The organism is Kitasatospora sp. NPDC056184 (assembly GCF_042268405.1).
Lineage (GTDB): Bacteria > Actinomycetota > Actinomycetes > Streptomycetales > Streptomycetaceae > Kitasatospora.
Map to the genome: position 1 here is coordinate 968,933 of NZ_JBHJUI010000001.1, position 55,925 is coordinate 1,024,857.

The 55,925-nt window shown below is 75.3% G+C and carries 48 protein-coding genes and 1 pseudogene (2 of these 49 running past the window's edge); 31 read left to right on the top strand and 18 right to left on the bottom strand.

All coding sequences use genetic code 11. The annotated features are described in order from the left end of the window. Positions 1 to 230 carry the 5' end (the start) of an NAD(P)-binding domain-containing protein gene (locus ACFC0B_RS03665; RefSeq protein WP_376081594.1) on the bottom strand. Its footprint begins 541 nt before the window's first position, so 230 of the gene's 771 nt are visible here — the first part of the coding sequence; the start codon lies at positions 228 to 230; its stop codon lies off the left edge, out of view. A 189-nt stretch (positions 231 to 419) separates the two neighbouring features. On the opposite strand from ACFC0B_RS03665, the gene ACFC0B_RS03670 reads away from it, so the two are divergent. Together ACFC0B_RS03670 and ACFC0B_RS03675 are read left to right on the top strand one after the other, a co-directional pair. After that, the gene (locus ACFC0B_RS03670) at positions 420 to 857 is read left to right on the top strand and encodes a VOC family protein (protein ID WP_376081596.1); all 438 of its coding nucleotides are present in this window, start codon (positions 420 to 422) and stop codon (positions 855 to 857) included. Between the two features lie 92 nt (positions 858 to 949). Continuing rightward, complete coding sequence (locus tag ACFC0B_RS03675; RefSeq protein ID WP_376081598.1) at positions 950 to 1,426, top strand: DUF6924 domain-containing protein; 477 nt, start codon at positions 950 to 952, stop codon at positions 1,424 to 1,426. A gap of 213 nt (positions 1,427 to 1,639) precedes the next feature. Here the strand turns inward: ACFC0B_RS03675 and ACFC0B_RS03680 are convergent, their stop codons facing one another. After that, the gene (locus ACFC0B_RS03680) at positions 1,640 to 2,236 is read right to left on the bottom strand and encodes a TetR/AcrR family transcriptional regulator (protein ID WP_376081601.1); all 597 of its coding nucleotides are present in this window, start codon (positions 2,234 to 2,236) and stop codon (positions 1,640 to 1,642) included. 108 nt (positions 2,237 to 2,344) lie between these two features. On the opposite strand from ACFC0B_RS03680, the gene ACFC0B_RS03685 reads away from it, so the two are divergent. Continuing rightward, positions 2,345 to 3,283, top strand: a complete 939-nt coding sequence (locus ACFC0B_RS03685; protein ID WP_376081604.1) for a TIGR03620 family F420-dependent LLM class oxidoreductase — start codon at positions 2,345 to 2,347, stop codon at positions 3,281 to 3,283. Positions 3,284 to 3,553: 270 nt separating this feature from the next. Here ACFC0B_RS03685 and ACFC0B_RS03690 read toward each other — a convergent pair whose 3' ends face one another. Next, a complete protein-coding gene (locus ACFC0B_RS03690) occupies positions 3,554 to 4,273 on the bottom strand; it encodes a TetR/AcrR family transcriptional regulator (protein WP_376081607.1) in 720 nt (239 codons plus the stop codon). 128 nt (positions 4,274 to 4,401) lie between these two features. Between ACFC0B_RS03690 and ACFC0B_RS03695 the strand changes: the two genes are divergently transcribed. The 4 genes from ACFC0B_RS03695 (at position 4,402) to ACFC0B_RS03710 (ending at position 9,274) form a co-directional block, all read left to right on the top strand. After that, positions 4,402 to 5,322: an NAD-dependent epimerase/dehydratase family protein gene (locus ACFC0B_RS03695; RefSeq protein WP_376081610.1), complete on the top strand. Its 921-nt coding sequence runs from the start codon at positions 4,402 to 4,404 to the stop codon at positions 5,320 to 5,322. Between the two features lie 207 nt (positions 5,323 to 5,529). Continuing rightward, complete coding sequence (locus tag ACFC0B_RS03700) at positions 5,530 to 6,420, top strand: hypothetical protein (protein WP_376081612.1); 891 nt, start codon at positions 5,530 to 5,532, stop codon at positions 6,418 to 6,420. Between the two features lie 109 nt (positions 6,421 to 6,529). Beyond that, positions 6,530 to 7,918 (top strand): SMI1/KNR4 family protein, encoded by a 1,389-nt coding sequence (locus ACFC0B_RS03705; RefSeq protein WP_376081615.1) that lies wholly within the window; start codon positions 6,530 to 6,532, stop codon positions 7,916 to 7,918. A gap of 48 nt (positions 7,919 to 7,966) precedes the next feature. After that, positions 7,967 to 9,274, top strand: coding sequence for a VWA domain-containing protein (locus ACFC0B_RS03710; protein ID WP_376081618.1), 1,308 nt, complete (start codon positions 7,967 to 7,969; stop codon positions 9,272 to 9,274). Here the strand turns inward: ACFC0B_RS03710 and ACFC0B_RS03715 are convergent. Together ACFC0B_RS03715 and ACFC0B_RS03720 are read right to left on the bottom strand one after the other, a co-directional pair. Then, on the bottom strand, positions 9,240 to 10,013 hold the full coding sequence (locus ACFC0B_RS03715; protein WP_376081620.1) for an HAD-IIB family hydrolase: 774 nt from the start codon (positions 10,011 to 10,013) through the stop codon (positions 9,240 to 9,242). The two genes, ACFC0B_RS03710 and ACFC0B_RS03715, sit on opposite strands and share 35 nt — an antisense overlap. 95 nt (positions 10,014 to 10,108) lie before the next feature. Beyond that, positions 10,109 to 10,492: a VOC family protein gene (locus tag ACFC0B_RS03720; protein ID WP_376081623.1), complete on the bottom strand. Its 384-nt coding sequence runs from the start codon at positions 10,490 to 10,492 to the stop codon at positions 10,109 to 10,111. 167 nt (positions 10,493 to 10,659) lie between these two features. On the opposite strand from ACFC0B_RS03720, the gene ACFC0B_RS03725 reads away from it, so the two are divergent. Beyond that, positions 10,660 to 11,334, top strand: a complete 675-nt coding sequence (locus tag ACFC0B_RS03725) for a DUF1345 domain-containing protein (RefSeq protein ID WP_376081626.1) — start codon at positions 10,660 to 10,662, stop codon at positions 11,332 to 11,334. 11 nt (positions 11,335 to 11,345) lie between these two features. Here the strand turns inward: ACFC0B_RS03725 and ACFC0B_RS03730 are convergent, their stop codons facing one another. Then, positions 11,346 to 12,692: a hypothetical protein gene (locus ACFC0B_RS03730; protein ID WP_376081628.1), complete on the bottom strand. Its 1,347-nt coding sequence runs from the start codon at positions 12,690 to 12,692 to the stop codon at positions 11,346 to 11,348. Positions 12,693 to 12,869: 177 nt separating this feature from the next. Between ACFC0B_RS03730 and ACFC0B_RS03735 the strand changes: the two genes are divergently transcribed. The 3 genes from ACFC0B_RS03735 to ACFC0B_RS03745 all read left to right on the top strand — a co-directional run bounded on the left by ACFC0B_RS03735 (position 12,870) and on the right by ACFC0B_RS03745 (position 18,555). Next, a complete protein-coding gene (locus tag ACFC0B_RS03735; RefSeq protein WP_376081630.1) occupies positions 12,870 to 14,627 on the top strand; it encodes a WD40 repeat domain-containing protein in 1,758 nt (585 codons plus the stop codon). A gap of 186 nt (positions 14,628 to 14,813) precedes the next feature. Further along, positions 14,814 to 17,600, top strand: a complete 2,787-nt coding sequence (locus ACFC0B_RS03740; protein WP_376081633.1) for an SdrD B-like domain-containing protein — start codon at positions 14,814 to 14,816, stop codon at positions 17,598 to 17,600. A gap of 142 nt (positions 17,601 to 17,742) precedes the next feature. Further along, positions 17,743 to 18,555 carry a hypothetical protein gene (locus ACFC0B_RS03745; protein WP_376081636.1) on the top strand — a complete coding sequence of 271 codons (813 nt, stop codon included), beginning with the start codon at positions 17,743 to 17,745 and terminating at the stop codon, positions 18,553 to 18,555. 11 nt (positions 18,556 to 18,566) lie between these two features. Here ACFC0B_RS03745 and ACFC0B_RS03750 read toward each other — a convergent pair whose 3' ends face one another. Continuing rightward, complete coding sequence (locus tag ACFC0B_RS03750) at positions 18,567 to 19,865, bottom strand: right-handed parallel beta-helix repeat-containing protein (RefSeq protein WP_376081638.1); 1,299 nt, start codon at positions 19,863 to 19,865, stop codon at positions 18,567 to 18,569. Positions 19,866 to 19,956: 91 nt separating this feature from the next. On the opposite strand from ACFC0B_RS03750, the gene ACFC0B_RS03755 reads away from it, so the two are divergent. Next, entirely contained in the window at positions 19,957 to 21,171 is a 1,215-nt protein-coding gene (locus ACFC0B_RS03755; RefSeq protein WP_376081641.1) for a Dyp-type peroxidase, read from the top strand. A 36-nt stretch (positions 21,172 to 21,207) separates the two neighbouring features. Here ACFC0B_RS03755 and ACFC0B_RS03760 read toward each other — a convergent pair whose 3' ends face one another. Continuing rightward, positions 21,208 to 22,809 (bottom strand): AMP-binding protein, encoded by a 1,602-nt coding sequence (locus tag ACFC0B_RS03760; RefSeq protein WP_376081644.1) that lies wholly within the window; start codon positions 22,807 to 22,809, stop codon positions 21,208 to 21,210. A 349-nt stretch (positions 22,810 to 23,158) separates the two neighbouring features. Here ACFC0B_RS03760 and ACFC0B_RS03765 point away from each other — a divergent pair, with 349 nt between their 5' ends. The 4 genes from ACFC0B_RS03765 to ACFC0B_RS03780 all read left to right on the top strand — a co-directional run bounded on the left by ACFC0B_RS03765 (position 23,159) and on the right by ACFC0B_RS03780 (position 28,441). Beyond that, positions 23,159 to 24,070, top strand: coding sequence for a ribosome-inactivating family protein (locus ACFC0B_RS03765; protein ID WP_376081647.1), 912 nt, complete (start codon positions 23,159 to 23,161; stop codon positions 24,068 to 24,070). Between the two features lie 158 nt (positions 24,071 to 24,228). After that, the gene (locus tag ACFC0B_RS03770; protein ID WP_376081650.1) at positions 24,229 to 26,655 is read left to right on the top strand and encodes a tetratricopeptide repeat protein; all 2,427 of its coding nucleotides are present in this window, start codon (positions 24,229 to 24,231) and stop codon (positions 26,653 to 26,655) included. A 58-nt stretch (positions 26,656 to 26,713) separates the two neighbouring features. Then, on the top strand, positions 26,714 to 27,028 hold the full coding sequence (locus ACFC0B_RS03775; RefSeq protein ID WP_376081653.1) for a DUF6191 domain-containing protein: 315 nt from the start codon (positions 26,714 to 26,716) through the stop codon (positions 27,026 to 27,028). A gap of 213 nt (positions 27,029 to 27,241) precedes the next feature. Next, positions 27,242 to 28,441 (top strand): serine hydrolase domain-containing protein, encoded by a 1,200-nt coding sequence (locus ACFC0B_RS03780; RefSeq protein ID WP_376081655.1) that lies wholly within the window; start codon positions 27,242 to 27,244, stop codon positions 28,439 to 28,441. 42 nt (positions 28,442 to 28,483) lie between these two features. Here ACFC0B_RS03780 and ACFC0B_RS03785 read toward each other — a convergent pair whose 3' ends face one another. Next, positions 28,484 to 29,431, bottom strand: a complete 948-nt coding sequence (locus ACFC0B_RS03785) for a molybdopterin-dependent oxidoreductase (RefSeq protein ID WP_376081657.1) — start codon at positions 29,429 to 29,431, stop codon at positions 28,484 to 28,486. 171 nt (positions 29,432 to 29,602) lie between these two features. Between ACFC0B_RS03785 and ACFC0B_RS03790 the strand changes: the two genes are divergently transcribed. Then, entirely contained in the window at positions 29,603 to 30,340 is a 738-nt protein-coding gene (locus ACFC0B_RS03790; protein WP_376081660.1) for a TIGR04222 domain-containing membrane protein, read from the top strand. 81 nt (positions 30,341 to 30,421) lie between these two features. Further along, positions 30,422 to 31,093 carry a hypothetical protein gene (locus ACFC0B_RS03795; RefSeq protein ID WP_376081663.1) on the top strand — a complete coding sequence of 224 codons (672 nt, stop codon included), beginning with the start codon at positions 30,422 to 30,424 and terminating at the stop codon, positions 31,091 to 31,093. Here the strand turns inward: ACFC0B_RS03795 and ACFC0B_RS03800 are convergent. After that, entirely contained in the window at positions 31,074 to 31,520 is a 447-nt protein-coding gene (locus ACFC0B_RS03800; protein ID WP_376081666.1) for a helix-turn-helix domain-containing protein, read from the bottom strand. The genes ACFC0B_RS03795 and ACFC0B_RS03800 overlap by 20 nt on opposite strands. A 189-nt stretch (positions 31,521 to 31,709) precedes the next feature. Between ACFC0B_RS03800 and ACFC0B_RS03805 the strand changes: the two genes are divergently transcribed. Continuing rightward, positions 31,710 to 32,669: a helix-turn-helix domain-containing protein gene (locus ACFC0B_RS03805; protein WP_376081668.1), complete on the top strand. Its 960-nt coding sequence runs from the start codon at positions 31,710 to 31,712 to the stop codon at positions 32,667 to 32,669. Between the two features lie 118 nt (positions 32,670 to 32,787). Then, on the top strand, positions 32,788 to 33,207 hold the full coding sequence (locus ACFC0B_RS03810) for a DUF2690 domain-containing protein (protein ID WP_376081671.1): 420 nt from the start codon (positions 32,788 to 32,790) through the stop codon (positions 33,205 to 33,207). Between the two features lie 67 nt (positions 33,208 to 33,274). Here ACFC0B_RS03810 and ACFC0B_RS03815 read toward each other — a convergent pair whose 3' ends face one another. Together ACFC0B_RS03815 and ACFC0B_RS03820 are read right to left on the bottom strand one after the other, a co-directional pair. Then, positions 33,275 to 33,712 carry an ester cyclase gene (locus ACFC0B_RS03815; RefSeq protein ID WP_376081674.1) on the bottom strand — a complete coding sequence of 146 codons (438 nt, stop codon included), beginning with the start codon at positions 33,710 to 33,712 and terminating at the stop codon, positions 33,275 to 33,277. A gap of 80 nt (positions 33,713 to 33,792) precedes the next feature. Further along, positions 33,793 to 34,764, bottom strand: coding sequence for an ArsR family transcriptional regulator (locus ACFC0B_RS03820; RefSeq protein ID WP_376081677.1), 972 nt, complete (start codon positions 34,762 to 34,764; stop codon positions 33,793 to 33,795). 85 nt (positions 34,765 to 34,849) lie between these two features. On the opposite strand from ACFC0B_RS03820, the gene ACFC0B_RS03825 reads away from it, so the two are divergent. Together ACFC0B_RS03825 and ACFC0B_RS03830 are read left to right on the top strand one after the other, a co-directional pair. Then, positions 34,850 to 35,923, top strand: coding sequence for an alpha/beta hydrolase family protein (locus ACFC0B_RS03825; protein WP_376081680.1), 1,074 nt, complete (start codon positions 34,850 to 34,852; stop codon positions 35,921 to 35,923). Positions 35,924 to 36,349: 426 nt separating this feature from the next. Next, positions 36,350 to 37,015 (top strand): phosphoribosyltransferase, encoded by a 666-nt coding sequence (locus ACFC0B_RS03830; protein ID WP_376081683.1) that lies wholly within the window; start codon positions 36,350 to 36,352, stop codon positions 37,013 to 37,015. A gap of 19 nt (positions 37,016 to 37,034) precedes the next feature. Here the strand turns inward: ACFC0B_RS03830 and ACFC0B_RS03835 are convergent, their stop codons facing one another. Next, positions 37,035 to 37,307: a hypothetical protein gene (locus ACFC0B_RS03835; RefSeq protein ID WP_376081685.1), complete on the bottom strand. Its 273-nt coding sequence runs from the start codon at positions 37,305 to 37,307 to the stop codon at positions 37,035 to 37,037. Positions 37,308 to 37,514: 207 nt separating this feature from the next. On the opposite strand from ACFC0B_RS03835, the gene ACFC0B_RS03840 reads away from it, so the two are divergent. The 3 genes from ACFC0B_RS03840 to ACFC0B_RS03850 all read left to right on the top strand — a co-directional run bounded on the left by ACFC0B_RS03840 (position 37,515) and on the right by ACFC0B_RS03850 (position 40,209). Beyond that, positions 37,515 to 37,997 carry a DUF5990 family protein gene (locus ACFC0B_RS03840; protein ID WP_376082400.1) on the top strand — a complete coding sequence of 161 codons (483 nt, stop codon included), beginning with the start codon at positions 37,515 to 37,517 and terminating at the stop codon, positions 37,995 to 37,997. 50 nt (positions 37,998 to 38,047) lie between these two features. Then, on the top strand, positions 38,048 to 38,509 hold the full coding sequence (locus ACFC0B_RS03845) for a hypothetical protein (protein WP_376081687.1): 462 nt from the start codon (positions 38,048 to 38,050) through the stop codon (positions 38,507 to 38,509). A gap of 110 nt (positions 38,510 to 38,619) precedes the next feature. Beyond that, positions 38,620 to 40,209: a multicopper oxidase family protein gene (locus ACFC0B_RS03850; protein ID WP_376081690.1), complete on the top strand. Its 1,590-nt coding sequence runs from the start codon at positions 38,620 to 38,622 to the stop codon at positions 40,207 to 40,209. Positions 40,210 to 40,262: 53 nt separating this feature from the next. Here ACFC0B_RS03850 and ACFC0B_RS03855 read toward each other — a convergent pair whose 3' ends face one another. Together ACFC0B_RS03855 and ACFC0B_RS03860 are read right to left on the bottom strand one after the other, a co-directional pair. Then, the gene (locus ACFC0B_RS03855; protein ID WP_376081693.1) at positions 40,263 to 42,434 is read right to left on the bottom strand and encodes a HelD family protein; all 2,172 of its coding nucleotides are present in this window, start codon (positions 42,432 to 42,434) and stop codon (positions 40,263 to 40,265) included. Positions 42,435 to 42,635: 201 nt separating this feature from the next. Beyond that, the gene (locus tag ACFC0B_RS03860; RefSeq protein WP_376081696.1) at positions 42,636 to 43,352 is read right to left on the bottom strand and encodes an RDD family protein; all 717 of its coding nucleotides are present in this window, start codon (positions 43,350 to 43,352) and stop codon (positions 42,636 to 42,638) included. 199 nt (positions 43,353 to 43,551) lie between these two features. Between ACFC0B_RS03860 and ACFC0B_RS03865 the strand changes: the two genes are divergently transcribed. After that, the gene (locus tag ACFC0B_RS03865) at positions 43,552 to 44,025 is read left to right on the top strand and encodes a GreA/GreB family elongation factor (protein ID WP_376081698.1); all 474 of its coding nucleotides are present in this window, start codon (positions 43,552 to 43,554) and stop codon (positions 44,023 to 44,025) included. Between the two features lie 24 nt (positions 44,026 to 44,049). On the opposite strand, the gene ACFC0B_RS03870 is transcribed toward ACFC0B_RS03865, so the two are convergent. Together ACFC0B_RS03870 and ACFC0B_RS03875 are read right to left on the bottom strand one after the other, a co-directional pair. After that, positions 44,050 to 44,730 carry a hypothetical protein gene (locus tag ACFC0B_RS03870; protein ID WP_376081700.1) on the bottom strand — a complete coding sequence of 227 codons (681 nt, stop codon included), beginning with the start codon at positions 44,728 to 44,730 and terminating at the stop codon, positions 44,050 to 44,052. A 115-nt stretch (positions 44,731 to 44,845) separates the two neighbouring features. Beyond that, on the bottom strand, positions 44,846 to 46,855 hold the full coding sequence (locus tag ACFC0B_RS03875; RefSeq protein WP_376081703.1) for a stealth family protein: 2,010 nt from the start codon (positions 46,853 to 46,855) through the stop codon (positions 44,846 to 44,848). 476 nt (positions 46,856 to 47,331) lie between these two features. On the opposite strand from ACFC0B_RS03875, the gene ACFC0B_RS03880 reads away from it, so the two are divergent. The 5 genes from ACFC0B_RS03880 (at position 47,332) to ACFC0B_RS03900 (ending at position 55,495) form a co-directional block, all read left to right on the top strand. Then, positions 47,332 to 50,064 carry a M4 family metallopeptidase gene (locus ACFC0B_RS03880; protein ID WP_376081704.1) on the top strand — a complete coding sequence of 911 codons (2,733 nt, stop codon included), beginning with the start codon at positions 47,332 to 47,334 and terminating at the stop codon, positions 50,062 to 50,064. A gap of 515 nt (positions 50,065 to 50,579) precedes the next feature. Then, on the top strand, positions 50,580 to 51,797 hold the full coding sequence (locus tag ACFC0B_RS03885; protein ID WP_376081707.1) for a glycosyltransferase: 1,218 nt from the start codon (positions 50,580 to 50,582) through the stop codon (positions 51,795 to 51,797). Positions 51,798 to 52,115: 318 nt separating this feature from the next. Further along, positions 52,116 to 53,027: a SigB/SigF/SigG family RNA polymerase sigma factor gene (locus ACFC0B_RS03890; protein ID WP_376081710.1), complete on the top strand. Its 912-nt coding sequence runs from the start codon at positions 52,116 to 52,118 to the stop codon at positions 53,025 to 53,027. 199 nt (positions 53,028 to 53,226) lie between these two features. Then, positions 53,227 to 53,634: an STAS domain-containing protein gene (locus ACFC0B_RS03895; RefSeq protein ID WP_376081713.1), complete on the top strand. Its 408-nt coding sequence runs from the start codon at positions 53,227 to 53,229 to the stop codon at positions 53,632 to 53,634. 289 nt (positions 53,635 to 53,923) lie between these two features. Further along, positions 53,924 to 55,495 carry a N,N-dimethylformamidase beta subunit family domain-containing protein gene (locus ACFC0B_RS03900; protein WP_376081714.1) on the top strand — a complete coding sequence of 524 codons (1,572 nt, stop codon included), beginning with the start codon at positions 53,924 to 53,926 and terminating at the stop codon, positions 55,493 to 55,495. 121 nt (positions 55,496 to 55,616) lie between these two features. Here the strand turns inward: ACFC0B_RS03900 and ACFC0B_RS03905 are convergent. Continuing rightward, a pseudogene (locus ACFC0B_RS03905) lies at positions 55,617 to 55,925 on the bottom strand (VOC family protein); its annotated part runs 108 nt beyond the window's last position; the annotation flags it as partial.

Below are 55,925 nucleotides of genomic sequence, written 5' to 3' on the forward strand. Positions count from 1 at the left end.
TGGTCCTGGCGGCGCAGGGCGACGACCACCACCTCGGAGCGGTCCACCACCTCCTGGTTGTCGGCGCACACCCGGACGCCCCCGAAGCGTTCGGCCAGTTCGGCGGCGGTGCGGGCGCCCCGGGGGGAGAGGTGGACGTCGGGCGAGGCGCCGCTGCCGTCGTCGCTGCAGAGGCCTTCGACGATTGCCCGGCCGATCTCGCCCACTCCGATGATGCCGATGCGCTGCACTGTGCCGTCCTCCAGGGTGTGCGGTGGTGAGCCGAGCGGAGCCGACGTTACGTCAGTTGTGGTGTTCGCCACAGGCCGGGCGGCCCGAGACGACGCCTCAGGGCCCCGGCTCAGATGGTGCGTTCGGCTCGTCGATGGTGATGTCGGAGGCGCGCGGTACCGTCGCCGCATCCGACCGAGGAGAGCTGCATGGCGACCAGGTGGGCCTTGACGATCGATTGCGCGCACCCGGCGGAGCTGGCCGCGTTCTGGGCCCTGGCGACGGGCTACACGGAGAAGCCCGCACCCGCGGGATTCGGGAGTTGGGAGGAGTGGCTCTCCCACCACGGGGTCCCGGAGGAGGAGTGGGACGAGGGCGCGTACCTCGGTGACCCCGAAGGGGCGGGCCCCGGCCTGTCCTTCCTGAAGGTGCCGGAGCCGAAGGTGGTCAAGAACCGGGTGCACATGGACGTACAGGTCGGCGGCGGCCGTGAAACACCGTGGGAGGTGCGGTGGCCGCGCGTGGTCGCGGCGGTGGAGTGGCTGACCGCTGCGGGTGCGACGGTGGTTCGCGAGGAGGACCTGAACGGGAAGCCCGATCACGTGGTGATGGCTGATCCGGAAGGAAACGAGTTCTGCCTGGTCTGACACCGGAACTCCAATCCGGGCCGGGCTCAGTGTGAGCACGTGATCCGTTTCGCGGCACGGACCGTCGATCGACACCGAGGGGGAAAAGACCCATGAGAACGTTGCCCGTTGTCACCGAGCACGAGGAGTTCGAGGCCCTGGTCGTCCGGACCGACTACCGGGACGACGCGAGCTGGCAGGCGGTGGCGGCGGAACTGGCCAAGCCCTGGGGAGACCGGCCCTACGAGCCGTACGTTCACCTCGTCGACGACCCCGCCTGGGCGGACGCGACCGCCGATGAGGTGGTCGCGGCAGCCTGCACCGGAGAGCATCGGAGCGTGGTCTTCCTCGCCGACCGCACAACGATGCAGTCCGCCGACCACGCCCTCCTCGCGGTCACCACGATCCAGCGATCAGATTGCGAGGAGGACGAGGACTACGACCTGACGACCGCGAACGGGCGCGAGTTCCGAACCCTCCCGGTGGGAGTTCACGAAATACACGCGAACCTGAGCATCGCCAACCTGGGCTTCGAGGAATTCGCCGCGGCCGCGCACGACGACCCCGAGGGCATCTACCGGTCCTTCTGACCGGCCCGCCCCGGGCGGTGGACAGAGTGCCTTGCTCCCGCGTTACTTCGCCAAGGCCGCGCGGAGGAAGCCGAGGATCTCCGCCTGGGCCGCTGCGGCCTGGGGCTCGACGCCGGGCAGGGCGAGGAATCCCACATCGAGGCGCGGATCCCCTGACGGCCCCGGGCTCGGCCTCGGGCTGGAGAGGGGATCGCCCGCCGGTCCGGGCGGGAGTCAGGTCCTCCGGCGCGGTGCCCCGTGCACGGAGTCCAGCAGCAGGTCCAGTAGCCGTTCGGGCTGCTGTCCCGCCTGGTCGTCATGGGCGGTGGCCAGCGCGATCCCGATGACGAGGTGGAAGAGGTCGTCGGCGGTCAGGTCGGTGCGAGCCGTTCCGTGCCGTTGGGCGCGGGCGAGCAGGCCGGTCACCATGTCCAGGATGCGCCGGCGGCAGTCGAAGCCCAACGCGTCGGCCGACTCCACCAGCAGGGCGCTGCCCATGCCCTGGTGCACGCAGGCATGGGCGAGGAAGGCCCGCAGCCATTGCTCCAGGGCGTCGTCGGCGTTCTCCGAGGCGAGCAGCCGTTCCGCGTGCGCGCGCAGGGTCTCGATCCGGTCTCCGAGGACCGCCGTCAGCAGGGCCGAGCGGTTGGGGAAGTGGCGGTACAGGGTGCCGGGGCCCACCCCCGCCCGGCGGGCGATCTCGTTGAGGGACGCGCCCGGCCCGGATTCGGCGAACACTTCGCGGGCCGCCGCCACCAGGCGTTCCCGATTGAGGCGGGCGTCCGTGCGCTGCGGGGGCTCGGCCGGGGTGAGTGCCTGACTGCTCGTCATCGTCGCGCCCTTCGGTCGGCTCCCGGGATGGCGAACCGGAGAGGTTCTCCGTATTCTAGCCGACAGGAAACCGGAGAACCTCTCCGGATAGCCGCCCGAGGAGTACGGATGACTGACGACACACGGACCGGGCTCGGCAGGGTCGGGATCTGGACCTTCGCCTACGAAGGCCAACCCGCCGCACGCGTACGTGAATCGGCCGCGGAACTGGAGGAGTTGGGTTACGGGGCCATCTGGCACGGCGAGGCGTTCGGCCGCGACACGGTGGGCCAGGCCTGGTTGCTGCTGTCGGCGACCCGACGGATCACCGTGGCGTCCGGCATCGCCAACATCGCCTTCCGGGACCCGATCGCCATGGCCAACGCGACCCGCACGCTCGGTGAGGCCTTCCCCGGGCGCTACCTGCTCGGCCTGGGCGGGCACCGGGTCGACGACACGGTGCATCAGGTGGACGGCTACCCCGTCCCGGCCCGGGGCAGGGCGCTCGCCACGATGCGGGCCTACCTCGACGCCATGGACGCCACCCCCGCCCACGGCCCCGTGCCGGACCCGGCGCCCCGTCGCGTCCTGGCCGCCCTCGGTCCGAAGATGCTCGAACTGGCCGCCGAACGCACCTGGGGCGCGCACCCCTACTTCGTGCCCGTCGAGCACACCTCGCGGGCCCGGACGATCATGGGGCCGGACGCCTTCCTCGGGGTCGAGCAGGCCGTCGTCCTGGACACCGACCTCGGCCGGGCCCGGGAGGTGGCCGCGGCACACGTGGCCGGATACGTCGCGATGGCGCCGCACCAGCGGGCGAACCTCCGAAGGCTCGGCTTCGGCGACGAGGACATCATGGGCGGCCCGAGCCGCCGGCTGGTGGACGCGATCGTCGCGTACGGCGACACGGAGGCGATCCGCCGCCGCGTCCAGGAGCACCTCGACGCAGGAGCCGACCACGTCTGCCTGCAGGTCCTGAGCGCCGATCCGACCGCGCTGCCGGAGCGGGAGTGGCGCGAGCTCGCCGCCGCCCTCGTCGCGCCTTCTCCGCCGCAGGCTGCCCGGTAGCACCGGCATTCGCCGCCGCCCGGCAGGTCGTTCGGAGCAACGTGTTCGAGCGCTGTCGAGCGCTCCTGACCGCCCTGCGAAGTGGCCCGACCGCGCGCACACGGTCCTTGGCGCTGCCGGGCGCTGCCGGCGACTCCCGCTGCTCCTTGGTCGACGCGTCCGTCGGACTCCGGCCGCCAGGCGCGGGTGACGGTGGACGGCGCGCTGCCGGGTGATGGGCCGTGCGGGTGTCCACCGCGGGTGCCGGACCGGGCCGCTGGTGGTGGGGTGTCACGCAGGAGGAGGCGACAGGACATGGAGCCCGATCGCCTCGGCTGCGATGGTCATGGCGGCGTCGAAGTAGGCGGGGTAGTCCGTGACCACCTTGTTCAGGTGGCCGAACAGCTCGAAGCTGATCGTGCCGACCAGGGAGATCCACAGGGTGAGCGACCGTTCCACCAGGTCCGCGTAGGGTTCGGCCGGCGCCCCGCCCGCGCTGTCGAGCACCTGCTGGGCGACGAGTCTCGGCCCGGGGAGCGGCTGCGCGGGGGGGCGCAGGAGGCCGGAGGCGTGTGCCTCGACGACGAGACCGGCCATCAGGCGGGTGACCCGGGTGGCGGGGTCGACCGTGTCGGTGGGGGCCTGGTAGCCGGGGACGGGTGAGCCGTAGACCAGGGCGAACTCGTGCGGGTGGGCCAGGGCCCACTGGCGGACCGCCCGGCATGCGGCAAGCCACCGGGTGCCCGGATCGGCGGGAGCGGCGGACGCCGCCCCTGACTCCGCGGCCGCTCCGACCGCGTTGAACGCGTCGATGATCAGCGCGGTGAGCAGTGCGTCCCGGCTGGGGAAGTAGCGGTACAGCGCCGAGGAGGCCAGGCCCAGGTCCCGCGCCACCGCGCGGAGCGACAGCGCGGCCGCCCCGGTCTCGGCGAGCTGGCGAGTGGCGGCTTCCTTGATCGCGCGAGTGAGCTCGGCGCGGGCCAGCTGCCGCGCGGTCTGCGATGCCGTCATGCCGTCCATCCTGTCATGCGAGAGCAGTGCACACAAGAGAGAGCGCTGCTCTTGACTTCTCCCCGTCGCGGCGAGAACACTCCTCCACGAAGAGAGCACTGCTCTCTCAATTCTCCAGGAGGACCTTCATGGCACGGCACATCGTCATCGGCAAGGGCCCCGTCGGGGCCACCACGGCGCGACTGCTCGATGAACAGGGGCACGAGGTCGTCGTCCTGAGCCGCTCCGGCGGCGACGGGAGTACGGCGCTCGACGTCACGGACACGGCGTCACTCCGGCAAGCCACCAAGGGCGCCGAGGTGATCTACAACTGCGCGAGCCCGCTGTACCACCGGTGGCCCACCGACTGGCCGCCGATCGCGAACGCCCTCCTCGACGCGGCGGAGTCCGCCGGCTCGGTGCTGGTGACGATGGGCAACCTGTACGGCTACGGCCCCGTCGACGCCCCCCTCACGGAGGACCTGCCGCTCGCGGGCACCGGCACCAAGGCCCGGGTCCGCATCGGCATGTGGCGCGACGCGTTGGCCCGGCACCGGGCCGGCCGGATCCGCGTCGCGGAGGCGCGGGCCTCGGACTTCTTCGGGCCCGGCGTCACCGAGGCCGGCCACCTCGCCCAGCGGATGATGCCCGCGCTCCTGGCCGGCCGTGCAGTCAGGGTGATCGGCAACCCGGACGCACCGCACAGCTTCACCTACGTCCCCGACATCGCCCGTACGCTCGTACGGCTCGGTACCGACGAGCGGGCGTGGGGACGCGCCTGGCACGTTCCCACCGCCCCGCCGCTGTCGACCCGGGAGGCGGTCCGGCACCTGTGCCGGCTGGCGGGCCTGCCGCCGGCCACGGTCGGCCGGATCCCCTGGTGGCCGCTCCACCTGGCCGGCCTGGTCAACCCCATGCTCGGGGAACTGCGGGAGGTGCAGTACCAGTTCGACCGGCCGTTCGTGATCGACTCCCAGGCGTACACCGCGGCCTTCGGCGAGGTGTCGACCCCGATCGACGAGGCGCTGGGGGCGACCGTCGAGTGGTGGCGGGCGCGGCTCGGCCAGTAGCGCCACGTACGCGGCACCGGCTGTCGGGCTGCGCCGACCCTGCGGCGCACTCAGGAGCGGGCCGAAGCCGCGTCCCCCCGCTGGGTCGGTCCGCGGACGGTGCCCACGCCCGGGCGCCGATTCCGAGCACGCCGAACGGCCGTGGCAGCACCGGCGCCCGCGCGGGAGTCGGCGATAGAGTCCGAGGTCGAGGCCGGGGAGGGGCGCATGACGGCGGAGGACGCGAACACCTGCGAGGACCGGGAGTTCCAGGACGGGGGGTCTCCCGGCCCCGCGGACGCTCCCGGGCGCGAGGTCCCTGTCAGGGACTCGCTGACCCTCTGGGACAAGCCGCTGGTCGGCCCCCGGTACGTCTTGTGGAAGCACCGGCTCGTCCTGGAGAGCCGGCCGGACCTGCCGTCGCCGTCCCCGCTCAAGCTCGTTACGAAGCGGTACGAGCCGGGTCTGTGGCGGCTTGCCCGCCGCTACTGGGGTCTCTACTACCTGCCCCGAAGCCTCCCCGAGGAGTACCAGGAGATCCTCCGCCGTGCCCGGGCCGCAGCCCGCGCCACCGAGGACGCGCCCGCCGGGGTCCGGGACGAACTCCTCCACCGCGAAGAACCGCTCTTCGACAGCCGGCTGCTCCTGGAGGAGCGTCTGCTGCTGCTCGCCCAGACGCTGGAATCGGGGGACGAGGACCCGGAGTTCGACGCGGAGGCGGAGTCCCGGCCGCTGATCGGTGCCCTGGAGGCGCGCGCCACCGCGGCCTTCGACCTGGCCCTGCGTCGGGCCGAGGCGGTCGACGTGGTGGCCACGGAGGAGCTGCGCCTCCCGGGGGAGCAGTACACCGTGGGGCGCTGGAATCTTCAGGACGTGTCGCGGGTGCCGACGGTGGAGCGCCTCGTCTGCGATTGCGGCAGGAGCCGATGGCTGGTGATCCTCATCGACCGGTCCGGGGCGGTCGGCTGCTCCTGCGGCCGGTTGCGCTGGGAGAGCCGCCTCACGCGCGAGGTGGTCGAGCGGACGGCCCCGGCCGGGCCGACCCGGTTCCGGCCGCCCTTCGACCTCGACGCGGTCGCCGCAGAGGCCGGGTTCGGCCCCTTCCGCCGCAGGTGGTGACCATCCCGTCGCCCGCCCGCCACCGGCCGTCACCGCTGTCGGTGACGGCCGGTAGAGTCCCGCGGACCGTCGTGATCGTCATGACCGCCGCACCGCCCGGAGGAGACCTGTGCCCGCGCTCCACGACTTCACCACCTGGGAGCCGCTGCTGACGCTCCTCCGGGCCGAGTACGGCGGCCGTGCGGCTGCCGGTACCGGCCACATGACGGGAAGCATCTCGTCGACCGGGTGGAGGCTGAAGGTCCTGCCGCGCGACGAGCAGTTCCTTGCCCGGGCCGCGGCGCCGGTGCAGCGCGCCCTCGTGGAGGCGGGCGTCCGCGAGGCGATGTTCGCGGCGGACGTCTCGCGGGACGGGCGGACGGTCCTGCACGTGTTCGGCACCAGCCCGGCGATGGAGTCCAGGTCCGGCCTCCGGATCCCGAGCCCCGGCACGCTCGTCCTGGTCGAGGACGCCGTCGCCGAACCCTGGCGCCGCCGGCCCGAACCGGTCCCCGGGGCGGTGCCGGCGCCGTCCGCGGACCCGGCCCTGCTGGAGCGGACGCTCCGCGAGAGGCTCCCCGACGCCGTCGGCGCGACCGAGGAGGAGATCGCCGCCGCGGAGGAACGGCTCGGCGTCGCGCTGCCCGAGGAGCTCAGAGCGCTCTACCGTGCGACCAGGGTCAGCCCGGTCGGGCCGGACGGATCGGGGGACTGGGAGGCCGACTTCGCGGAGCAGCAGGCCGCCGAGTCCGCCGTCGGATGCGAACTCGGCTCCCTGGACAGCCTGTTCATAGCCGACGCGACCCTGCGGCCGTGCCCGTGGCGGTACGCGGCCGTCGAGGCGGCCGTCACCCCGCCCGACGCCGCCGTCCAGGGCCTGGCCGGCTCGCCGGGCTGGATCGCCTTCGGCAGCAACGGCGGTGACCACTTCGCCGTCGACCTGACGCCCGGCCCGGGCGGCCACCTCGGCCAGGTCATTCTCATCGGCCACGAGGAGAACATCGGTGCCGAACTGTACGGGGACTCGCTGACCGAGCTGGTCCTGAACCGCTTCGAGAGCGGTGCGCCGGAAGGCCACGCCGTGCGGCAGGCCCGGGCCACGGTCCGGATCGGCGAGCGGCCGGACCCGGCCGACCTCGTCTCCTCCGCCCACCCCGACCTGGAGGTGGTGGAGATCCTCCGCCGGAGCGGCGCACCCCTCAGCCTCGCCCCCGTCGTCGGACTGCCGCGGCTCCGCACCCTCACCGCGCACCCCGGCACGCTGGCCGACCCGTTGGAGATCGCCGGCCTGACCGGCCTCGAGTACCTGGGGATCGGGCCCGACGAGTGGCGCGTCCTCCTCGACGCCGGGGCGGTCCCGAAGGGACTGTCCGCCGTCAGTGTCGAGGTGCGTGGGGACGAACACCCGCTGACCGTCGTGGACGTGGCCAACGACCTCCTCGCGCTCTGGGACCGCCCGCCGATCGCCCGGACCAGCATCGAGGGACACCTTCCCCACCCGGGCGTCTCCGGCAGTTGACCTGTGGCGGCCCCGGTCGGATGCGGAGGTCTCGGCCAGACTGTGACCATGACTGAGCGATCCTTGAGCGCGGGTGCGAATGTTCCGGTCGACGCGGGCGCCGTCCGGGTGGAGGTCAGCTGGGCGGGTGGGGGCGGCGGGCCGGAGGTGGATGCGTCGGCGGTGCTGGTGGCGGCGGGCGGGCGGGTTCGGGGGGACGGGGACTTCGTGTTCTACAACCAGCCGCGGCACGCGTCGGGGGCCGTGGTGCACCGGGGGAAGGCGGACGGGGCGGGGACGGTGGTGGACCGGATCGAGGTGGACCTGGCGCGGGTGGAGCCGGGGGTGGAGAAGGTCGTGCTGGTGGCGTCGGCGGACGGCGGGGTGTTCGGGCACGTGCGGGGGCTGGCGTTGAGGCTGGTCGACGGCGCGACGGGGGGTGAGGTGGCGCGGTTCGCGATGGCGGCCGGGGAGGAGACCGTGCTCATCGGCGGGGAGCTGTACCGGCGGGGCGGGCAGTGGAGGTTCCGGGCGGTGGGGCAGGGGTACGCGTCGGGACTGGCCGGGCTGGCGGCCGACTTCGGGGTGACGGTGGACGAGGAGGGCGGGGAGCGGCCCGGGGAGGAGACGAAGCTGCCGCCCGAGATGCGGGAGCGGTTGTCGTTGCGCAAGCGGCAGGTGGCGGTGAGTCTGGAGAAGCACGGGGCGGCGGGCCTCGTCGCGCGGGTGGTCCTGGTGCTGGACGCGTCGGGGTCGATGGCGGCGCTGTACGCCCGCGGCGTGGTGGCCGACGTGGTGGAGCGGATGGTGGCGGTCGCGGCGCAGCTGGACGACGACGGGGCCATGCAGGCGTGGACGTTCGCGTCGAACCCGGCGCGGCTGCCCGATCTGCGGGTGGGGGAGCTGCCCGCGTGGTTGCGGCACGTCAAGGTCGGGCAGCTGGGCGGGCTCTTCGGCCGCCGGACGCGGCGGGCGGCGCTGCCCGAGGGGGAGGTGGACATGAAGACGGTCGGGATCGGCAACGAGGAGCAGAAGGTCATCGCCGAGGTCCGGGCGTACGTGCGGAGCCGTCCGGCCGCGGCGCCGACGCTGGTGCTGTTCTTCTCCGACGGTGGTGTCCACCGCAACGCGGACATCGAGCGCGAGCTGCGGGAGGCCGTCGAGGAGCCGCTCTTCTGGCAGTTCGTGGGGCTGGGGCGCTCGGACTACGGGGTGCTGCAGCGGTTCGACGAGCTGCCGGGGCGGCGCGTGGACAACGTGGGGTTCTTCGCGGTCGACGACATCGGCACGCTCCCCGACCAGGAGCTGTACGACCGGCTGCTGTCGCAGTTCCCGCGCTGGGTCACGGCCGCCCGGCGGGCGGGCATTCTGCGGTAGCGGCGAGGGGCGGGGCGGACGAGGGGGCGAGCCAGCCGAGGGCCTCCAGCGCCGCCTGGATGCCGGCCGCTCCGGGCTCGTCGGGCCGGTGCACGCCGGGGTCCGCGGCGAGGGCGGTGAGCAGGGCGGGTTCGGCGCCGCCGACCACCACCGCGTGGGCGCCGAGCCCGTAGAGCGAGAGGTCGTTGAGGGAGTCGCCGGCGACGAGGATCTCGTCGGGCCGCCAGCCGAGCTTCCCGGCCAGGGCGCGCACGGCGTTGCCCTTGGAGGCGTCCGGCGGCAGGACGTCGAAGTAGCGCTCGCCGGAGTACACCCAGGCGCAGCCGAGCGCCTCGACGGCGGCGGTGAGCTCCTCGGTGAGGTGGTGCGGCGCCAGGTGGTAGGAGCAGCGGCCGTCCTGGACGACGTCCCGCTGGTAGACGAGGGCGGGGAAGCGGCGCAGCGCGGCGCGCACGCGCTCCGTGCCCGGCCAGCCGGTGCGCAGCTGCTCCTGGAGGGAGTCCACGGGGGTGAAGTCCGCGCCGTCGACGACGGTGGCGCCGACGTCGGCGATGATCCACCGCGGCCGCGGGACGAGCGGGTCGGCCAGGACCTCGCGGACCGAGGCCAGGCCCCGGCCGGTGGCGAAGACCGGGACCACCTCGGGGCGGCGGACCAGCGCGTCCCGTAGTCGCCGCCGCTGGTCGGGGCTTCCGCCGAGCAGGGTGCCGTCCAGATCGGTGACCAGAATCCTCGACATCGGGGAGGACGCTAGCACGATCACGGGCCGTGGTGAAGTGTTCACCTCAGGTGTGGGGCAGGCCTCCTGAGGCAGCGGCGGCGGGCGGCGGAAGGTCAGGACGCCGGGGCGGCCCGCTCGGACTCGCTGCGCAGCACGCAGAACTCGTTGCCCTCGGGATCGGCGAGGACTGCCCAGCCGGTGCCGTCGGGGTTGCGGCGGTCGGCGACGAGGGTGGCGCCGAGGCCCAGCAGCCGCTCCACCTCCGGATCGCGCGTGCCGTCCGGGCGCAGGCAGAGGTGGAGCCGGTTCTTGACCGTCTTGGGCTCGGGCACCTGGTTGAAGTACAGGACCGGGCCCTCCGCGAGCAGCACCTGCACCTCGGGGTCGCCCGGCCGGTCCTCCGGATGCAGCGGACGGCCGGTCACCTGGCTCCAGAACCGGGCCAGCTGATAGGCGTCCGCACAGTCGATCGCCACGTTCTGCACTACCGAGACCATGGGCCGAGCCTTCCCGATTTCCGGCCCGAACGCCAGCCGGTCGCCCGCCGCCCGGGCCGCCCGGCGGGCCGCCTCCCGGGCCGCCGGGGCCCGGCGATCTACACTGGCGCCCCGCCGGACCGTCCGGAACAGCGGCCGCCGCCCGTCCCCCGCAGAGGAGCCCGTCGGTGCACTCCTGGCTCTCCGAACGCCGCCGGGCGGCCCTGAGCACGGCGGTCGCGGTCGGCACGGCGGCGCTGCTCGCCCTCCTCCTCGCGCTCGTCGAGGGCCCGTCGCCGGTCTCCGGGGCGGACGTGGCCGTCCTGCTGCTGTTCGTCTACCTCGCGGCCTACCTCGCCGTCACCCTGGTGGCCTTCTCGACCGCCCCGCCCGAGCGGATCCGCGACTGGGCCCGGCGCGCCGAGCGCGGCACCGTGCTCCAGCGCTACGTCCTCGGCAGCGCCCCCGGGCCGGGGGTGTCGCTCTTCGTCGCGGCCGCCGCCATGGTGGTGTCGCTGGTCTGGCGCCCGGGCCACTTCGGCTCCGCCCTGCCCGAGGCCGTCCGGGTGATGATCGCGCTCGCCCTGGTCGCCGATGCCTGGATCTGCGTGCTGGTCTCCTTCGCGGTCGCCTTCCACGCCGACAACCTGGTGGAGGACGAGCAGGCCCTGGCGTTCTCCGGGCCCGGCCCCGCGCTCTGGGGCGACTACCTGTACTTCGCCGTGGCGGTCATGACGACCTTCGGCACCACCGACGTCGAGGTGCGGTCGCGGGAGATGCGGCGGACGGTGGCGGTCAACTCCGTCATCGCCTTCGGCTTCAACACGGTGACGGTGGCCAGCCTGGTGTCCGCCCTCACGTAGCGGTCCGTCGCTCAACGGGCGGTGAGCCGCCAGCCCGCGTGGTAGGGGTCGTGGACCAGCAGCAGGCAGCCCGGTACGGGCTCCAGGTCGCGCGCCGGGTCGCCGGGGTAGGCGGTCGCGGCGTCACGCGGGCCGTCGGCGCTCCACAGGGAGGCGGTGAGCCGCCTGCCGCGCCGGCCCAGGTGGCGGAAGCGTCGCCGGCCGCGGACGGCGAGCCGCGCGCGGTCGCCGGTCCAGCGGACCACCTCGCTGCCGTGGCCGGTCAGGCGGTCGGACACGGTGCGCACCCCGTCGAACGGGGTCACCTCCAGGGTCCAGCCGCCCATCGCGTTCACCGAGATCACCTCGGGGTACGGGGCGGCGCCGATCAGGAGCGAGCCGCACCACTCCTCCTCCGCGTGGTGGCCCGCGACGCGTCCGCCCGGGGCCTCGACGGCGAGCCATCGGCGCTCCTCGGCCGGGTGCCGGACCTGCAGGACGGCGGGTGGGCCCTCGTAGCAGAGCAGTGCGCGGCCCGAGCCCTCGGCCCGGTCGATCAGCAGGCGTTCCGGCCGGTCCGGCCGCAGGGTCATCCGCCAGGCACTGTCGCAGTCCTTGACGTGCAGGCCGAGGCGGCCGAGGGCGGCGTCCTTCCGGCCGCCCCAGAGCGGGACGGAGACGGGGCGCTCGTCGGTGTAGACCCGGTGCGAGGCGAGGAAGCGGCCGTCCTCGCTCAGCACCTCGACGCGGCAGGTGCCGGCCGCGAGGGTCATCTCCAGCACGGCGGGCCGCCCCGGATCCGGGCGGTCGAACAGTTCGGCGGAGTTCCCGAATCCGTTGCGGACCAGCGCCGTCGAGGACGGGAGGTCGGCGGGCTCGACCGTGAAGGACCAGTCCCGGCCGTGTTCGACGACCACGAACTGAGGTCCGTCCAGGGCGAATCCGTTCCGGTTCGTGGTGCTCAGGACGAAGTCGAAAGTGTCGGCCACCACCACCGGTGGCGCGTCCGGACCGTCGGGGTAGTGGACCACCCGCAAGGCGCCGGCCTCGTCACGGGTCTGGGTCACCACCGCCCGGGCGGCCCCGCCCCGGTACTCCAGCAGCCGCGGCCCGCTGCCCGTCGCCCCCGTGCGCAACTCGACCGTGTCGCCGGGACCGTGCACCGTCAGCGTCCAGTGCTGCGAGGCGTCGACGGTGATCCGCCGCATCGCCCGCTGCCGCTCCGGCGACAGCAGGACGGTGGTGCGGCCGTGGCCGTAGAAGGTGGGGTGCCCCGGCTCCGTCGCTCCGTCGCGCTCGCGGAGGTTGATCCACTTCCCCGGCGCGGTCTCCGCCGTCAGCAGCACCACCCGGGCCGGATCCGGGAACTCCAGCTCCACCTCGGACCGCCCTCGTCCCGACACGACCCGACCGCTCACCGGCGTCACCCCCCCGGCGGCAGTCTCCCGGCTCCGGTCCCACCCGCACCACCCCGTGGACGTCACAACCCCGCGACAGCCCGGCGGGAGAGGTCGGGTGTGCCTCGGGTGTCGGACCGCTCCGCTACAGTCCGGGCCATGACCGGAGATCTTCGGGGAGGCGGCGAGTTGAAGGCCGAACAGCCCACGACGGAAGAGCAGTTGGCCGACCCCCGGTTCCTGGTGACCGCCGATCCGCACGAGGCGGTGCTGCGACTCGCCACGGCCTCGGGACCGGCCGCCCGGCTGGCGGCGGCCGTGTACCGGGCGTCGGCCCGGCTGCACGGGGAGGCCGGCGCCGCCACCCGCCGGCAGCTCCTGGCGCTGGACGCGGCCCGTTTCGGGGACCGGGCGCTCGCCGGGCGGCTGGCCGCAGTGAGCCTCGCGCAGGTGCCGGACGAGCGGTGGCGGGTCGACTGGGCCACCGGCTCGGGCGTCCACCCCGCCTTCCGCGGCACCGCCGACGGGTCCTGGCCTCCGCCGCTGGTGGAGCTCGACGGCCGACCGGCCGTCATCACCCGGGGCGAGGGCGGCGCGCTGCTGCTGTGCGACCCGGCCACCGGCGAGCCGCTGCTCCGGCCGCCCGCCGCCGGCTCCGCGCCCGGGGAGGAGTGCGCCGTGGTGCTCGACGGCCTGGCGCTGACCGTGCGGTGCGAGAGGGGCGTTCCGCCGCGGCTGTTCGACGCCGCGACGGGCGAACCGCTGGGCGCCCTGGAAGGCGAGGACGGCGCGGACGGTGAGGAGGGGGAGGATGCCGAACCCGGGCCGGCGCCGTCCGCCGTCGCAGCGCTCACCCGCGACGGCCGGCCGCACGTGCTGGGCGACGACGGGGCCGGGTTCGCCCTCTGGGATCTGACGACCCTCGAACTCGCGGGCCGCATCGTGGTGTTCGAGGAGGACGACCTCCAGGCCTGGGCGGTGACGGAGCTCGACGGGCGCCCGCACGCCGTCGTGGGCGGCTTCCGCGGCGCGGTCGGGCTCTGGGACCTCCACTGCGGCGAGCGCGTCGCCGAGGGGCGCTCCGAGGACGCGGACCTCTGGACGGCGGTGCTCGCCCCGGTCGGCGGACGCCCCCATGTGCTCACCGTCGGGAGCAACCCCTACGTCGGCGAGCCGCTGGAGGCCGCCGAGCTGTGGAGCCTCGACCCGCTGCAGCGACTGGACCGACTGCCGGTCGGCTGGGGCGAGTTGACGACGGCCGCCGCCCACGGACGGTGCTGGGTGCTCACCGGGGGCGGCCTGGCCTGGGAGCTGTCGGACGCCGCGCCGGCCGGGTGCCGGACGCCGGGCCACCGGGCGGGCGTCAGGGCGGTCGCGAGCACGGTGCTCGACGGGCGGGAGGTTGTGGTGAGCGGCGGTGACGACGAGGTGCTGCGGCTGTGGGACCTCGCCACCGGCGAGCCGCTCGGCCCGCCGCTGACCACCGCACCGTACGAGGACGAGTGGGAGGGCGTGAGCGGCGTGTGGACCGCGGTCGTGGACGGCCGCGCGTACGCCGTCGCGACGCACGAAGACGCGTACGAGAACACGGCCGAGCGCGTCTGGGACCTCGCGGCCGGCGCTGAGGCCGCCCCGGAGGTCGCCCGGCGGATCGCGGAGCGGGCCGCGGGTGGGGCCCCCGCGGTGGCGGCGCCGGAGCCCGAGGGGGTGGCCGCGGCGGCCGCCGGGACGCTCGACGGGCGCCCCGTCGCCGTGTCCGCCGTCCGGCGCCGCGTCCGGGTGTGGGACCTCTCCGGCGAACCGGTCGTGAGCGGTGAACTCGCCTTCCCCGAACCCGTCACCGCGCTGGCGCTCACGCCCGGCGGCCGTCTTCTGGTGGGGTTCGGCGAGGACGTCGCGGTCCTTTCCCGCCACTGAAGCAGAAGCAGGCGAACTGTCGGCACACAGCACACCAGAACGTCTGATCTGTCGTCAAAGTTCCTGGTTTTCCTGCGAACTTGTGTGAAGTCCCTTTAAGATCCCGTTAACCATGGAGGCTTTCAGCCACCCGCGAAGTCTTCGCGGGGTCCGGGCTGGGGGCCCAACGTCACTATGAGAGCAGGGATGACAACGACACGTGATCAGAACCCCGGTGCCGCCCGCGGCCCGGAGTTGCGCCGACCGGTCCTGCCCGGCCGGCGCACCGTGGGGGGCGCCGCGGCGCTGCTCCTCGGAATCGGGGCGTGCTCGCTGGTGGCCGCCCCGGCCGCCTTCCCGGCCGCGGCCGACGGCACGGTGACGGTCCGCGTCGTGCGGGCCGTCGACACCGACGGCCTCTGGACGCCCGGGCTGGAGCCCGGGATGGCCGGCGTCAAGGTGACCCTCACCGACGACACGGGCGCCGGGATCGAGGGCACCACGGCGGCGGACGGCACGGTCACGCTGACGCCGGGCAGCAAGCTCACCGGCGGCAAGTACCGCGTCCAGGTGGTGAACCCGAAGCCGGGCACGCTGTACCCGGCCTTCGCCTCCCGCGAGGGCCTGGCCGGCACGCCCAACCACCTCAGCAGCAACGAGGAGTTCGTCGACGTCTCCGGCGGCAAGAACGCGGCGGTGCTCACCGGGCTCTGGTACCCCGGCGACTACTGCCAGAAGAACGCCACGCTGGTGACGACCTGCCAGGCGGCCTCGCGCGAGGACGGGACCCAGCGCACGCTGGTCTCCTTCCCGCACAACGCGCGCGGCCAGGACGGCACGGACGCCAAGGCGACCAACATCGCCACCAACGCGGAGACCGGCACGCTGTACGGCATCGCGTGGAACAAGGCCGACCGGCGGGTGTTCTCCTCGGCGGTCGCCAAGCGCACGACGGACTACGGTCCCGGCGGCGCGGGCGGGATCTACGTGACGGACGTCGCGTCGAAGCAGACCTCGCTGTTCACCACGGTCCCGAACGCCGGTTCCACCGCCCACGGCGGCGGCACCGACGACGGGTTCATCGCGGTGCCGGGCAAGGAGAGCCTCGGCGGCATCAAGGTCACCGACGACGGCCAGGACCTCTTCGTCGTCAACCTCAACGACCGCAAGCTCTACCGCTACAACGCCACCGTGCCGACGGCGTCCGCGCCGAAGGCCGTCTACCCGATCCCCGACCCGGGCTGCCCCGCGGCCGGGGACTGGCGTCCGTTCGGCCTCGGCCTCCAGGACGGCACCGGCTTCCTCGGCGGCGTCTGCTCGGGCGAGTCGACGGGCAAGGCGTCCGACCTGAAGGCGGTGGTGCTGCCGTTCGACCTGGCCACCGGCGCCTTCTCGGCGGCGATCCTCAACCAGCCGCTGGACTACCCGCGCCAGTCGACCGTCGGCGGGGGCCCCTGCGACGGGGCGGCCTGGTTCCCGTGGACCGGCACCTGGCCGACCTCGCAGAACGGCAACGCCTGCGGCACCAGCCTGCTCGCCCAGCCCGAACCCGAGCTGGGCGAGATCGCGTTCGAGACCGACGGCTCGATGCTGCTGGCCTTCCGCGACCGCTTCGCCGACCGCGCGCCGGACGGTGTCCCGTACTCCGCCGTCATGTCGGGAGGTGACCTGAACAAGGCCTGCCCCGCCAACGGCGGCTACGTGATGGACACCAACAACGGATGCGGACTGTCCCCCCGGGGCACCCGCTTCTTCGACACCAGCTGGGGCGGTCACCGCAACACGGCGTTCGCGGGCATCGCGAACTCGAAGGTCGAGAACACCATCGCGACCTCCGCGTTCGACCCGAACCACCAGGCCCTCGGGTACGGTACGTCGTTCCTCCAGCGGAACGGCCAGCAGGACCCGAAGTTCGGGTTCCGGCTCACCCCGCCCGGCGGTCCCGACCCGTTCGGCAAGGGCGCCTCGATGGGCGACCTGGAGGTGCTCTGCGACCAGGCCCCGCTCCAGATCGGCAACCGGGTCTGGTACGACCCCGAGCGCAGCGGTATCCAGCGCCCGGGCCAGAAGCCGGTGCCCGGGGCGACGGTCAACCTCTACGACGAGACGGGGAAGCTCGTCGGCACCACGAAGACGACCGATCGCGGTGAGTACTACTTCGACGACACCAACGTCACGGGCGGCCTCAAGCCGCGCACGAAGTACACCGTCCGGCTCGACAACCCCGCCGACTACGCCAAGGGCGGCCCCCTCCACCAGTGGGTGCCGACCGACGCGGACGTCGGCGACAACACCTTCATCGACTCGAAGGGTGTCGTCCCGGCGGGCGGGCAGTACGCCGAGCGCGCGCTGACCACCGGCGGTCCGGGCGAGAACGACCACACCTTCGACTTCGGCTTCCGCCAGCAGGAGGGCGCGCTGCGCCTGGTCAAGCACGACCAGGACGGCAAGCCGCTGGCGGGCGCGAAGTTCCAGCTCTGGAAGGAGACCAACGGAACCGCCGGGCTGCAGAGCACCGGTGACAAGCCCGACGCGACGGTCGGCGAGCCCTGCACCACCGGGGCCGACGGCATCTGTAAGGGCAGCGGTGTGCCGGGGTCGTACTACTGGCAGGAGGTGAGCCCGCCCGAGGGCTACTCCGCGCCGGAGACCACGGTGTTCGGCCCGCTGGTGCTGAACGCCGACAACCTGGCCGCCGGAGTCGAGGTGACGGCCGTCAACCGGCTGAAGCCGACCCCGACGCCCACCGCGACCCCGACGCCGACGCCCACCGCGACGCCGACGCCGACCCCCACCCCGACGCCGACCCCGGCTCCGACGCTGCCGTCCCCGGCCGCGACGCCGCCCGCGCCGGCGCCCGCCCCCGGAGGGCACCTGGCCAACACCGGTGCCAACGCGGGCATCCCGGTGATGGCGGCCGGTGCGGGAACGCTCACCGTCCTCGGTGCCGCGTTCGTCGTGCTGGCGCGCCGCCGCAGGGCCCAGCAGGGGTAGCCTGCCTCCGGTAGCACCCCGCCCGGGCCGCTGAGGCCCGGGCGGGTTCCGCCGCCGAGGCCCCAGGGCGGGTCCGGAGACCTCTGGTCCCCGGACCCGCCCGTCCGCGTGTTGTGACCGAACGACGAGAGAAGGCATCCGCATGGCCCGGAAGACGAAGGCCGACACCCCCAGGCCGGACCCCGCGCCGGAGCCCGGGTCGCGTCGCCGGACCTTCTGGCTCAGGAGCCTGGTCGCCCTCGCGGTGTGCGCCACCGCCGCGGGCGGGCTGGTCGGCTACCGCATGGCCTCCGACGAGCCCGGGGAACGGCCGGTGACCGTCGACGAGGCCTCCCGGCTGGCCCTGTCGCGGCTGAACCTGTTCCAGGCCAGCCCGGTCGCGGTGAAGCTCACCGCCGCCGAGGGCGGGGGCGTCGAGGTCCGGGTCGAGGGCGTCGTCGACTACCGCACCCGCCGCGGCACCGGCAGCTACCGGATCACCGGGGCGAACGGCCCGCTCGACCACGGCCTGGTCGTCTGGGACGCCGGCGGCCTCGGACTCGCGCCCGAACCGGCGGGCGCGGACGGCCCGGCCTGGAAGCAGGCCGAGCACATCCCCCGGCAGGGCTGGTCCCCGCGCACCTACACGGCGGACCCGCTGGACGCCGGGCTCCAGCTGATCGCTCAGCTCGGCGCCGACCGGCCCGACAACCCGCTGCTGCTCGCCCAGTCCGGCGCGCGCTGGCTCGGCCGCGAACGCCTCGACGGCCGCGACGTCGACCGGTTCTCCGGCCCGCGCGCCCAGGGCTCCGCGCCCGACGGCGAGCGGTCGCCGCTGACCTACTGGGTGGACGGCGACGGCGGCCTGCGGAAGCTGACGATGCGGATGCCGGGCCTGGGCACCCCGACCGCGGTCGAGTTCGGCGGGCGGGACGACACCGCCGAACTCCCCGAGGCGCCCTGGCTCACCGGCTGACCCTCACCGGGCTAACCCGGTTGTCCCGCCGGCTGCGGCGGCAGCGCGCCGGGGTCCGTCGGCAGCGGGTACGCCGCCGGGTCCACCGCGCCCGGCAGGCCGGTCGCGGGGCGGGCGGGCGCCGACGGGTCGGCCAGCGACGGCTGCGCGGGCGGCGGCGGCACCTGGCTGAACGCCATGCCGGGCGGTGCCTGCACCGGCGCCGCCCGCCCGGCCGCCAGCGGCCCGCGGGCCGGCCCGCCGCAGGCCGCCGCGGCCTCCAGGCCCTCCGGGTGCTGCTTCTCGGGCCGGTTGCCGCTGAAGCAGTTGCCGGGGTCCACGGAGCCGAGCACCAGGTCGGCGCCGTTGCCGTTCACCTGGTTGCCCTCGACCCGGTTGCCGCTCGCCGGGTGGCCCGCCGGGTCGGTGATGATCACCCCGGCCGCGCGGTTGCCGCGCACCAGGTTGCGCTCCACCCGGTTCGCCGTGCCGCCGCCGATCCCGATCCCGATGCCGAAGCCCCCGTCCGCCTGCTGGGGCGAGTCGGCGGCGTTGTTGTCGACCACCACGTTGCCCGCGATCACCGCGGCGCGCTGCGGGGCCAGCGCCTCCAGGTCGTTGGAGTTCACCGTGACGCCCACCCGGTTGCCCGCCGCGCGGTTGCCCAGGATCGACAGGTTGTCCGAGGCGTTGGTCAGCTCGATGCCGACCGCGTTGCGCTCCACCGTGTTGCCGCGCACCAGGGTGTTGCACGGCTTGCACTGGCCGACGTAGATGCCGGAGTCGGCGTGCCCGGAGGCGTACGACTCCTCGATCACCCCGTCCCGCGCGTCGAAGGCGTAGATGCCGTACAGGCCGTTGTTGTACGCCGTCACCCGGGTCGCCCGGAAGCCCACCACGGGCGGGAAGCGCTCGGTGTCGAGCGGGTCGTACGCCGAGCCGCCCGCGCCGCGCTGCTGGAGCTTCTCGTCGGTCACCCCGGTGAACAGCACGCCGTTGGCCAGGTAGCCGTGGACGGTGAGGTTCTCCACGACCGTGCCGGGACCGGTGGCGGTGATGCCGTTGGCCAGTTTCAGCCCGCCGTCGAGGACCACCGCCGAGCGGTCGGTGCCGCGCACCACGACGTTCGGCCTGGTGACGCGCACGCTCTCGCGGTAGGTGCCGGGGCCGATCAGCACCGTGTCGCCCTCGCGCGCGACGTCCACCGCCTTCTGGACGGTGGGGAAGTCCTCGGGCACCCGGACCACGCTCCCCTCCGGGTGCTTGGCGTCCTCCGAGGCCGAACCGGAGGAGGAGCACCCGGCGGCCGCCAGCGCTACCGCGGCGGCCACGGCCGCGGCGGTGACGGCGGTCCCACGGGGTGAGTGACGATCAGGAAACGTGATTTGCATGGCACGTGTTCTATCGTCTCCAATGGGGCGCATGCCCACCGAACCGGAAAACGCGTCGTCGTCGAACTCCTCCGCCCCCTCCGGGGTCGGTCGGCGACGGGCGCTGCTGGCCGCCGGGGCGGTGTTCGCCGCCGGTGTCGGCGCGGCGGTGGGCGAACTCGCGGACGGCGGCCGCACGGCGGGCCGCGCCACCACCACGGGGGCACCGCCGCCCGAGGCGCCGATCCCCTTCCACGGTGCCCGGCAGGCCGGTCTGACGGCCCCCCAGCTGCCCGCCACCAAACTGCTCGCCTTCGACCTCCCGGCGACCTCCGCCGCCGCGGACCGCGAGGCGCTGCGCACCCTGCTCGCCGCCTGGACCCGCACCCTGGCCGCGGCCGCCGGACCGTCACCCGACCCGCGCCTGCGGAGCGGGGCCGGCGCGCCCCGGACCACCTCGCTGGTCGGCCTCGGCCCGGCCCTCGCCGCCCGGCTCGCCCTCGCCGTCCCGGCCGGCTTCGCCGAGCTGCCGCCGTTCCCCGGCGACCGCCTCGACCCGGCCCGCGGCGGCGGCGACCTGCTGCTCCAGCTGTGCGCCGGCGACCACTGGACGCTCGCCGTCCTCGCCGAACTCGCCACCACGGCCGCCCACGGCGCCGGCGCCACCCCCCGCTGGGCGCAGTCCGGCTTCCTGCCCCCGACCGTACCCGGCGCCACCCCGCGCAACCTGTTCGGCTTCAAGGACGGCACCGCCAACCCCGGCGAGGACCTCGCCCGCCAGTGGGTCTGGGGCCCGTCCGGACCGCACGAGAACGCCACCGTCATGGTCTACCGGCGGATCCGGATGGACACCGCCGCCTTCGCCACCCTCCCCGAGGAGCGGCAGAACCTCGCCATGGGCCGCCGCATCGGCGACGGCGCCCCGCTGACCGGCGCCGCCGAGCACGACGAGCCCGAGCTCTACGCCAAGCACCCCGACGGCGCCTACGTCATCCCCGCCACCGCCCACGTCCGCCTCACCGGCCCCCGCCTCGACGGCGGCGCCCGGATGCTGCGCCGCGGCTACAGCTACGACGACGGCCCCGGCGACCGCGGCCTGCTGTTCTGCGCGTTCATGCGCGACGCCGGCCAGTTCACCCGCGTCCAGCAGCGCCTCGCCGAGAGCGACGCCCTCAACCCCTTCGTCGAGCACAACGGCTCCGCCGTCGCCTACGTCCTCCCCGGCGCCCCGGAGGGCACCGCCCTCGGCGACCACCTCTGGATCTGACCCGGCCCGCCGGGCCCCCGTCCCCGGCGCGTGCGCTCAGGTCGTGGCGGCCGCGCGCAGGCGCTTCTTGTCCGGCTTGCCGACCGGCGTCAGCGGGATCTCGTCGACGAGGTGGAGCACCTCGGGGGCGAAGATCCGGCCCTTGCGCTCGGTGACGAAGGCACGGAGGTCCTCCAGCCGTGGCCGCTGTCCCGGGGCGGGGACGACGGCGACGTGGACGTGCTCCGCCTCCTGGTCGTCGCGGACCCCGAAGACCGCGCAGCGGGCGACCGCGGGGTGGGTGACGAGGAGGTCCTCCACCTCGGACGGGTGGACGTGGCCGCCGACCACGATGATCAGGTCCTTGGCCCGGTCGGTGAGGTAGAGGTAGCCGTCCGCGTCGAAGTAGCCGACGTCGCCGGTGTTCAGCCAGCTGTCGTGCAGCACCGCGGCCGTGAGGTCGGGCCGCTTCCAGTACCCGGCCATGACGGTGTCGGAGCGCAGGTGGATCTCACCCGGCTCCCCGGTGGGCAGGTCGGTGCCGTCGGGCGCGCGGATGGCCACCTCGACGCCCGGCACGGGCCGTCCGACGGGGACCTGCCCGCCCGGGCCGATCCGTCCGTGCTCCTGCGGCGTGAGCGCGGAGATCAGCTGCGCCTCCGACATCCCGTAGAGGCCGACCAGGACCGGCCCGAACACCTTGAGCGCCTCGCGGATCCGGTTCGCCGAGGCGGCGCTGCCGCCGTAGAGGACCGAGCGCAGGCTGGAGAGGTCGGTGCGGCCGATCGCCGGGTGGTCGAGCAGTTGGTGGAGCAGCGGCGGCAGCACCCAGAGGTCGGTGATGCGTTCGCGGGCGATGGCCGCCAGGACCGCGCCCGGGTCGAAGGACCGCTGGAGGACCACGGTGCCGCCGCGCTGGAGGGTCAGGTCGGCGAGGATCCCCGCGAGGTGGGCGAGCGGGGTGGCGGCGAGCAGGCGGGGCGGTCCGTCGGCGGGGTCGCTGCCGATCGGGGCGTCGAAGGCGCGGCGGTAGGTTCCGTGCCGGCTGAGGATGCCCTTCGGGATGCCCGTGGTGCCGCCGGTGTGGCGGATGCCGAGGTCGTCCTCGGGGCCGATCCGGACGTCCGGCGGCTCGGCGGGGCGGTCGGCGGAGGCGGCGATGACGTCCTCGCCGACGGCCGGGGCGGAACCGGTGCCGCCCCTGGCACCGGCGCCCGGCCCCGGGCCCAGGGTGAGGACGGTGGGCACGTCGATCAGCGGGAGCAACCGGGTGGCGGAGGAGTACCGTTCGGCGTCCACGAGCAGGAGGGCCGTGTCGACGCTCGCCGTGATCTCGGCCAGGACCGGCGCGCTCATGCCGTCGTACAGGCTCACCACCCGGGCGCCGGCGAGGCCGGCCGCGTACCGGGCGGCGAGGGCCTCCGGGGTGTTGCCGGTCAGCAGGGTCACGGTGGTGCCGCGGGCGGCGCCCCGGGCGATCAGCTCGTGGGCGAGGCGGTACGTGGCGGCGGCGAAGTCGCCGGAGGTGATCCGGACGCCGTCGGCGCTGACGACGGCCTGCCGTGCGGGGCGGGCTGCGAGGGACCGGAGAATCAGCGCGGGGCCGCTGACGAACTCCGGGTCACCCGTGGGCAGTTCTTCGTTGTGGTTGGCAACCATGGCCACAGGCTAACCCCGCGCTCGCCGTCACGCCGGGGGCGGTTCGGGGGCGCACGGCGTGAACTTCGCGACACCAAACCGTGTTTGACGACCCATCAGGCACCGCACGCCGCTGTCGAGCCCCCCGTTCGAGTGACGTGTGCGGGGTTTCAGGGCGCCACGCACTCGATTCGTGGTCGGAGGGGCCTTGAGTGCACGGGTGATCAAGCACCTGATCCCTGACGGGACATCGGGAGACCGCGCGGCCGCCTAGCGTGCTGACAGCGCTGTGGGCGCCCGCCGCCGGAACGAGCCGGCGGCCGGGCGGCAGCGCCGAAGAACCGTCCCTTCACCATCGAGGAACCACCGCATGCCAACGATGAACGGAACCGGCGCACTGGTGCGGGTGCGCCGCCGCCTGGTCGGCGCACTGATCGCCCTGGCGCTGGCCGTCGGGCTCCTGGGCATGACGCCGCCCGCGGCGCACGCTGACACCAACGACCGCCTCAGCATCATCAACTGGGACATCAGCGACCTGGGCGGCGGAGGCGCTTCGGCGCATCAGCGCTACTGGGACGTGATCGCCGCGCTCCACGCGCGCAGCAGCCACGACTGGTTCAGGACCGACCTGGACGAGACGGTCGTGGCGGACAACGACCAGCTGATCCAGATCAGCCTGCACCGCAGCGGCGCCTACCTGGGGGCGATGTACATCTGGCCGCACAACCTGTACGTGGCCGGCTTCTACCAGGTCGGGGGCACCCACTGGGTCTTCAACGACGGCAACGCGGCGACAGCCCGCTTCAACCGGGTCCTGGGCGTCAACGCGAGCGTCCTGCCCTGGTCCAGCAACTACAACAACATCCCCGGCGGCGGCAACCGGCAGAACCAGCAGATCAACGGTCCGCGGCTCGACAACGCCCTGCAGCAGGTGCGTCAGATCTCCGCCCTCCTGAACAGCGGCAGCGGGCGCAGCGTCCTGGCCGACTCCCTCGTCATGATGGTCCAGGCCACCTCGGAGGCGGCCCGCTTCGGGCGGATCTTCGACAACATCCGGGGCAACATCCGCGACCACGGCTTCGCCCAGATCGGCACGGAGAACGTCAACCTGGAGACCAACTGGTCCGCGCTCTCGAACTGGGTGTACCGGGTCATGAACAATCCCGGCACCGGTCCCATCACGATCGGCACGGAGGAGTTCGCCCGCACCTTCTACACCCTGCCGCAGCTGATGCAGTACGTGTTCTACCTGGACCTCTTCAGCGGGTCCCGCCCCCGGTAGCCGCCCCGGCCACCGGCGGCACCGGGCCGCCGCCCGCAGGACCACCGGCCACCGGCCGGCACACCCCGCGTGTGCCGGCCGGTGCCGTCATGGGCGAGAATGTGGGCGGCGGACGCACAGGGCTGTGGGGGCGACAGGTGGGCGGGGATCGCGGGGGCGTGGACGGGGCCGGCACCCGCGTGCACAACGGGCTGACGGACAGCACGGTGCACGGCACCGTCGTCCAGGCCGGGCGCGCCGACGTCCTCATCCGGACGTCCGACCCCGTCGAGCAGGCCGTCCCGGTGACGGTGGCGCCGCCGCTCGGCCTGCGGGACGCGAGCCGCCCGCTGCGGGGCCGCGGCGACGTCCTGGCCCGCCTGGAGGCCGCACCGGCCGGGGACGGGCTGCTGGTGCTGTGCGGCATGGGCGGCTGCGGCAAGACCGCCCTCGCGCTGGAACTCGCCGCCCGCCGGACCGCGGCCGGCTGCCGGGTGTGGTGGGTCGAGGCCCGCAACGGCCCCGCCCTGGAGGCCGCGCTGCGCGCCGTCGCCCGCCAGGTGGGCGCCGCACCGGAGGAACTCGAACGCGGCGACACCGCCGACGTCCTGTGGTCCCGGCTGGCGCGGCTGGACGCGCCCTGGCTGCTGGTCGTCGACAACGCCGACGACCCGGCCCTGCTGGACGGCCCGGGCGCGCTGAACGCGGGCACCGGCTGGATCCGCCCCGCCGCCGGAGCCGGCACCGTCCTGGTCACCACCCGCGAGAGCACCCCCGCCACCTGGGGGCCAGCCACCCGGCTGCACCCCCTGCAACCCCTGACCGGGGACCGCCTCGACGACGCCGCCCGCATCCTGCGCGACCACGCCCCGGCCACCGCCGGCACCGAGGCCGAGTCGCACGCCCTCGCCGACCGCCTCGGCGGCCTCCCGCTCGCCCTGTACCTGGCCGGCGCCTACCTCACCGAGGCGACCCGGACACCGGCCCCCTTCCGGGCCCCCGGCACCCCGACCACGTACGCCGCCTACCGGCGGGCCTGGGAGGACGGACCGCAGGGTCTGGACCCCGCGCACGTCCTGCCCCGGACCTGGGCGATGTCCCTCGACCTGCTCGAACAGCGCGGCCACACCCATGCCCGGCGCCTGCTGGAGCTGATCGCCTCCTTCGCCGACGCAGACCTGCCCTACACCCTCCTCCTCACCCCCGACCGCCTGGCGGACGCCGGGCCGCTGGCCGACCTCGACGGCCCGGCCCTCTGGCAGCACCTCACCGCCCTCGCCGCCCTCGGCCTGGTCGACCTCCCGGACGCCGCCCCCGACACCCTCCCCGTGCTGCGCATGCACCCCCTGGTCCGGGACGCCTCGCGCACGTCGGTCGGTAGTGCCGTGGCCGCGGGCATCCTGACGACAGTGGCGTTCGCGGACGGGACCGGGGTCCCGGAGGAGCCGGAATTCTGGGCGGTCTGGGGGCTCCTGTCCCCGCACATTCTGGACAGCTTCCACCGGGCCGGGACCGTGCCTCTCGCAGCCGCGGACCTCCTACGACTCGCCGATGTCGCGGGCCTGGCCGGCCGGAACCTGCATTCCCAAGGACTGCACACCCAGGCCCGTGCCGAGTACGAGGCGATCCTCGCCGTAGAGCTCGAATACCGCGATGAGACCGATCCCGAACCACTTGCCACCCGCCACAACCTCGCCGTGGTCCTGCGTGACCTGGGGGAGCTGGAAGCGGCCCGTGCGGAGTTCGAGGCGGTCCTTGCCGTGGAGCGGGAGCGGAACGGAGCCGTCGGCTCCGCCACCCTGACCACCCGTCACGAACTCGCCCTGGTGCTGGTCGACCTGGGAGAGTTGGAGGTGGCCCGGGCCGAGTTCGAGGCGATCTTCGAGGCCCGACGGGCAGCGCTGGGCGACAGTGACCCCGCGACTCTCACGGCCCGGTACGAACTCGCGCGGATCATGTACCAACGGGGAGAGCTGGAGGCATCCCGGGCGGAGTTCGAGGCGCTCCTCGCGGTCGAGCGCGAGCGTGTCGGTGAGGACCACCCGGAGACTCTCACCACCCGCCATCAACTTGCCCTGATTTTGCGTGACGTGGGAGAACACGAAGTGGCTCGGGCCGAGCTCGAAGCCATCCTCGCCGCCCGACGCGGCCGTATTGACGAGAACCGTCCCCAGATGATGGCCTCTCGCTCCGCGCTCGCCCGGATCCTGCACGAACTGGGGGAGTTGGAGGCGGCCAAGGCCGAGCACGAGGCCATCCTCGCAAGCCGGCGGGCCAGTGGGGGCGATGCTCATCCAGAGACTCTCGCGGCCCGGCACAACCTGGCTCTCTCGCTCGTCGAACTCGGGGAACTGGAGGCGGGTCGGGCGGAGTTCGAGGCGGTCCTCGCCATCGAGCGCGAGCGATGGGGCGCCGCCCACCCCGGCAGCCTCCCCACCCGTCGCTATCTGGCTCTGGTCCTGACCATGCTCGGGGAGCTGGAGGCGGCTCGGGCGGAGCTTGAGGCGCTCCTCGACATCGAGCGGCTGCAGTTGGGCGAGACGCACCCCGACACGCTCGCCACCGCCCGCCGACTCGCCGAGGTGCTGCGCGAGCTGGAGGGCTGACCGGCCTCCCGGCGGGAACGGCGGCCACGGCTCCGCGCGTTGGGCGGACATGGTGATGATGTCGGGCCTCCTCATGGCCGTGCTGGTGATCGTGCCCTTCACCCTGGCGGCGGTCCGGCAGGTCGTGCTGCGCTCGGGCCGGCCGGGGTGGCTGTCCCGCCGCCTGGCCGCGCGGGCGCGAAGCGGTGGCGGGCCCGGCCTCGGTGCCACCGCGACCGAGGAGTTCCACGCCTTCCTCAACGCGAACAAGCGCGTCCAGATCGAGCAGCGGCGGACCCAGCTGGTCCTACGGGACGACGACCACGCCGGTGCTCCGCCCCGTACCCGCCTGGACCTGGACCGCGGCATCGCCGTCGTCGACCCGCGGCGGTAGGCGCGCCGCTCCTCGGCCGGTGCCGCCTCCGGGAGCCGTCGGGGTCGGGCCCCTGCCCAGGTCGTAGCCGCCCGGGCCGAGGGGTGCGACCTCGTGCGGAGACGCGGTCGCACCTGGGTCTGACGATCCGTCGCCGGAGCGCTGGGAGAGTTTCCACCACCGAACGTACGCGGAAGTCGGAACCGGCTTCCGGTGAAGGCCGTGGAGGTTGACATGGTGGGGACGTCGATGGGCCGAGCCGTCCGCGCGGCGGTGGTCGTGCTGGCGGGAGCGGGCCTGGTGGGCGGGGTGGTCCCGGCGGCGAACGCGCAGGACGCCGGCAGCGCGGTGGCCGGTTCGGCGCGGCGGGTCGACCGGGCGGCGCTGGACGCCGGGCTGCGGGCGGTGGTGGCGCCCGGCGGTGCCACCGCCGCGCTCGGCCGGGTGAGCGAGGACGGCCGCACCCTGTGGAAGGGCGCGGCCGGGACCGCCGACCTCACCACCGGCGAGCCCGCCGCGGCCCGCGACCGCTTCCGGATCGGCAGTGCCACCAAGACCTTCGTGGCGACCGTCGTCCTCCAACTCGTCGCGGAGCACCGGATCGGCCTGGACGACCCGGTCGAGCGGCACCTGCCCGGCGTCCTGCGCAACGGCGCCGCCATCAGCGTCCGCCAACTGCTCAACCACACCGGCGGCGTCTACAACTACACCTCGGACCCGGCCTTCGCCTACGACGACGACGCCTCGTTCCGGACCTGGCTCAGCACCGACCGCTGGAAGTCGCGGACGAAGGCGGAACTCGTCGCCGTCGCCGAGACCCACCCGGCGTACTTCCCGCCGGGGCAGGACTGGCACTACTCCAACACCGACTACATCCTGCTCGGCATGCTCATCGAGAGGACCACCGGCCGCGGTTGGCAGCAGGAGGTCGACCGCCGGATCATCCGGCCGCTCGGTCTGCGCGAGACCACCATGCCCGAGAACGACCCCACCGTCCCCGGCCGCCACACCCGCGCCTACGTCAGCCTGCCCGGCGGCCCGGTGGACATCACGCTGTTCAACCCGACCATCGCCGGTCCGGCCGGCGCCGGCATCTCCACCACCGCCGACCTCGCCGCCTTCCTGTCCGCCCTGCTCGGAGGACGGCTCCTCGGGCCCGCCGAACTCGCCGAGATGAAGCACACCACGGGCCTCGGCCGCGGGGCCGACTACGGCCTCGGCCTGGAGCGCACGCGCACCCCGTGCGGGGACTTCTGGGGCCACCGCGGCGACAGCCTCGGCTACAGCAGCACCATGCTCGGCGACGACACCGGACAGCGCCAGGTCGTCCTCGTCCGCAACCCGTACGACCCCGCGGGCCTGCACGCCTCCGAGGCCGCCTTCGCCGACCTGGTGACCGCCGCCGCCTGCGCCGGCCGGACCGCCCGGCCCTGAGCCGCCCGGCCCCGAGGCGCCCGGCCCCGAGCCGAGCGGGGCTCAGCCGACCAGGACCTCCACCGTGTGGACGGCGTTGCGGGCGCCGGACGGCGGTTGGACGCGGCCGCGGGCGTCGGTGGCGCGGCAGCGGATGCGGTGCGGGCCGGGGGAGAGGCGGCAGGGCAGGGTGAACCGCTGCCAGACGGGCTGCGGGCCGCGCGGCTGCAGGAGTGCCGGGCGCCAGCCGCCGTCGTCGACGGCGACCTCCACCGAGACGACCGGGGCGAAGCTCCACGCCCGGCCGGTCACCTCGTGCGTCCCGGCGGCCAGCCGCTGCCCGTCGTGCGGGCCGAGGAGCTTGCTGTTGACGTCGACCTCGCGCACCGGACGCGGCGCGCCGCCGCCGGACGGGACGCGGGTGTAGAGGCGGGTGGTGAAGAGGTGCTCGGGCCGGTGGTCGGCCAGCACCAGGCGGGTCAGCCACTTGACCGAGTTGGTGGCGAACATCCGGGGCGCCACCGCGCGCAGCGGGAAGCCGTGCGGCCCGGGCAGGGGCGCGCCGTTGACGGTGTCGGCCAGCAGCACCTCGTCCCGGGCCCGGTCCAGCGGCAGGTCCTTCAGGTACGCGAGCCCGCTCTCGCCCGCGAACGCGCCGCGGTCGGCGCCCTCGAACCAGACGTGCCGGGCCTGCGGGCGCGGGGTCGCGAGGTCCAGGACGTCGGCGAGCGCGACGCCGGACCACTCCAGGTTGGCGATGGCGCGGGTCGGGACGTCGGGGCGGGAGGGGCTGCCGAAGCACTCGTGGAAGGCGGTCAGGTCCGTCCGCGGCAGCCGGCGCAGCGCCGACAGGTCCAGCCAGAGCGGCCGCTCCACCAGGCCCTCGACGGTCAGCGTCCAGGAGGAGGCATCGAGTTCGGGCGGCGGCCCGAGGTGGCTGCGGACGAAGAGGTGCTCGACGGGGGTGAGGAAGGCGTCGGGAGTGCTCGGATCGGCGGGCGTTGCCTGCACACGGGCTCCGTACGTCGTCGGGTGGCCCGCGAGGACCGTGGGCGGACCGGGATGGGCGGACCGGGCTGGAGTATAGGAAGGATTCCGGCCCCGAACGATCCGTGTCCACCCATCGGCCCCGGTAGCCTTGCGCACACCGGCGGGGGCGGGTGCGCGGGGGAGTGGTGGAGCATGGGCGGCGGACGGGCCCGGCGGGGCGGGGAGTTGACGCTCCATGAGCTGGCCTACCTGGCCGGCGGGCCGTGGCGGGTGGCCGAGACCGCGTTGGTGCGGATGCTCCTCACCGCCCGGGTGGAGATCGACCGGCACGGCATGGTCCGTGTCGTCCGGCCCCGGCCCCGTGACGAGGTGGAGGCGGTCCTGCTCGCCGCGCTCGGCCCCTCCGGCACCGGCTGGCTGGGCGCCCCGCGTGCCGCGTTCGGGCCCAGCGCGCCCGCCCGGGAGCTGGAGGCGGGCCTGCGCCGCCGCGGACTGCTGGTCGGCGGCGACGGGCCGTCCACCGGCGGCCGCTCGCTGAGGCTGCCGACGGCGGTGGTCGTTCCGCTGCTGATCGTCGTCGCGATCGCGACCGCCCGGCTGTCCGTCGCGGTCCTCGGTGCGGAGCCGGGCGCCGCCGTGGTGGCGGCCGGCCTCGCCGCCCTCCTGGCCGCCGTCGCCCTGACCCGCCGCACGCCGCCCTCCGAGCCGTACGCGCGGCCCGCCGATCACGTCCTCCCCCTCCTGGCGGCCCTGGGGGCCGGCGAACCGCTCCCGCCGGGCTGGTGCCTTCCGGAGGACGCCCCCGCGCCGACGGGCCGCACCACCTGGGCCGTCCTCGCCGCCACCGGCGTGGAGGCCCTCCACCGTCCCCGCCTCACCGCCGCTCTCCGCGGCGGCCACGCCACCCGGACGCCGCGAAGAGTTCGCTGACTCGTCACCCGGAAACGGTGGTCGGGTTCCGGCGGCCCGCCACACTTGGGGGGACGGGCAGCCGGAGCGAGGAGGGGCACGGTGCCGGACGGTCCGGACAGCGCGGGCGGGGCCGGTCACCCTCCGGACCCGGTCCGCCCGGCGGCCACGGCGACCGGCTGGTACCAGCGGCCGGTCGTCCAGTTCGCGGTCTTCCCGCTGGCCGCGCTCGCCCTCGCGGCCCTGGGCGTCGGAGTCTCCCTGTTCCAGCGCGGCGACGGGGAACACCCGGCGCGGCCCGAGCCGCCGACGGCCGCGGCGGCGTCCCCTCCCCCGTCCGGGCCGAGTCGTACGGCAGGGGGCTCCCCGGCGCCGGCGACGCCCGGCCCCGCCGTCCACGCCTTCGACCGGTACCTGACGGGCATCGCCGACATCACGGTGGGCGACGACAACCTCCTGGAGCTCGACACCATGGCGGTGGTGCCGAGCGGAACCCCGGGCGCGGACCTCCGGCTGGACTCGGGCCGGCTGTTCCACGGGGCGCGGGAGAAGCTGGACGACCAGGGCATCGGCATCATCGACAACGCCGACATCCCGAACTGCTCGACGAGGACCCAGCTCGTCGAGGGCAAGGTCGACCTCGACGCGCTGCCGGGCGACCAGAGCATCTGTGTGAAGACCAGCCAGGGCCGGTGGGTGCTGCTCCGGATCGCCGCCCGCAGGCCCAAGTCCGCGTACACCTTCCACGTCGGCTTCACCGGCGAGCCGCGGTAGCGGCGCTGCCGGGCGCGGGTCGTGACACCTGCCGCCGGCTGCCGCGGCCGAGCGCGGCCGCAGCGCCCAGGGCGCCCGCGGCGAGCGCCCAGGCGGCCCAGGCCCTCCAGGCCGGGAGCGGCGGAGGCGGTGCCGGTGGCGGGGGCGGCACCGGAACCGGGGCGAGCGACCGTGTCAAGTCCTGCCAGCGGGCGGTCCACTCCGCCTCGTCGCCACCACAGGCGCGGACGTAGGCGAGGGTGACCGGCAGGGTGGGCGGCCGGGTACCGGAGGCGGCGGCGGACAGGGAGCTCGCCGAGGTGTGGACCTTCGCGGCCATCGCGCGGTAGACGGGGGATCCGGCCGACCGGCGCAGGGCGCGCAGCTCAGCGGCGAAGTATTCGACGGGACCGGCGCCCGGATCCAGCGGATTCTCGTGACGACCCATGGCGGCCTCCGGCCTGTGCTTCGTGTGTGGCGAACCCGGTCCGCCGGCGGGGCGGACAGGTGGTGCCGAACTATCTACTCTGGTCAGGGAGTTGTCCGGCAACTCGACTGCGGGCCGGACAAACGCAGGGGAGCGGTGGCAGGGCGCGACGCCACGGCGGTCCGGACAATCCAGGGGAGGCGAACCGATATGGGAAGGCCGGGACGACCGGAGCGGCCGCTGGACCCGGACGCCGGGCCGGTCGAGGCGTTCGCCCACGCGCTCCGCGCGCTGCGACGGGAGGCGGGCAACCCGTCCTACCGGTGGATCGCCGACCGCGCGCACTACTCGCACACCGTGGTCTCCGACGCCGCCCGCGGCGAACGCCTGCCCACGCTGGCCGTCACCCTGGCGTTCGTCGAGGCGTGCGGGGCCGACCGCGGCGCGTGGGAGGCCCGCTGGCACCTGCACCAGCAGCTCGCCGCCGGCACCCTCCCCAGGACGGCCCCGCCGCAGGTGCCGGACGCCGCGGACCCGCCGGACGCCGTCCACCCACCGGAACCCGCGGCGCCCGTCGAACCGCCCGAGCCGGACCGCACGAGCCCGCGCCGCCTCCTCCTCCGGCCGCCGGGCCGCCGGGTGACCGCGCTCGCCGCGCTGCTCGTCGCCCTGGTCCTCGCCGCCGGCACGACCGGCTGGCTGCTGCGGCCCGTGCCGGCCCCACCGACGTCCCCGCCGGTGGAGATCGAGGACGGCACCAACCCCAAGCTGGCCGGCTGCACCGCCGACGCCGTCACCCTGGACTCCGCCCTCGTCATGCTCGTGGCCGAGGCCCGCCTGCACGGGCGGATCCTGCCGGTCGGCACCGTCCTCGGCACGGTCCTGCTCGTCTACTCGCCGCACTGCGCCGGCGCCTGGCCCCGCTTCCACCCCACGCCCGGCCTCAACCCGGACCCGGGGGACACCGCTGCCGCCGTCGTCACCGTCGAGGCCGAGCGGGCCATCGACAACACCGTGACGACCTGGCGGATGGGCCACGTCGACTCCGCCTTCGCCGACGTGCTGCTCACCGGCCACGGCTGCGTGACGGCCAGGGCCCGGGTGCAGATGGCGGGCCAGGACGCCTTCGGGACCGGCCAGACCCGGTGCCTGGTCCGGCCGCCCGGATAGCCCGTGTTGACCGCGTTTTGTGCAGGCCGGCCGTCGGCGGTGCGGTCAACAATCCGCCGCCCTACAAAGGGTGCCGGGGCGAGCACCGCCCCATCAGGACCCGACGAAGGGTGGAGTGATGAGGCACCGGAGGAAGACACTCGCCGCGGCCGGCCTGCTGCTCGCCAGCGCGCTGACCGGCGTCACGGGAACCGGCGCCGCCGCGGCGGCCCCGGCGGCGGTGCAGGCGGGCTGTCACGGCTCGGGCTGCACGGGCCAGGACCCGCGGGCGAAGGGCTGTGACGCCGACGCGCGGACGGTCGCCGACGCCTGGTTCGGCAACGTCCGCCTGCAGCTGCGCTACAGCCCGGCCTGCGCCGCCAACTGGGCCAAGATCGAGCCCGCACCGCTCTGGTGGCACTTCTGGGTCGAGAACCGGAACGGCGAGCGCCAGGACTACCGGGTGGGCTGGCCGGACTCCTCCGCCTACACCAACATGGTGGACGGCACCGTGGAGGCGCGCGCCTGTTCCGACAGCGGCTGCACCGGCTGGCGGTGACCGCCGTCCGCCGGAGGGGAGCCGCACCGGAGGGCCACCCGCCCCCGGCGCGGCTCCCCGGCGGCCGTCAGGCCGGGAGGACGCCGAGCCGGCGGAGCCGGCCGAGGAGGTCGACGACGCCCCAGACCTCGGCGATGCGGCCGTCGGGGGCGAAGCGGAAGACGAAGATCTCGCCGTACGTGACGGCGCGGCCGGTCGGCGGGTGCCCCAGGTACTCGCCGAGGTTGGTCCCGGTGACGGTATTGCGGCTGACCACCTTGTCCTCCTCCGCGATCACGTCCTCGACCGTGACGCGGAGGTCGGGGAAGGCCCGGCGGAGCGTGCGGAAGACCTGGCGCAGTGCCTCCGGTCCCGTGCCCGCGGGCGGCACCGGGGTGTGGAGCAGCAGGTCCGGTGCGGCGACCTCGTCGATCGTCGCCGAGAGCAGCTCAGGGTCGCCGGAGTTGACGGCGTCGTGCAGCCGCCGCAGCGTCGCGACATTGGCCGGGGTGGGGGATGTGGACACGGGTGCCTCCTCGGTTCGGGCCGTCGTGGAGGAGACGTTCGCGGGCCGCGATCTGTGACACGGGGGCGACAGCGGTTGCCCTACGGCGGCCCGCCTCCCGCGAGCAGCGCGCCGAGCGCCGTGCGCCGGTGGGTGACCGAGCGGCCGGTGCGGGTCGTCGCCGCCAGGCCGGCGGCCCTGAGCGCGGCCGCCTGGGAGGAGGCCGTCGCGTTGCTGACACCGAGGGCGCGGGCCAGGCCGCTCGTCGTCCGGGGCTCGGCGAGGAGGTGCAGCGCGTCGAGCCGGGTGCGGCCCAGGACCGCGGCCAGGGCCTCGGCGGGGGCGACCGGGTGCCCCGCGGCGGGCGGGAACCCGGGACCGGCCGGGTACGTCAGGACGGCGGGGCGGTCCGGGGCGTCGTGGAGCAGGGGGCCGGCCGGGTGGTGGAAGGTCGGCAGCAGGAGCAGGCCGCGCCCGTCGAGGTGGACGTCCCGGGCCGGTGCCGCGCCGGGCCACTCCCACACGCCCCCGTGCAGGCGGCTGTCGGGGGCCAGGCCGGTGAGCGCGGCGGCCGTGCCGTGCTCGGCGACGGCCAGGGCGTAGCGGGTGAACTCCTCGCGGTGCAGGTCCTGGACGACCGGCCAGACCGGGGCGAGGACGGTCTCGTACGCGGCCCGCTGGGCGCGGTGCAGGGCCCGCCAGGCCGTCCCGTCGTCGGCGTGCAGGCCGCGGATCCAGCGCGGCGCGGGCGCCTCGCCGTAGACCCGTTCCAGTTCGGAGCGGACGGTGCCGGGGGCGGTGGCGCGGATCCGTTCGAAGCCGTCGGCCAGGGTGTCGCCGAGGACGTCGAGGAAGGACGGCGGGCGGCCGGCGGGGACCAGGTCGGCGAGCGGGTCGGCGGCGGCCGGGAGGGAGCGCAGGACACGGCCGCGCCACGCCGCGGCCAGCGGCCCGCCGGACGGCGTCACGGCCGTCGCCAGGGCGGCGTGCAGTTCCTGGAGCGGCGCCGGGCGGGGTGCGAAGCGGATCCGGGTGAAGTCCTCCGCGGTGAACCGGATCCGGAGCGCTCCCACGGCTCACAACCCCCTCGTGTGCGCCGGCCTTTCGGCCGGGGCCTGAACCTTCGCGCCGTGCCGGCCCGGTCCCGAGGATGCCGGTATGACGTCTCGACGCACTCTTCTTCAAGGCACCCTATGCGGGACCGTCGCCGCCCTGCTGCCCCAGGCCGCGTCGGCCGCCGGCGCCGGCCCGCTGCTGCGGCTCCCCGCGCCCGTCGGCCCGTACCCCGTGGGCCTGCGGACGGTCCATCTGACGGACCCCGCCCGCTCCGACCCGTGGGTGGGCGGTGCGCGGGAGCTGATGCTGACCGTGCTGTACCCGGCCCGGACGGTGCGCGGCTTCCCCCGGGCCCCGCAGCTCACCCCGGCCGAGGCCCGGGAGTTCGCCGACTACGCGCCCCGCGTCCACCCGGGGCTGCCGGAGCCGGGAGCGGTGGACTGGGGGGAGGTGCTCACCCACGGGTACGCGGGCGCGCCGCCGCTGCCCGGGCGGTGGCCGGTGCTGGTCTACTCACCGGGCGGCGGCGACTCCCGCACGCTCGGCACGAGCCTCGCCGAGGACCTGGCGAGCCGCGGCCGGGTCGTCGTCCTGGTCGACCACCCCGGTGACGCTTCCCAGGTGGAGCTGCCGACCGGGATGCGGACGACCGTCCTGGTCGGGCCGCCGGATCCGGCGACCTTCCGCACGATGGTGGACACCCGGATCGCGGACCTCCGGCTGGTGCTGGACCGGCTCGGCGCTCTGCCGCTCGCCCCGGCCATGGACCTCGGCCGGATCGGGTTGTACGGGCACTCCGCGGGCGGCACGGCGGTCGTGTACGCGGCCCGCGGCGACCGCCGCATCGGCGCGGTGGCGAACCTGGAGGGCTACCTCGACCTGGACCCGGCCCCGGTCGGCTTCGACCGGCCGCTGCTGCTGTTCCGCACCGACGGGTTCGAGGGCGCCGCCCGGATCGACTCCTCGTGGGCGCCCCTTCCCGGCCGCCGCGAGCTGCTCGCCGACGCGAACCACTGGGCGTTCACCGACCTCGGCCCGCTCGTCGCACGGCTCCGGGCCGCCGGCCTCGTCACCGCGTCGGCCCGGGCCGCCCTCGTCGGCACCGGCGACGCGGCGGCGGCACTCGCCCGGGTGCGGCGCGGGGTGGGGGCCTTCTTCGCCGGGCACCGGCTGTAGCGGGAGGCCGCGCGGACGCCGGGTGCGGCGCCGCCGCGGGACGGCCGGGGAGCACCGGTACCGCGGCGGTGACCGGACACCGGGCGCTGCACGGCGCCTCCGGTGCCGCGCCCGTGGTTGTTTCAGGAGCACCGGTCGAGCCACTCCGCCTCGGGAACGGGGCCCTCCACGCTGTCACCGCAGCGCTCGGCCCAGGTCCGACCGACGAACACCGGTCGGCTGAGGCTGGGCCCGCGCCCTCGTACCGACTCGCACGGCGGGGTACCGGCCAGGCCCCGGGCGATCCGGCGGTGGGGGTCGGTGGCCGTCTGCGCCACCCGCGGCCGGCCGGGCGGCCCCCTCCCGGGAGGGATCGACCGCGCCGTTGCGGCGACCGTGTGTAACGGGGCGGGCCCGGGGTAGGCGCACGGGTGCGAGGAGGAGGACGTGATCGCGCTGTTCACCAACCGCAGGGACGCCGGGCGGAGGCTGGCCCGGTGGACGAGTGACTGCCTGGGCGGCCGCGCGGGGGAGGAGGCGGTCGTCCTCGGGCTGGCCCCGGGCGGGGTGGCGGTCGCGGCCGAGGTCGCGCGCGAGCTGGTGGCTCCGCTGGACGTGGTCGTGGCCCGGCCGCTCAACGCGCCCGGCAACGGGACCCCGCTCGGCGCGCTGGCCGACGAGGACCCGCCGGTGCTGAACCGGCGGGCGATGCGCGGCCTCGGGCTGGGGGCGGAGGACCTGGAGGCCGAGGTGACCCACCAGCGGGTGGAGCTGCACCGGCTGGAGAAGCTGTACCGGGACCGCAGGCCGCCCGTTCCCGTGGACGGCCGGACGGTCGTGCTGGTCACCGACGGTGTGGTCCACGGGCCGGTCGTCCCGGCCGTGGTGCGGGCGCTGCGCGGTCGCGGGCCGGGCCTGCTGGTGCTGGCCGTGCCGGTCTGCGACGCCCGGTCGGCGGAGGGGCTGCGCCGGGTCGTGGACGTCCTGCTCTGCCTGCGCGAGGCCGCCTACCTGCACGCCGTGGGTCCCTGGTACGCCGACTTCCGGGACGTCACCGACCGCGAGGTGGCGGTCCTGCTGCGCGAGCAGCCCGCGGTGCGCCGTCCGGGCTGAGCCGCCGGGCGGGGGCGGGTCAGATGCCGGTGGCCGGGAGCAGCAGCAGGCGCTCGGGGTCGAAGGGCATCCAGGCGGGGGTCTCACCCCGGCCCACCGCCCGGACACGGCACCAGGCCGGGGCGCCGGCCGGGCGCCACCAGGCGTTGATCCGGCCCACCGCCCAGCTGCCGTCCGCCCGGTTGATCTGGACCGGCTGGTAGGCCGGTTCGACCTCGTGCTCCGGCGGCTGCCACCCGGGCGCGTCGGCCGGGCGGGTCGCGGTGGTGTGCTGCCGGGGATTCTCTGCCATGTCTCCCCCATCCTGGGCGGGCCGTCGGGGCAACTCTACAGGCGTGTAGTAGTTCGTGGGGGTCCGATGGGGGAAATCCGGTCGAGCCGGCGGGGCCGGGCGCGTACGGGCGGGTGCCGCCCGGGAGTCCGCGGTTTGACCGGATCGGCCACCGGCGGCGGGAGGTGGCGGCGGGCCCGCCGCCCGGGGCAGGCTGTCCCCGCGCAGCTGAGCATCGAAGCCGTCGACCTGCCGGGCCGCTCCTGCCCGGCGGCCCCGGGCTTTCCGGGCTACCGCAACATCCATGTCGCCGTCCAGCGGCGCGAGCGCCCCGGTGAGCTCCTCGATCCCCAGCCGGGCGACGCGCCCTCGGCGGGCTGGATGCTGGAGTGCACGGCGAGCCCCGCGCCCGGCGGCATCGACCTCAAGGGCCCGTACGTCCAGGGACGGCCCGGGCAGCGCTTCGTCTACCTGGTGTGGGGCGCGGTCGACGAGGCCGGGGGCTTCACCATGTTCCGGCGGGCCAAGCTCATGCTCGACGCCGTCGACGGCCAGGTGGCCGCCGAGGCGGTGGCGGCCGGACGGCTGGTCGCCCGGCTCGGTCTCACGGACGCCAGGGGGCACCCGCTGTGCGCGGCCGTCCGGCCTCCGCAGGTGGTGTGGTCGGCAGGCCGGGCGGACGCGAACGGGCCCGGCACGTCAGGGAGCTGAGGGAACGCGCTTACCGGTTCCACATACCGGGCCTGGGTATAGTGGCCGCCATGTGTCCGGACGCCGCCCCGCCCTCCCGCGACCCGCGTCGCCGCGGGGCCGGGGCGGCGCTCGTCCTCCTGCTGCTGACCGCCCTCGGGCTGATCGGCCATCACACCCTGCCGGCCGGCGTCACACCGGCCCCGCACGCCGTCATGGCCTCGCACGCCGCCCCGGCCCCGCACGCCGCCCTGGCGACGGCGGCCAACGCCCACCAGCACCCCGGCGCAACCGCGGCCGGCCACCGGGCCTCGACCGTCGCCGACCGTCCGGCCCAGGCCTGCGCCGAGCACCGGGTCTGCTCCTCGACGGTGCCCGCGCGCGGCGTCCTGCTCGACGCCCCGCCGCCGGCCGGCCTCGTCGCCGCGGGCTCCGCCGAACCGGCGTCGCACCGCCCGGCGACCGCGCCCGGCATCCCGTGGCCGGGCGCGCCCCCGCCCGACCTCGACCTCCTCTCGATCTCGCGCAGATAGGCGCCCCACGGCGGCCGGGAGCGGCACCGCACGCCCCGCCGCCGGTCAGCCCTGTCCACCGGCACGGCCGACCAGGCCGGTGCCGACGCGCACTCCTCCGAGAGACCTCGATGCCCGAATTCACCGTCAACCGCCGTTCCCTGCTGCTCGCGGGCCTGGGCGCCGCCGGCGCCGGCCTGCTCGCCGCCTGTTCGGACGCGGCCGGCACGCCGCCGCTCGTCGACCCGTCCGCCAGCGCCGTCGCCGAGGCGGAGGCCAAGCGGCGCGGCACCGGCCGGGAGCGCCCGGTCACCGTCACCGCGACGGCCGACACCGTCGACCTGGGCGGCGGGACCACCGCCCGGACCTGGACCTTCGGCGCCCTGCCGGGCACCGCCGTCCGCACCACGGCCGGCGACACCCTGGTCGCCACCCTGAACAACCACCTGCCCGCGCCGACCTCCCTGCACTGGCACGGACTGGCGCTGCGCAACGACATGGACGGCGTGCCGCCGGTGACCATGCAGCCGGTCGCCCCCGGTGCGAGCTTCACCTACCGCTTCGTCACTGACCGGCCGGGCACCTACTGGTTCCACCCGCACGTCGGCGTCCAGCTCGACCGCGGACTGTACGCGCCGCTGATCGTCGAGGACCCGCGGGAGCCGCTGGGCTACGACGAGGAGTGGGTGGTCGTCCTCGACGACTGGCTGGACGGCGTGACCGGCACCCCCGACCAGGCGTTCGCCGAACTCCGCAAGGGCATGGGCGGCGGCAGCGGCGGCGGCCACGACATGAGCGGTATGGGCGGGATGGGAGGGATGGGCGGCCACGACATGCCCGGCCAGGACACGGGAAGCACGGGCGCGCCCGCCGGGCAGCCGTCCTCGTTCATGCTCATGGGCGCCACCAGCGACCTGCTCGGCGGCGACGCCGGCGACGTCCGCCACCCGCACCACCTGGTGAACGGTCGGATCGCCGCCGACCCCGAGGTGTACCGGTCCGAGCCGGGGCGGCGGGTGCGGCTGCGGATCGTCAACGCCGGCGGCGACACCGCCTACCGCCTCGCCCTGGGCGGCCACCGGCTGACCGTCACCCACACCGACGGCTACCCGGTGCGGCACGAGGAGGTGGACGCCCTGCTGGTCGGCATGGGCGAGCGCTACGACGCGCTGGTCACCCTCCAGGACGGCGTCTTCCCGCTGACCGCGCTCGCCGAGGGCAAGGACGCCGCGGGCCGGGCCCTGGTCCGCACCGGCGCGGGCGAGGCGCCGGCCGTGACCGTGCGCCCCGCCGAGCTGAACGGCCGGATCCTGGCCGCCGACGGGCTGCGGGCCGCGGACGAGGTCCGGCTGCCGGCCCGTACGCCCGACCGCACCCACCGGATCGAGCTGACCGGCGGTATGGCCCGCTACGACTGGGGGCTCAACGGCCGGCCGTTCGACATGGCGGACCCGACCGCCCGCGCGTTCCTCGTCGGCAGCGGCGAGCGGGTCCGGCTGGAGTTCGTCAACCGGACGGAGATGTGGCACCCCGTGCACCTGCACGGCCACACCTTCCAGGTCGGCGACCAGGGGCCGCGCAAGGACACCGTGATCGTGCTGCCCGGCCGGACGGTGGCCTGCGACTTCGACGCCGACAACCCCGGCCGGTGGATGACGCACTGCCACAACGCCTACCACGGCGAGGCCGGGATGATGGGCCTGGTCGCCTACCGGGCCTGAGCCCGGCCCCGGGTGGCGGGCCGCACCGGCCCGCCGCCCGGGTGGGGACGGCTTCAGTCCTCCCGCAGGACGATCGTGCACAGCCGCTTGGTGGCCCGGGTGAGCGCGACGTAGAGGTCGCGCTCACCGCCCGGGCGGGCGGCGGTGATCCCGTCCGGGTCGACGACGACGGCCGTGTCGAACTCCAGGCCCCGGGCCTCGGAGGCGGGCACCAGCCGGGTCCGCTCCGCGGCCCCGGCCGCCGCCAGGGCCGCCGCCAGTTCGGCGACCGCCGCGTCCGGGCAGACCACGCCGATCAGCTCCCCGGGATGGGCGGCTTCCTGCGCGCGCAGCTCCGCGCCGAGGACGCCGGTCAGCACGGCGGGCGAGGCGCCGAGGGTGCGCGGCCGCTCGCCGTGCCGGATCGAGCCGACCGGCGGCTGGTCCGGGGCGATCCTGGCCAGCAGCTCGCGGGTGGTGGCCAGGATCGCCTCGGTGGTGCGGTAGCTGACGGTCAGCGTGCGCAGGTCGAAGCGGGCGCCGAGGTGCGGGGCCAGCGCCTCCTGCCAGCCGCGCGCGGTGGTCGCCGGACCGGCCTGGGCGAAGTCGCCGACCAGCGTCATCGACCGGCCCGGGCAGCGCCGCAGGACCATCCGCCACTGGAGCGCGGTGAACTCCTGCGCCTCGTCCACCACGACATGGCCGAAGGACCGCTTCGGCGGGCCGTCGAGCAGGGCCGCCGCCTCGTCGAGCAGCGGCAGGTCGGCGCCGGTCCACGGCGCGCCCGGGGCGCGCAGCAGCAGCGCGCGCTCCTCGGCGGTGAACTCCGGCAGGTGTGCGGCCAGCGCCCCGGGGTCGCCCAGCAGGGCGTCCACCACCGCGCCGGGCGTCAGCCGCGGCCACAGCCGTTCGACGGCGCGCTCGACGTGGTCGTCGCCGAGCAGCTCGGCCCGCATCGCGTCGACGTCGAACCCGGGGCCTTCGTCGGCCGGACCGGGATCGTGGCCCAGGCGGCGCAGGTCCGCCGCCGCGACCCGGTCGAGGTCGATGCCGGTCAGCGAGGCGACCTCGGCGTCGATCCGCTCCAGCGTCTCGGCGGCGCCCCGGGCCAGCGCCGCGGTCACGGAGTCCACCAGCAGCTCCTTGAACAGCCGGCGGGCCCGGTGGTGGGCGAGGCCGCCGCCCCGGGCGGCGTCCCGCACCCGGGCGACCTCGCCGGCGTCGAGCCGGACGTCGTCCTGCCCGACCCGGACCTCCAGCCCGCCGTCGGGCGCCTGCCGCGCGCGCACCACCGCGGCCAGGGCGCCGGCCATCGCGGCGTCCCCCTTGAGTCGGGCCGCCCGCAGGTCCTCGACGGCCTCCGCGGGCACGGCCTCCACCAGATCGGTTCCCACGAGCACGGCCCCCGTGGGAGCAGCCGCCGCGGGAGCAGCCCCCGCGAGTCCGCCGGCCAGTTCGGCGCAGGTCGCGAGGACGACGTCGTTCTCGCCGAGCGAGGGCAGCACCTGCGAGATGTAGTCCAGGAACCGGGCGTTCGGCCCCAGCACCAGGACACCCTGCTCGGCGGCCTTCGGGAAGGCGTACAGCACATAGGCGGCCCGGTGCAGCGCGACCACCGTCTTGCCCGTTCCGGGGCCGCCCTGGACGACGGTGACCCCCCGGTGCGGCGAGCGGACGATCGCGTCCTGCTCGGTCTGCAGGGTGGCCACCGCGGTGCCCATCCGCCCGGTGCGCCGCTCCTGGAGCGCGGCGGAGAGCGGGCCGTCACCGACCACGTCCTCGGCGGTGGGCTCGGAGCCGTCGAGCAGCTCGTCGCTGACCCCGACGACGGCGCGCTGCGCCAGCCGCAGGTGCCGGCGGCGCCGCAGGCCCATCGGGTGCACCGGTGTGGCCTCGTAGAACGCGCGCGCCGCGTCCGCCCGCCAGTCGACCAGGGCGGGCAGCTCGTCCTCGTCGCGCTGCAGGCCCAGCCGGCCGATCCGCAGCGCCGTCCCGTCCGCCAGGTCTATCCGCCCGAAGACCAGGCCGCCCTCGGCGCCTTCGAGGCGGCGCACCTCCCGGGCGAGCCGCTCGGCCGCCGACTGCCGCTCGTAGGCCTCGCCGGCGCCGTCCGCCCGGGTCGCGAGCGTCACGGCGAGCTGCGCCCGGGTGTCGGCGAGCCGGTCGTCGAACAGGGCGACGACGGCGGCCACCTCCGCCCGCTCCAGTCGCACCTGGCGTACCACGTTCTCCTCGGCCTGCGGCACAGGAAGTGCTCCCCTCTCGGTTTCGGCCTGTCACTATGCGTGGTCGAGCGGGGAAAGTAAACGTTGACCTGACGCCCCGGATCGTGTCCTGGCTCCCGTCCCCGCTCCCGTCCCCGCTCCCCGGAACGGGGCCGACCGGACACCCGGCCGCGCGGTGGCGGCCCGGTGTCCGGTCGGCGGGTGGTGCGGGGAGCGCGGTGCTCAGGACTCCTTGATCACCACGGTCTTGGCGGGCTTGTCGTGCAGCGCCTGCTGGAGCGGCTTGTCCCACAGCGGCCACAGGACGTTCAGCAGGGCGAACAGGGAGCCGACGCAGTAGACCGCGTTGGGCAGCGTGTAGAGCGCCGCGCGGATCAGCAGTGAGTTCTCGGCGGGCTTCCCGCCGCTGCCCTGGTCGACGACCCGCAGCTTCATGACCTTCTTGCCGACCGTCTGGCCGCCCTGGGTGAGCAGCATCGCGGCCTCGTAGCCGAAGGAGAGCAGGGCCGCCACGACGTAGTACAGGATCGAGGCGCCGAGGACCGTGAAGAGCAGCACGGTGGGGATCAGCAGGACGCCGACGTCGATCAGCCGGGCGACCAGGCGCTCGCCGATCGGGGCGAGCGGGGGGCCGGTGGGCACGGGGGAGCCGCCGTACGGGCCGGCCTGGGGGTGCCCGTGCGGCCAGGAGCCCTCGGGCCGGCCGTAGGGCTGCTGCGGGGGAGTGCCGTAGCCGGGCTGCCCGTACGGCTGCTGCGTTCCCTGGGGCTGGCCGTACGGCTGCTGCTCCGCCTGCGGCTGACCGTAGGGCTGGCCGTACGGCGCCTCCTGCTGGTACGGCTGCTGATCGCCGCCGTAGGGGTTCTGGTTCTGCTGGCCGTAGGGATTGTTCCCCTCGTACGGGTTCTGGCCGTACCCCGTCGGACCGTTGGTGCTCATTCTGCGGGTTCCCTGCCTCGGCGATGGTGGTACGGCTGTTCTATCGATCCCGCGTCGGCCTCGGGAAGGCCGATCGGCAAGTCGTTACCGATCAGGGGCACCGCTGTCGCCGAGCCGCGGGGCGTGGAGTCCGTTATGTTCGAAAATGCCGGAATCAGCCCGCGCCGCCCGCCGCGGCGGCCCGACCAGGGAGACGGCCATGACCGGTGCACCCGAACCCATCAGCGACGCCGGCCGGACCGCGTTGGAGCGGGAACTCGCCGAGCTGCGCACCGAGCGCGATGCCGTCGCCGCGACCCTGCACGGCGACGAGGAGGTCGGCGACCCGGCCGACCAGGCCGACGAGTTGCAGCGGGCCGACCGGCTGGACCAGCTGGACGGCCTGATCGCCGGGGCCGAGGGACGGCTGCGCGAGGCGGCCGCGGCCGGGGCGCCGAGTACCGAGAGCGTCGGCGTCGGCAGCACCGTGACCCTGCGCTTCGCCGACGCCGACGAGATGACCGTCCGGATCGGCGAACTCGCCGAGGAGCTGGACCCGGAGCTGGTCACCGCGGACAGCCCGCTCGGCCAGGTGCTGCTCGGGCGCCGGGCCGGCGAGACGGTGGAGTACGAGGCGCCCGGCGGCCGGACGACCGCGTTCGTCGTCTCGATCGGCGACGACGCGGCGGCGTAGCGGCGCGCCGGGGGTGCCGTCGCGTCAGGCGGTGAGCTGGCCGGGGCGGCCAGGGACCCAGAGCGGTACCGGGGCGGCGGGCGCCATGTGGCGGTCCGCCTGGGCGTCGAGGACGGCGAGCGCCCGGTCCCGGTCGCCGTCGGTGAGCTCGGCCAGCGCGGCGGCGGCGGAGCGGGCGCAGGCCAGGACGAGGGCCAGCAGGTCCTGGCGGCGGCAGTGGTCCCGGACGTAGGCCTCGCACCGTTCGGCGACGTACCTGGCGTGGGCCTCGCGCTCGGCCTCGGCGGCGGGGCCGGTCCCGGCGGCGGCCGAGCGGACCCCGTGCCAGAGCAGGACGAGCGCGTCGGGTTCGGCGGGGTGGGACGCCCCGGTCCGCCGCGCCAGCTCGCGGGCCTCGGCCGACTCCCGGCCCAGCCGCTCCAGGGCGGCCGGGCCGTCCCCGCGGTGGCACCGCAGCACCAGCTCCGCCGCCCGCGCCACCACCGCCCGCAGGACGGCCTCCGCCGGTACCCGCAGAGCGGGCGCCGCCGGATCGGCGAAGGCCAGCCACACGTCGGCGAACGAGGCCGCCCGCAGCTGCCCCAGCCAGGGCGAGGCCCCGGCCGCGGGCGCCTGCCACTCCTCGACGGCGAGGCGGATCAGCCCCACGCCGATGAGGTCCGGCGCGCCCGCGTCCGGTCCCAGCCCGATCAGTTTTGCCCTCACTGCGTACCCCCCGGTCAGCGGCCGTCACTCGTGGCGGCCCATCCCATCACAGAGCGGCGTGGACGAACTCGACCGCGGCCCCGATGAGACGCACGCCACGCGCGCGCCGGGGGCGTCAGCCCTGGTCGGCGAGCCCCTCGGGCCCGGAACCTTCGGCGCCGCCGGCCGCCTCCTCGGAGGCCGGCGCGGGTTCCTCGGAGGCCGGAGCGGGCTCCTCGCGGAGCTCGAAGGGCGACGGCACCGGGAAGTAGGTGCGCAGGAAGCCCGTGACGGCCTCCTCCTGCTCCTCGGGCGACATCAGGTCGCGGGTGCCGTCCGCGAGGCAGAAGTAGTCCGCCCAGCGCTCCTCGTGGAGCTGCGCGAGCCGGCCCATGTCCTCGGTGCTGTCGGTGACGAAGTAGCCGTCGTAGAGGTGGCCCTCGACGGTGCGGGCGGTGGCGTGGCCGTAGTGGATGGCCAGGGTCACCGGCGCGAGGTCGTCGGCCGACCGGAACGGCGAGCGGACGGTGTCGTGCAGCTCGCCCTCGAACCGCTCCGCGCTCTCCGCCAGCACGCTGCGGCGCAGCGGGTGCGGGGAGTGCTTGAGGGTGCGCGGGTAGGTCTTCCCGACGGCGTCGGCCAAGGCGCCGCGGGTGTTCTTCTGCGCGGCGACGTACACCGAGTCGCCGGGCTCGGCCCCGCCCGGCGGGATGATCCGGTTGTCGGGGAAGTACCGGGGCATGCCGTTGCCCAGGAAGAAGTCCTCCGGGACGAGTGGGCGGCCGAGGAAGACGTCGTCGTTGAGGTACAGGAAGTGCTCGGCGAGCTCCGGGACGAGGTGCAGCCGGGTCTCGATGGCGTGGGAGTTGAACACCGGGCCCGCGTCGGTCCCGGCGAACAGCTCGCGGTGCGGGACGACGGTCAGGCCCGGGTGGTCGGTGTCCAGCCAGTGCGGCGTCTGGTCGTCGGTGACCAGGTGGATCCGGCGGATCCACGGGGCGTGCGCGGCGAGGGCGCGCAGGCAGTAGCGCAGCTCGTCGCGGTTGCGGAAGCGCTGGTCGGCGTCGCCCGCGATCCCGCTCTCGGCGACCCCGTCCTCCTCCGCGATCGGGGCGGCCGTGTGCGCGAGGCGCGCGCGGGCGGCGGCCCGGCGCTCCTGCCAGGCGGGGTCGGAGTCGTCGACCCAGGTGATCACGGCGTCGATCGGGAAGCCGACCTGCTCGGGGAGCGAGACGGCGAAGACGTCGAGCAGCGGGAAGGGCCGGCCGCCCACGGTCGTGGTGGCGGTGGCCTCCAGCGAGGGCACCCACCAGCCGAACGGGGTCTCGTCGATCGCTGCGATGGCGCCCTGGGAGGGCGCGGCGGAGTCCCAGAACTCCAGGTCGCAGCCGGTCTCGGGGCCGTACAGCAGGGTGTCGATCACGGCCGGGCGGTAGATCCGCACGCCCTTGACCCGGTCCGCCGGGCCGCCGTCCCGGCTCTGCTCCGCGTCCTGGTCCTCGTCGGTCCCGTCCGTGGACGCCTTCGGCGTGGGATCCAGCAGCTCGACCGCGCCGGGCAGCTGCTCCGCGAGCACGGTGGTGAGGGTCCGCCCGTGCTCCAGGAGGTCGGCGTAGACGGCCTGACCGGCGAACGCGGCGGCCAGCGCCTCCAGCACCGCCGACCGGTCGCCCGGGCGGATCGCCAGCCGGTGGCGCGGGTGCCGGTCGGGCACGATGCCGTGCGCGAGGCCGGCCTCCTGCAGCGCCGTGCTCACCTCGGCCAGGTTGCCGTCCCGGCGGTCGGCGGGCAGCAGCGTCCGGCGGGACTCGGCCAGGTGGTCGCGGTGGCGCACGACGCCCGGGAGCGTGCCGAGCAGCTCCTCCTCCCGCGCGGAGCGCTCCTCGGCGAGCCGCTCGTACGGCGGCTGCGGCTCCTCCGCCACGGCGTGTTCCTGCGCGCGCTCCTCGTGCCCGGCCTCGTCGTGCGCGGGCTCGGGCGCCGCGTCGTGCCGGGCGTCGGGGACGACCTCCTGCGGCACGGCGGTCGGCTCCGCCGGGGCACCGGTGACGGGGGCGGCGGGCGTTCCGCCGGAGGGCCGGTTGCGGCGGGTCAGAGCGGTCAGCGGGCGCATCTTGGCCGCGAGGCTGGCCGGGCGGATGGGCAAAGGGAACTCCAGAGGCGCCCGGCGGGGGCGCAGGTCAACGGGCTTTCAGGTCGGACGAGATCGTATGCGACTGTGGAAACTTTGTGTTGAGCAATGGTAACAATCACATGTCTGTTTGAACCCCAGAGGTGGTGGACCTGCGGGATTCGCCCGTTTTGCAGGGCGTTCATCCCTTCTGATGGAACGTCATCGACTTTCCGTTCCCCCAGGTTTGTCGCATTTCGCGGAATTCGGGAATTCGCCGCCGGTCATTGTCATGAATCGGCCATTTTGCTGCGCGTTCGCCGTCCGCTTCGGGCCTGCACCTCCCTTGGTCTACATATGCAGATGGTCGACATATGACGAGACTTGGCCTATGGTGTCGGCGAGGCGGGCGGCCGGCGCCGGAGAACGGGCGAGCCGTGGGGGTGTGGGCGCCCGCCGCACGCATGGTCCGGCAGCCGGCCGGACCCGCCGTTTTCCTCGGGAGGACCGCCGTGCACCACCGTTCCCGTTCGTGCAAGCTCCTCGGCGTCGCGATCGCCGCCGTCCTGGGCCTGGGCCTGGGCATACCGTCCGCGTTAGCCGCTCCGGCCGCCGACACCGACCCCGTGCCGGGGCTGGTCGCCGGATCGGACACCGACGCCCCGCAGCTGGTCACCGGCCTGGCCGAGCGGGCCTCCGGCGCCACCCCGGGCGAGGCGGCCCGTGCCCACCTCGCCGCCCACCGGGACCGCTACCGGGTCGACCCCGCGCAGCTGGTGGAGTCCGGCACCGAGCGGGCCGCCGACGGCCGTCGCACCGTCAGGTTCGCGCAGCGGCACGGCGGCCTCCCGGTCTTCGGGTCCACCTATCTCGTCCACCTGGTCGGGGAGGGCGACGGGCAGCGGGTCGAGTCGGTGGGCGGCAAGTACTTCACCGGGCTCACCGCCCCGACCGCGCAGAGCGTCCCGGACGAGGTGCTGCGCCGGCTCGCGCTCGGCGCGGTCGAGGACCCGGCCGCCCGGGAGGGGGCCACCGCGGAGGACCGCGGCCTCGTGGTGCTGCCCGGCGGCGCCGGCCGGCTCGCCCGCCACTTCACCGTGCGCGGGACCGGCGCGGCCGCCGGGGCGCCGAAGGCCCGCGAGGTCTTCGTGGACGCCACCGCGGGCGGGGTCGCGCTCAGTTACGAGGTCCGCGCCCCCTCCCCGTCCGGGATGCCGGGCGCCTCCCCGGCCGCCGGGGCCGTCGGTGCGGCCGGCGCCGTCGAACCCGCCACCGGCACCGCCCCGGACGCCTTCGGCCGCCCCGCGCCGGTGAACATCGGCCGTCTCCCGGACGGGAGTTACCAGCTCACCGACCTCACTCGCCCCGCCGTCATCACCACCTACGACGCGCAGGGCGGGGAGGAGATGGACTACAGCGGCGGCCTGCCCGACGGCGCCCGCCCGGCGGCCTCCCCGAGCCCCGACTTCCCGGCCTCGACCGGCACCAGCGGCGCCACCGACGCCCACCTCAACGCCGCCGCCGTCGACGACTTCTACCGCACCCGCCTCGGCCGTGCGGGGATCGACGGCAAGAACGGCCCGATCACCTCCGTCGTCAACGTCACCAGCTTCGGCGCGCCGCTGGACAACGCCTACTGGGACGGCCGGAAGATGATCTACGGCGGCGGCAGCGGCACCTACCACCCGTTCTCCGCCGCCCGCGACGTGGCCGGCCACGAGATGACCCACGGTGTGGTCGAGCACACCGCGGGGCTCGTCTACGCCGGCCAGTCCGGCGCGCTCGACGAGGCCCTCGCCGACTACTTCGGCAACGCGATCGAGGTGACCAGCCGGGGCATCCCGATGACCGACCCCCGGGCGGCGCTGCTCGGCGAGAGCCTGTGCCGCACCGGTACCCCGGAGTCCTGCGCCTTCCGGCGGTTGGACGACCACCGCACCACCGTCGCCGACTACATCGGGGCACCCGCCGGCGTCGACAACGGCGGCGTGCACCTCAACTCGACCATCGTCGGAGGGGCGCTCTGGGACATCCGGCGCACCCTCGACCCGCTCACCGCCGACCGCCTGGTCCACCGCGCGCTCGCCGAGTACCTCACCCCGCTGGACGGCTTCGTCGACGCCCGCAACGCGGTGCTCGCCGCCGGCCGCGCGCTCGGCCTCGACCGGGCGCAACTGCGCGCGGTGGCCGGGGCCTTCGACGCGCACGGGATCAAGGAGGGCTGGCAGCGGCGGATCGGCCTCGACAGCCGCCCGCTGCTGCGCGAGCTGACCACCGAGAGCATCGCACCGGACGCGGCCGCAGGCCGCTGGGTGGCGGCGACCGCCGGGAAGGGCAACAAGGGCAGCCTCGCCGTCTACGCGGGCGCCGTCGCCGGCTCCGCCGAGCCCACCCGGCTCAGCCCGGAGGACGGCCGCTCGCACGGCTGGCCCGCCACCGACGGCACGTCCGCCGCCTGGGTGGCGATGGGCCCGTGGGGCACGGAGGTGTTTGCCCGGCCGCTCGACGGCGGCCCGGCCCGCAGCGTCCACAGCGTGGCCAACCAGTACCTCAGTGACGTGCGAATCTCCGGCGGCGACGTGGCCTTCCTGGCCGGCGACTACACCGCCGTCAGCACCGGGCCCGTGCTCTCCCGGGACGGCGCCCCGGCGGTCGCGATCCCGCTGCCGGACGGCCACAGCGCCTCCGACCTCGCCCTCAAGGACGGCCTGCTCGCCTGGACGGAGAGCTGGAGCTCCGGTGAGCGGACGGTGAGCGCGCCGACCGTCTACTCGATCGCCGCGGGCCGGGTCGTCGCCCAGTACCCGGCGGGCGACGCGGCCGACACCTCCGCGACCAGGGCCGGCGCGACCCGCCTCGCCGGCGGCCGACTGCTCTGGGTGGAGACGCCCGAGGACCCGGCCCGCGGCAGCTCGATCCGCTCCGGCGCGCTGGACGGCTCGGGGACGACCGTCGTCCTGGCCGGCGGCACCGCCGAGCCGCGCCGGATCACCTCCCTCACCGCCACCGACCGGGCCGTCACCTTCGGCTACGCCGGCGGCCGGGTCGGCGGCGGCATGAAGAACACCGACCTGCCGAAGCTCTGGCAGCTCCCGCTCGCCGGCGGCACTCCCGAGCGGGTCTCCTGCAACCGCGGCGGCCAGTACGCGCCGGTGGCGGACCGGGGTACCCGGGTGCTCTGGCTGGACGCCACGGCCGGCCGCACCGATCTGGTCGTGCGCGAGCGCGCGGCCGGCACCTGCTGACCGGAGGGCGGCTGCCCCGGGATCCGACCCAGGGCGCCCGACCCCGGCGCCCGGACCCCGTCCGCCCCTCGGTCGCCCGCCCGGCCGCTGCAACCCGCAGCGGCCGGGCGGGCCTTCTGTCGTTCCGTCAGGCCGCCACCGCCGGCACACCGCCGGGCCGCCTCGTCGAAGGGACCGAAGTCGGTGAACGCCACGCGTCCGGTCCGGGCGGCGCGCACCGCGCGGTGGTCGGCCACCCGCCGCAGATCGAGGGTGACGGCCGGTCCATCGGTCCATGGCCGGGCAGTCGCGCCGGTTCGCGGTCGAGCAGGTCCCCGGGGGCCGCGTCCGGCGGCAGGACCCGGTGGTGCGGCATGCGGTCTCCCCCGTGACGGTGTGGGGAGCGGCGGCCGACAGTCGATCATGTCCCCCGCCGCTCCCAAGCTATAGCGCGCCGGGGGGCTTGCCGCAAGGGGGTGGTGGGGCCGGAGAATCCTCCGCCGGAGCCGGAATCACGGGGACAGGAGTGGTGCGGGATGCGTGTGGTGCTGTCGACGTACGGGTCGCGGGGGGACGTCGAGCCGTTGCTGGCGCTCGCCGAGCGGTTGCGGGAGGCGGGGGCCGAGGTGCGGGTGTGCGCGCCGCCGGAGGAGGAGTTCGCGGCCCGGCTGGCGCAGGCCGGGGTGCCGCTGGTGGCGGTCGGGGAGTCGGTGCGGACACTGGTGAGCGGGCCGCCGCCGAAGCCGGAGGACTTCCCCGCGCGGGCGGCCGCCCTGGTGGCCGGGTTCTACGAGGCGGTGCTCGCCGAGGCGGAGCCGGGCGGGGCGGTGGTGGCCACCGGCCTGTTCCCCAGCGCGGCCGGTGCGCGGTCGGCGGCGGAGGCGGTCGGGGCGCGCTTCGTCCACGTCAGCCTCCAGCCGACCATGCTGCCCTCACCGCACCACCCGCCGTTCCAGTACCCGGGCCGGCCGCAGGCGCCGGAGGGGACCGGCAACGCGGAGCTGTGGGAGCGGGACGTCGAGTCCATGAACGCGCTGTTCGGCGGGGTGGTGAACGCCCACCGCGCGGCCGTCGGCCTGCCGCCGGTGGACAACGTGCGCGACCACGTGCTCACCGGGCGGCCGTGGCTGGCCACCGACGAGGTCCTCGGCCCGTGGCGGCGACCGGCCGCGCTGGACGTGGTGCAGACCGGCGCCTGGCTGGCGGCGGACCGGCGTCCGCTCGGCGCCGAGGTGGAGGAGTTCCTGGCCGCGGGCGCGCCCCCGGTGTACGTGGGCTTCGGCAGCATGCCGATGCGGGGCTCGGCGGACGTCGCCCGGCTGGCCGTGGAGCAGGCGCGGGCGCTGGGCCGGCGGGTGGTGGTGGGCCGGGGCTGGGCGGGGCTCGGCCCGGCCGGTGACGGCGGCCACTGCCTCGTGGTCGGCGAGGTGAACCACCAGGCGCTGTTCCCCCGGGTGGCCGCCGTCGTGCACCACGGCGGCGCGGGCACCACGACGGCGGCGGCCCGGGCAGGGGCGCCGCAGCTGGTGGTGCCGCAGATGGTTGACCAGCCCTACTGGGCCGCGCGGGTGGCCGAGCTGGGCATCGGCGCGGTGTACGACGCGGCGGTGCCGAGCGCCGCCTCCGTGGCGGCCGCGCTGCGGACCGTGCTGGACCCGGCGACCCGGGCCCGGGCGGCGGCGGTGGCCGGCGGGATCCGCACGGACGGCGCCGAGGTGGCCGCCCGCCTGCTGCTCGAACCGGCCGCCGGGTAGCGGTGGGCGGGGGCGGGCGGACATCCGTCGCGCGCCCCGTCCGCCCGGGCGCTTCCCGCACAACGGCGGGTGAGCTTCCCCGCAGCCGGGGAAGCAAACCCGGGCGAAACCGCATCAAACGGGTCATGGTGGGTACCAGCACCATCGGAGTGGTCGTCGAGCACCGCCGATCGCTTCCCGCGCCTGTCGGGCGCCTCCCGGACCGCCGCTCGAAGAAGTCGGGCCGAGGCCATCGGGAAGAGGAGCCGCGGTGCGCCGGCGATCCCAATCCGACGCGCCCCGCGGCCCGTGGCGTTCCCGCTGCCCTGGAGAACCGCCGTGTCCACTTCGATTCTCAGAACCGGCTTCCCCTCGCACGCCCCGTCGGACGGGCTGCCGTCCGACCTGCCCCCGCGCCCCACCGGGGCGCAGCTGCGGGCCATGGGCAAGAGCGAGGCCCGCGAGCTCAGCGACGCGCTCTTCGAGCGGCTCGCCGGGCTGCCCCGCGAGACGCACGCCTACAGCTACGTGCGCGGGACGATCATCGAACTCAACATGCCGCTGGTGCGGTTCATCGCCGGCCGCTTCCGCCACCGCCCGGAGGACATGGACGACATCCTCCAGGTCGGCACCGTGGGGCTGATCAAGGCGGTCGACGGCTACGACCTGGCCCGCGGCGTCGAGTTCCTCACCTACGCCATCCCCACCATCGCCGGCGAGATCAAGCGCTTCTTCCGGGACACCTCCTGGCCGGTGCGCGTGCCGCGCCGGATGCAGGAGTGCTGTCTGAGCGTCGCCCGCGGCTCGGACCGGCTGGAGCAGCGGCTCGGCCGCCTGCCGAACCCCGAGGAGATCGCCGACGAGCTGCGCCTCACCGTGGAGGAGGTCGTCGAGGGGCTGGTCGCCGGCCGGGTCCACCGGTCCAACTCGCTGGACGCGCTGCGCGAGCAGGACACCGACGAGTCCGGCAGCGCGCTGCTGGACCGGCTGGGCACCTGCGACCCCGGCATCGAGCTGGCCGAGTTCCGCACCGCCGTCCGGCCCCTGCTCGGGCAGCTGCCGCGCCGCGAGCAGGTGGTGCTGAAGCTGCGCTTCTGGGAGGACCGCACGCAGTCCGAGATCGCCGAGCGGATCGGCGTCTCGCAGATGCACGTCTCCCGGCTGCTCTCCGCCACCCTCGCGCACCTGCGCGAGCAGCTGGAGGACCGCGCGGCGGACGGTCGATCGGACGGCCCGCCGGAACCGGTCTGACCGCGCTGTCCGCGAACCGGTGCCCCTCCGGACGTTTCCGGCGCCCCGCAGCGGACAGCCGCGCTGTGGGGCCGTCGGCGCGAAGGAGGCCGAGAGCGGTGCCACCGAAGGCTGCCGGCCACACCCCGGACCGGCGTCGCGCCCTCGCCCCCGCCCGCGCGACCCCCTGCCGGACCGCGTACCCGGAGGTGCACCCGCGATGACCCGCCGACAGCCCCGACCCCCCGACGCCACCGCCACCGCGGCGGACACACCCGTCGGACTCACCGTCCACGCCCGGCCGTGGGCCCACGGCAGCGTCCTCGCGCTGCGCGGCGAACTCGATCTCGACTCCGTCGCCGTCCTGCGCCGGGCCCTCGACCGCGCGCTCGTCCTCCCCGGCACGGTCGTCGTGATCGACTGCGGCGGCCTGGCGTTCTGCGACTCCACCGGCGTCGGCGCCCTGCTGGAGGCCGCCGCCCACGCGGACGGCCTCGGCAGCCGGATCGAACTCGCCCGCCCCCGGTCACTGGTCCGCCGGGTGCTCGAACTCACCGGCGCCACCGAAGCGTTCCCCGTCCACGACACCCTGCCGCCGTGGCACCCGCTTCCCCGGTGGGCACGATGACCACCAGCCCGGTCCCGCCCGTGTGTCGCCGGGCATGCGGCAGGCTGAGTCGAGCATGTGCCGGACCGGGGCTGCGGTCATGCCGAGGCGTGCACCCGGGTGACGGAGGGCGACCCCGTTGTCCGGCGGAGAAGTCCGGCGGGCCCGTCGCGAAACCGAGTCGGATTCCCGGGCGCCGGGCGCTGCGCGAGGTCCGGCCGGCGGCGGTGTCGCTGTCGACCGGTCGGCGGCTGCTCGCGCATCCTTCTCCTGACGATCGGTCGGGAGTCACCGGGAGCGCGGAGGGTGCATGGACGAGCGGCGCGGCATGGCGGATCGGCGGCGGTTCCTGGGGCTGACGCTCGCCGCTGCGGCGGCGGCGGGGGCCTGTACCCGCTCGCCCACGGCGGTGCCTCCGGGCATCGCCCCGGCTCCCTCCCCACCGGCCTCGCCCTCTCCGACGCCCTCGCCCTCGCCCACGGCCGCCGAGAACGCCCTGCCCGGGGACGCCGACTGGCGGATCACCGCCGCCGGCCCGGCGGAGGCCATCGAGGGCTTCGCCGCGCAGGTCAGCGCCCTGCCCGGCGAACGGGTGCCCCTGCACGTGTCCACCACCGCCCCCGCCTTCCGCGTCAGCGCCTACCGGATGGGCTGGTACGGCGGGGCGCGCGCCCGCCTGGTCTGGCGCTCCGGACCGGTGCCCGGCGCGAGCCGGCCGGGCCCCGCCGTCGATCCCGCCACCCGCAGGGTGACCACGGCCTGGCCGCCGTCCACCGAACTCGACACCACCGGCTGGCCGCCCGGCAGCTACCTGCTGCGCCTGGACGCCGAGGGCGGCGCGGGCCAGCGGTACGTGCCGCTGACGATCCGCTCGGCGACCACCGCCGGCACGCTCGTGGTCGTCAACGCCGTCGGCACCTGGCAGGCGTACAACCAGTGGGGCGGCCACGACCTCTACGACGGCCCGTCGGGAGGCCTGGCCACCCGGTCGCTGGAGGTCGGCTTCGACCGGCCCTACCTGGACTACGACGGCGCGGGCCTGTTCCTCGTCTACGAGGCGCCGCTGGTCGCGCTGGCCGAACGGCTCGCGCTGCCGCTGTCCTACGCCACCGGCGTGGACGTGCACCGCCGTCCCGGGCTCCTCGACGGCGCGCACGCCGTTCTGTCGCCCGGCCACGACGAGTACTGGTCGCCCGAGCAGCGCGCGGCGGTCACCGCCGCCCGCGACGCGGGGACCAACCTGGCCGTCCTCGGCGCCAACTGCTGCTACCGGCGCGTGCGCTACCAGCCCTCCCCGCTCGGCGAGGACCGGATCATGGCCTGCTGGAAGGGCGACTGGGCCCGGGATCCGGGCTACCTGGACGGCGGGCCGGCCACCACCGACTTCCGCCTGGCGCCCGGCGCCGACCCCGAGAGCTCCCTGCTCGGCCTGCTGTACGACGGCTACCCCGTCGACGCGCCGTACGTCGTCACCGCGCCCGGGCACTGGGTGTTCGCCGACACCGGGGTGGCGGCGGGCGACTCCTTCGAGCACCTGGTGGGCGTCGAGTACGACACCGTCGACGCCGCCCGCTCCTTCCCCCGCCCGTTGGAGATCGTCTCCCACTCCCCGGTGGTCTGCGAGGGCCGCCGCGCCCACGCCGACACCGCGTACTACACCCACCCCTCCGGCGCCGCCGTGTTCGCCTGCGGCACCATGCGCTGGGTGGAGTCGCTGGACGCCGAGGGCCCGGCCGTTCCTGGCGTCAACCACGGTCTGGACGGGCGCACCGGGGCGATGACCCGCCGGGTGACCGAGAACGTCCTGCGGGCCTTCGCGGCCGGCCCGGCCGCGGCCGCCCGCCCGGCCCAGGACAACGTGCGCGGCGTGTACCCGGGGTGAGACCGACGGCGCGCGATCAGCGGGACACGGGGGAGCGGCGGCAGTGGCCGGACCGGCCTGACCGGCGGCAGCCGGTCCGGTCAGGCGTCCGCGAGCAGCGCCCGGTGGTGCCCGGCCGAGGTCAGCGAGGGCTGAGCAGACAGAACTCGTTGCCCTCCGGGTCGGTCAGGATCCGCCAGGAGATGGTGGACTGGTCGATGCCGGGGTCGGACGCTCCCAGGGCGCGCAGGCGGGCCTCCTCCGCTGCCGGGTCGTCACCGCGGTACGGGCTGACGTCCAGGTGGACGCGGTTCCACCCGTGCTTGGTGTCGGGGGTGCGGACGAACTCCAGGTAGGGGCCGACGCCTCGGGCGGACCGCATGGTCGCGTGGTCGTCGGCGACCTCGTGCAGCGTCCAGTCCATCGCCCCGTCCCAGAACCGGGCCAGCTC

Coding starts and splice junctions, on each gene's coding strand:
- ACFC0B_RS03670 (WP_376081596.1), top strand. CDS start 420: ATGGCGACCAGGTGGGCCTTGACGATCGATTGCGCGCACCCGGCGGAG.
- ACFC0B_RS03675 (WP_376081598.1), top strand. CDS start 950: ATGAGAACGTTGCCCGTTGTCACCGAGCACGAGGAGTTCGAGGCCCTG.
- ACFC0B_RS03680 (WP_376081601.1), bottom strand. CDS start 2,236: ATGACGAGCAGTCAGGCACTCACCCCGGCCGAGCCCCCGCAGCGCACG.
- ACFC0B_RS03685 (WP_376081604.1), top strand. CDS start 2,345: ATGACTGACGACACACGGACCGGGCTCGGCAGGGTCGGGATCTGGACC.
- ACFC0B_RS03690 (WP_376081607.1), bottom strand. CDS start 4,273: ATGACGGCATCGCAGACCGCGCGGCAGCTGGCCCGCGCCGAGCTCACT.
- ACFC0B_RS03695 (WP_376081610.1), top strand. CDS start 4,402: ATGGCACGGCACATCGTCATCGGCAAGGGCCCCGTCGGGGCCACCACG.
- ACFC0B_RS03700 (WP_376081612.1), top strand. CDS start 5,530: ATGACGGCGGAGGACGCGAACACCTGCGAGGACCGGGAGTTCCAGGAC.
- ACFC0B_RS03710 (WP_376081618.1), top strand. CDS start 7,967: ATGACTGAGCGATCCTTGAGCGCGGGTGCGAATGTTCCGGTCGACGCG.
- ACFC0B_RS03715 (WP_376081620.1), bottom strand. CDS start 10,013: ATGTCGAGGATTCTGGTCACCGATCTGGACGGCACCCTGCTCGGCGGA.
- ACFC0B_RS03720 (WP_376081623.1), bottom strand. CDS start 10,492: ATGGTCTCGGTAGTGCAGAACGTGGCGATCGACTGTGCGGACGCCTAT.
- ACFC0B_RS03735 (WP_376081630.1), top strand. CDS start 12,870: ATGACCGGAGATCTTCGGGGAGGCGGCGAGTTGAAGGCCGAACAGCCC.
- ACFC0B_RS03740 (WP_376081633.1), top strand. CDS start 14,814: ATGACAACGACACGTGATCAGAACCCCGGTGCCGCCCGCGGCCCGGAG.
- ACFC0B_RS03745 (WP_376081636.1), top strand. CDS start 17,743: ATGGCCCGGAAGACGAAGGCCGACACCCCCAGGCCGGACCCCGCGCCG.
- ACFC0B_RS03755 (WP_376081641.1), top strand. CDS start 19,957: ATGCCCACCGAACCGGAAAACGCGTCGTCGTCGAACTCCTCCGCCCCC.
- ACFC0B_RS03760 (WP_376081644.1), bottom strand. CDS start 22,809: ATGGTTGCCAACCACAACGAAGAACTGCCCACGGGTGACCCGGAGTTC.
- ACFC0B_RS03765 (WP_376081647.1), top strand. CDS start 23,159: ATGCCAACGATGAACGGAACCGGCGCACTGGTGCGGGTGCGCCGCCGC.
- ACFC0B_RS03775 (WP_376081653.1), top strand. CDS start 26,714: ATGTCGGGCCTCCTCATGGCCGTGCTGGTGATCGTGCCCTTCACCCTG.
- ACFC0B_RS03780 (WP_376081655.1), top strand. CDS start 27,242: ATGGTGGGGACGTCGATGGGCCGAGCCGTCCGCGCGGCGGTGGTCGTG.
- ACFC0B_RS03790 (WP_376081660.1), top strand. CDS start 29,603: ATGGGCGGCGGACGGGCCCGGCGGGGCGGGGAGTTGACGCTCCATGAG.
- ACFC0B_RS03800 (WP_376081666.1), bottom strand. CDS start 31,520: ATGGGTCGTCACGAGAATCCGCTGGATCCGGGCGCCGGTCCCGTCGAA.
- ACFC0B_RS03805 (WP_376081668.1), top strand. CDS start 31,710: ATGGGAAGGCCGGGACGACCGGAGCGGCCGCTGGACCCGGACGCCGGG.
- ACFC0B_RS03810 (WP_376081671.1), top strand. CDS start 32,788: ATGAGGCACCGGAGGAAGACACTCGCCGCGGCCGGCCTGCTGCTCGCC.
- ACFC0B_RS03825 (WP_376081680.1), top strand. CDS start 34,850: ATGACGTCTCGACGCACTCTTCTTCAAGGCACCCTATGCGGGACCGTC.
- ACFC0B_RS03835 (WP_376081685.1), bottom strand. CDS start 37,307: ATGGCAGAGAATCCCCGGCAGCACACCACCGCGACCCGCCCGGCCGAC.
- ACFC0B_RS03845 (WP_376081687.1), top strand. CDS start 38,048: ATGTGTCCGGACGCCGCCCCGCCCTCCCGCGACCCGCGTCGCCGCGGG.
- ACFC0B_RS03850 (WP_376081690.1), top strand. CDS start 38,620: ATGCCCGAATTCACCGTCAACCGCCGTTCCCTGCTGCTCGCGGGCCTG.
- ACFC0B_RS03860 (WP_376081696.1), bottom strand. CDS start 43,352: ATGAGCACCAACGGTCCGACGGGGTACGGCCAGAACCCGTACGAGGGG.
- ACFC0B_RS03865 (WP_376081698.1), top strand. CDS start 43,552: ATGACCGGTGCACCCGAACCCATCAGCGACGCCGGCCGGACCGCGTTG.
- ACFC0B_RS03885 (WP_376081707.1), top strand. CDS start 50,580: ATGCGTGTGGTGCTGTCGACGTACGGGTCGCGGGGGGACGTCGAGCCG.
- ACFC0B_RS03895 (WP_376081713.1), top strand. CDS start 53,227: ATGACCCGCCGACAGCCCCGACCCCCCGACGCCACCGCCACCGCGGCG.
- ACFC0B_RS03900 (WP_376081714.1), top strand. CDS start 53,924: ATGGACGAGCGGCGCGGCATGGCGGATCGGCGGCGGTTCCTGGGGCTG.